Below are 57,093 nucleotides of genomic sequence, written 5' to 3'. Positions count from 1 at the left end.
ACGAACTCCAGCCCTTCCGGGCGCGGCAACACGTCGTCCAGGCCGCGATTGAACTCCTTGAGCTTGACCATGAACTCGGCCCGCACCCGCTCATCCGCCAGCGCCTGCACGGCTTCCTCGGTGTCGTCCAGGTCATCCACCCCCTGCCCGCGCAGTACGTCGATGACCCGCAGATGGCGGTCGCGCAGCAGGGGGATCTCGTCCTTGAGGCTTTGCAGGGCGCCCTCGATATCCTCCTCGCTGTAGGCGGCCAGGGCCTCCTTGAGGTGGTTGGCCACGCCGAAATAGTCCACCACGATGCCGTGGGTCTTGCCGTGACCGGTGCGGTTGACCCGGGCAATGGCCTGCAGCAGCTCCGCTTCCCGCAGGGACCGGTCCAGGTACATCACGCCCTCGATGGGGGCATCAAAGCCTGTCAGCAGCATGCTCTTGACGATCAGGAAGGCCAGCGGATCGTGCTTGGAGGCATCGGTGGGCGGCGTGCCGTCCAGCGGCGACAGGGGCTTCTTGAAGCGCTCTATATGGCTGTCGACGGCGGCGCGGTCGCTCCACTTCGCCCAGGCCGGGTCATCGTTGTTGCCGCTGCTGAACACCACGGCGAACGCCAGTTGGCGAAGCACTTGGCGATAGCGCCAGGCCTGGATCGCCGCCTTCACCCGAGGCGGTCGCGTGAGCAGTTGGGCATCATCCAGTGCCTTGTCCTCGGGGGAGAGGGCCAGGGCTTCCGCCAGCAGTTCGGTGCGGGCGGCCTCCAGGGCCTCAACGTAGCGCAAGGCGGCGCGGCGGCTGTAGGCCACCAACTGGGCCTTGTAGCCGTTGGGCAGGATATGGGTCACGTAGTGGCCCAGGATGTCCTGGGCCTTTTCCTGGATCAGTTGCGGCGCCTCGAAGATCTGCCCCTTGGTGGCGTACTTCTTCTTGATCGCCTCCAGTTCTTCCGGGCTGTGGTCCCGGAACAGGTCCTCGAACAGTCCATCCAGGCTGGCGCCATCCTTGATCGCCCCCTTGGCGGTGCGCCCTTCGTAGAGGATGGGCACGGTGGCGCCGTCCTGTTCCGACTCCTTGATGGTGTAGCGGTCGATGTATTCGCCGAAGATGTCGTGGGTGCGTTTCTTGTCGCCCATGATGATGGGCGTGCCGGTAAAACCGATGCGGGCCGCGTTGGGCAGGGCGCGCATCATGTTGGCGTGCAGGTCGCCGGCCTGGGTGCGGTGGGCCTCGTCCACCAGGATCAGGATGTCCTCGCTGGTGTTGAGCACCTCGAAGGGCTCGCTCAGGGTGGGTTTCTTCGGGGTGCGGCTGCCGCTCAGGGGGTCAGGCTCGGCCACATCCCGGTGCGCCCAGTTGAGCCCCCGGCCCTCGGGGATCTCATAGGCATCGCCCTCCCCTTCGGCATCCGGGTCGCGGTATTTCTGAATGGTGCCGAACACCAGACCGGGGCCCTCCCGGGCCAGCAGCTTCTTGAGCTCGTTGGTATTGCGCGCCTTCTCCACGCTCTCCCCGGTGAGTCTGGCGGTGTTGGAGAGCTGGGTCTGCAGGTCCTTGCGGTCGGTGATCACCACCACCTTGAAGCGTCTCAGGGCGGGGTCGGTGCGCAGCTTGCGGACCAGAAACACCATGGACAGGCTCTTGCCGCTGCCCTGGGTATGCCAGACGATGCCGCCACGGCGATCCGCTTCGCCATCCTGTCGGCGGGTCTTGCCCTGTTTCAGCCGCTCCACGGCCCGCGTGACCCCACGGAACTGCTGATAGCGGCAGACCAGCTTGATGGTCTGGCCGCCCAGGTTCATGAACAGGGTGTAATGGCGCACGATATCCAGCAGGTTGGCCCGGGTCAGCATCCCGGCGATCAGGCGTTGCTGGGCGGAAAGATCCGCCACGCCCAGGTCCAGGGCCACGTGGGCTTCGCGCCGGGGGGCCACCGTCTTCCAGCTCAGGTAGTGGGCAAAGCGGGCGCCGACGGTGCCCACCCGGGCATCGTCGAAGTTGCTGGCCACCAGGCACTGGGTGGTGGCGAACAGGGCCGGTGCCCCCTCGTGCTCTCCCACCTCGCCGTCCAGCCAGCGCTGATCATGGTAGCGGCGCAACTGATCCACTGCCTGGCTCATGCCCTCCGGGGCGCTGCGGCTCTTGCACTCCACCACCACCAGCGGGATGCCGTTGACGAACAGCACCAGATCGGGGATCACGTGGCCCTTGGCGCCATCGTGGCCGGGCGGGCACTTCACCTTGAACTGGTTGACCACGGTGAAGACGTTGTTGGCAGGTTCATCCCAGTCGATGTATCGCAGCGTCTGGCCACGGCCTCCGTCCCATCCTTCCAGACCGTCCACGGGCAGGCCATTGAGCAGCAGTTCGGTGGCCTGCTGATTGGCCTCCAGCACCTTGCTGGCGGGGAGCCGGGTGATGGCCGCCACGGCCTGATCCAATCGCCCATCATCGAGCCAGGGCTTGCCGTCACGCAGGTTGATGGCGCGCAACTGCTCCCGTAGCAGCGGCTCCATCACCACCTGGGCGAAGCTGTCACGGTGGGTTGCGGCGGGATCGTCCACCGAGCCAGCCAGAAACGCCCAGCCCTGCCCCACCAGCTGGTCGATGAAGGGCTTTTCGACATCCGTATATTCGGGACCTGCCATGCCGTGACTGCTCCGTGCTGTTGTAGGGTTTTTGATGCCGGGGGCGCGGTATGCGCGTAAAATGAGCATACCAGCCAGGAGAGACTGACATGATCACATCCCGCTCCCCCAAGAAGCGCCGCATTGTGAGCCGTGACGCCCTCCTGAAGAGCGTTGCCTCCTCCACCGCCGTGGAGACAGGCGAGGCCAGCCGCAGCATCGAAACCAGGCTGCGCTCCGGCAAGTCCCGATTCAAGTCCCTACCGCTTGCCTGACCCGCTCAAGCATCGGCTTGCAGAAGTGCTAAGCCGTAGCTCCAAAGTGTGATGAATCTGCCTTACGGTTCAGCCACCTTCGGATCACCCGTTGCCCAACGAGGTAACTCCAGAAGCTTGTAGCGGGGCCTGCCCCGTCCGGCTTGGGTGATCAGCATCTTTGCCTCGACCATTTCATTACGGTGGTCGTTGATGGCGTCCGGGTTTTCAACACCTGGGCCAATCTTTGCCGTCAGCCACTCCTTGCTGTCTTCGATCTGAAATTCACAACTTCCCTTATGAGGCAAAGCACCACCGAATCTGATCGAAAGAGCCTGTTCGCTTTCGGAAAGATACTCCTGGCTCAGTCGCTCCAGGCTGCGCCGGACTTGCCCCGAGTTCCTGAAACTAAATGACTTGTCTGCATGCATCAAGGAGCAGGTGGCATCATGGTCATTCAGGATGCTGACAAAGCCTCGGATCTTGTCCAGGGCGCGCTGATCCATATCAGCGGCTGCTTCAGCGAGTTGCTCATCATCTACGCCAATACTTCCATCAAGCAAGCTGCGGGTTGCTTCCAGCGCCTTGGCTACAGTGCTGTCCTGATAAAACTCCAGTTGTGCCGACGATTCCTGAAGCTGAAAGCCGAATGAGCCGCGAGCGGTACCGGTGATCATCATCTGATACTGATCGCGATTAGGCACGGGTCCTGTCGGTGCCAATGTAGCGTGATGGGAGGCGCCGACAGCGGTAATGGCTTCCGAAAAAGCAGACAGTGCCTTAGCGGCGAAGGCAGCCAGAACCCCCTTAGAACCCGACACCGGACGGCCGCTGAATGTCAGCACTGCCTTAACGGGCTCTTGTTCCAGGGCAGAAGAGTCCGCTAATCTTTCTTCGAGTTCTTCAAGCCGAAGCTCCAGGCTGGCTCTGGAAAGTACCCGGTCTTCAGGGATTCCAGCCAACATACCCCTGAGCGTATTGCACTCGGCTTGAAGGTCAATATACTCCTGCTGATTCATACGTTTTCCTCCTGACCCATAAGGGAGTCAAGACGCGCCCTTGCTGCATGATCCGGCATCAGAGACACCTGAATGAATCCCTTCCATGCTCTGTCTCTTCGATGAGACCAGACGCCGTACCAGTAGGTGCTCAATGCCACCAAATCAACGCTGGACGCCCTATTGAGCGGAACCATGAAGGCGTCTACCATCAATTGTCTTTTGATCAACGTCCTGCTGTTTCTGGTGAGCCCTATGATATCGGAATAATGGGTCTTGATTTCCATCTCGCTCATCCCTGACGGGAACTCAATGAAACTGACCACATCGATATCATTCGGCGATCGTTTTTCTATCGCTTCGACGTGCTCCATATAGCTCCCATCCAGCCACTGGAACCCTTGTATCAATCCTGCCTCATGCAGGCCACTCCGGTAGCGAAGGAAGCCGTCCAGTATCCTGATACGCTCTTTTGATGTACCGAAATGCTCCACGAGATCGAGCAGCGACACATGATAAGGTGAGCGATTCAAGGAAGTCGGATCGCCAGCATCCACCGGCGGCAAAACCCCTTCCGCCGTCCAGTCGGGGATCGATACGTTCATGAATTGCCTTCCCTGTCTCTGTGGTTTGGATCTGTCCGTTCATGATACCCCCCTCGTCGGCCAAGTGTCATCCGGGGGTTGACGATCAACCGCGCTGGAAATCGGGGAGCTGGATCTTGCCGGTGGTGATGTCCCTGAGTAGGTCGGGTAGCGAGCGTTTGGTGCTGTCAAAAGTGGCCATGGGGTTCCCTGAGCGATGCGGGCCTGATGTTGTGGGCGTTTCTGTTTATGCCGGGGTGGGGGTGGGGGTCTGGGCCTGGCCGAGCAGCGGGGTGACTCGGACGTGGCCGGTGAGGAGGTCGTTCATTAGGCCGGTTTTTTGGGTGATCAACTTATCCAGTAAACTTTTCTCGGACTCCATTTTTGAAGCCATTATCCGTAGCTCTGTCACTATGAGCTCTTGTTCAGCCTTGGCTGGCAGTGGGATCTGAAAATCTTTCAACTGTGTTGAATTTATTGAGGCTAAGTTGGTGCTCTGCTTCGATGATCTAATAAAGTAACTTTTCCCCATCGCCGATGATGAGAAAGCCGTTAGGAAGTGAGGGTTTAATATGCTTGGATTGGCGCGGACACGGAACACATGATTTTGATGGATACAAAGACCTATCTGGCCTTGCCACAGTGACCCCCTACCAAGCTTGTCGAAATCGCCTCCTTCATTCATAAGAACATCACCTGGCAGGAGTCGATACTTTTCAATATCTACAGAACTCACCCTAATTAGCTTTACCTCGGAAAGATCGAAATAGCCATCCTGAACGTTCGCCACCCGCAGGTAAGGCACCAGTGGCCAAGAACTACTTCCTGACTTACCTCCGAGTGTAACCCCGCTAACAATTTCTGACAGATCACCCAACGAGCCAACACCCCACTCCCTCGGAATCAACCCCAGCGGCGAATCCTTGTAAAGCTCCGGCGCCTGCTCGGGGCTGGGGCGGAGCTGGCCGTTCTCGTCGATGCCGCGGGTCAGCAGGTCGTGGAGCAGGCCCTCCTTGACCTTCTCCAGCTTGGCGATCAGCGCCTCGGTTTTCAGGATTTGGGTGTCGAGGGTGTCGAGGATACGGGCGATGGTTATTTGTTCGCCCAAGGCTTGGGGCCTCCTCACAACCATTTTCTCAACATCATCTAGGTTGAGCCCAGGCTGCGCTGAGCCTTTTGTATATTTCTTGACTTCCTCTTTGAAATCCGGCGACCTGAAGTAGTGGGCGAGGTAGCCACTGTGTATATTGCCTGAAGGTGACACCCTGGCAGTTGTCTGCGTTATGTTGGCGCCTTCTGCTGACTTAGGCACGATAGCGCACAACCCAACATATCCAACGATAGATAAAAGGATGTCTCCTGCCTTTACTGTTGAGCGGGTATATTTTGATGCAATGTTCTCATGCACATATCTGAGGTTTTCGACAGCAACCTCACCTGAGCTATAGTCTTGCCCGCGAATCAGAGGAACACCTTTTCCTGGCTCCTGCCACTCACCAGGCTGCACTATGCCATAAGTGATTCTTCGGTTCGGATCAACCAGCTCACGAAGTGGCGCAGAATCCCATTCCTCGGGTAACCGATCCTTATACATACCCCAGCCCCTCCAGATACTGCTGCAACTCCTTGGCGGCGGCATCGCGCTCCGCCTCGATATCGGCCAGTGTCACCCGATACTTGTCCCACCAGGTTTCGAACGCCGCGATCACCTGTTGGCGCTGCTGGCGGATGTAGCGCTCCAGAATGCCCTTGAGGTCGTTGTGCAGGACGGTGCCCACCAGTTCGGCGGCGGCCGGCTCGTCCAGGGCGTCCACGGCGGCGTTGAGGTGTGCCTCGAAGCTGGCCACCTTGGCCTTGTGCTGCTTCCTGACCTGGGTGCGCTCGCTCTTCCAGGCCTTGATCTGCTCCGCCGTAGGGGCATCGTCGTCCTCGCCGTTGTCGGATTCCACCTCGTCGCCGTCATCACCGTCGGGCCTGGCCTCGGCGGCCTTGATGCAGGCATCCAGTTCCGCCTTGCGGGCGGTCAGTTCTTCCAGTTCCGCCACATAGTCCTCCATCAGGAAGTGGACCAAACGGTGGTCGAGGGGATTGGCCTTGCTCTGCTCGTCTTCCAAAAGGCTCACGATGGCGGTGCGCCAGGCGTCCACCACCCCCAGGCAGCCCCGGGCCTGCAGGGTGCGGAACTCGTTCTTGTTGTCGAACCAGAAGCCGGCAATGATGCCCCGCACCGCGAAACGGTCCAGCATGGCGGTGGGTTCCAGGGCTGACGAGAAACTGCCCAGCAGTTCGTCCCGCAGTTGGGTGAGGCGGCCCCCATTGCCGGACAGGCCGGTGATGCTGCCACCGTGCTCGGTCCACCAAGCCTCGAAAGCGGCCATCACGCGGGCTTCCTTGGCGGTGAGACCGGCATCGGCCTCGATGGCGGGTTTGAGGTCTCGCTTTTCGGTCAGGGGCTCGGCGAAGTCCACATAGTCGGGGTCATCTGCCCTCGGGGTGAATAGCCCCAGGGGGTCGAGGCCCTGGGCATCAAAAAGCGGGCGCTTGGCGTCGATCTCGGCCACCGGTACGCCACCCTTGAGGTGGGCGCGGACATCCTGGGGTTCCGGCGGCGGGGTGTTGTCGGCGTAGCGGCGGATGTTGAGGTTGTAGTCGTTGTCCCGCAACTCCGAAACCGGCACCACCCGGGCGAAGCCGGGCACGTCCTCAAAGGCGTCGTAGGTGCTGGCGATCTTCTCGATGTGCTCCGGCAGCAGATGGTTCTGGGCGCGGCCTTCAAAGAATTCCCGGTCGGCGTTGATGAACAGCACCTGGCCCTGGCGTTCGTCGGGCTTGGCCCCCTTGGCCCGCAGCACCAGCATGCTGGCGGGGATGCCGGTTCCGTAAAAGAGATTGGGCGCCAGGCCGATCACCGCCTCCACCAGATCATCCTCCAGCAAACCAGCACGGATGCGCTTCTCGTCACCACCCCGGAATAGCACGCCGTGGGGCATGACGGTGGCCAGGCGGCCATCGGACTTGAGGCAGGCCACCATGTGCTGCAGGAACATCAGGTCGGCCTTCTTGGCCCCCTCCGGCACGCTGCCGTAGTGGAAGCGCTCGGGGAAGTGCGGGCTGGCGGTGTAGCCGATGGAGAACGGCGGATTGGTGAGGATGCGGTCGAAGCGCTTGAGTTCGCCGCCCTCCACGTGGGCTGGATCGGTGAGGGTGTCATCGTTGCGCAGGTCGGCGCTATTCACGCCGTGCAGCAGCATGTTCATCTTGGCGATGGCCCAGACCGAGCCGGAGGCCTCCTGGCCGAACAGGTTGAGAAGGCGCGGATTGCCGCCCTGCTCTTCCAGGTATTCCTTGGCGAGGATCAGCATACCCCCGGACCCCATGCAGGGGTCGTAGACGCTGTGCCCCTCCTGGGGGTTCATCAGCCGCACCATCATGCGGACCACTGGGCGCGGGGTGTAGAACTCGCCGCCCTTCTTGCCGGCGGAATCGGCGAAGTCGCGGATCAGATACTCGTAGGCGGCGCCGAGCAGGTCGGGGAACTCGAAGTCCTCGTTGCGCAGGCGGTATTCGCTGAAGTGAACGATCAGGTCCCGGAGCTTCTTGTCCGGCAGGGTGGTGGAGCCCACCTTGCGGGTGAAGTCGATGTGCTCCAGCACCCCGGCCAGGCTGGGGTTGTGTTCCTCCAGGCCACCCAGCGCCTTGTTGAGCGCGCTGCCCACACCCTGGTGGGCCTCGTTCAGCAGGTGCGACCAGCGGGACTGGGGTGGCACATAGAAGGTGGCGCGGTACCAGTCGGGGGCCTCGATCTGCCGGAGGATATCGCTCTCGCCTGCGCCCGCTTGTTTGAGTTGATCACGCACCTCCTCCCGGCGCTGCTCGAAGACGTCCGAACAGCGCTTCAGGAAGAGCATGCCAAAGATGTACTCCTTGAACTCGGAGGCATCCATGCGCCCGCGCAGGATATCAGCGGCCCTGAACAGGTGCCGCTCAAGCTGGTTGAGGGTGAGGATCATGGGCTGCGGGTCCCTTTGCGGTGGAGGTGGTCGCGCCGGGCGACCGTTTTGGCTCGTTAGCCTATCTCATCAATTCGGGGAACTGAAGGACGCGCAGAGTGTTGGGGTGGCGGAGCCGATAGAGTCTCCAGGTGTGCCTGGACGCAGCCAATGCTCATTTCAACCGGGGTTTGCAATGCTGGCTGCTTGGGCGAGGGCACATTCTGGGCACACGCCCAAAAAGGGGGAATTTTGGAAAAAGGAGGGAGGGGTGCCCATGAGGATCAGTCATTGCCAGCTTCTTCCGCCCTGATTACAGTAACATATCGGTAACACGGCGCCTCAATCACCCAATTCAGGGCCAAAAAAAGCCGCCCAGGATAACCTGCAAGCGGCTGTTTTTGTTATCTATTTTATGGCGCGCCCGGCAGGATTCGAACCTGCGACCCCTGCCTTCGGAGGGCAGTACTCTATCCAGCTGAGCTACGGGCGCGTGATGCGTATGGTACTCGAAATTGAATGCTAGCTGTTGTGCCCATTTGGCCCCTGAGTGTTGCCTTCGGAGGGCAGTACTCTATCCAGCTGAGCTACGGGCGCTTTGCGGGGATTCTAGCATAACCCAGGGACCGGTTTGGGAGCGGTCCGATGGGAGGGCGGAGAATAGCCCAAAAGGGGCGGCGCGCCAAGGGGGCGCGCTCGCCGTTCAGGGGGCCCATCAGTTATGGCTCCTCAAGCACTGCCACGGTATAGCGCCACAGGTTCAGGGTGTCGGACCAGTGGTTTGCGGGCAGGCCGGCCTTGCGGCGCAGGGCGGCCATGAACTCGGCCGGTTGCGGCAGTTGCTCCCACACGGCGGGCAGGAAGGTGGAGCGATGGGGGCCGTCCTCAAGGATCACGCCGTCCATGCCGGGGCGCAGGCTCTGCAGCAGGATGTCCTCGTTCTCCACGTCCAGGGGTTCGCTGGGGCCCAGAATGGAGATGGACAACGCCACTTCCGGCGCCTGAGCTTGTGGCAGGGGTGGAAAACGGGGATCGCGGAAGGCGGCCGACCAGGCATTGTGGGCCACATCGTCCACGAGGGGGCGGTGGGGCTCCAGGGTGCCAATGCACCCGCGCAGGGCGGATCGGTGATGCAGGGTCACGAAGGTGGCCGCGGGCGTCAGCAGGCGCTTTGAAAGCGATGCCCGCTGGGCGGGGATCGCTGGCTGGGCGCCACTGACGGCGCGACGGGCCACCTGGAACAGCAACTGATGCTCGGCAGGGTCCAGCTCAGCTGAACGCATAGGCTCCATAACCCACCACCTGCTCCCGGGGGCCGGCGGTGTCGCCAGAGTTGCGCAGGACCAGCGTTTCGCCCTTGAGGCCGTGCTTGCGGGCATTGATCAGCAGGCCCTGCACCGGCACGTAACCGCAGGCATGACCGGGCTTGACCTCTTCAGCCTTCAACTGGCTGATGGCTTCCGACGTCCGGCTGTCCACCTGACGGGCCGTGTCGTAATCCAGGTAATGGCTGAGATCGGAACTGATCACCACCAGGGTGTCTTCATCGCCCCATACGTCTTCCAGGGCGCTGGCCACTTCCTCGCCCGTGGCACTGCCCACCACGAGTGGCACCAGGGTGAAATCGTCCAGCAGCATCTGCAGGAAGGGCAGTTGCACCTCCAGGCTGTGTTCATTGCGGTGTGGCTCATCGAAACGGAATACGGTGGGGGACTTCACCGCCCGCTCGATGCTGTCCTGATCCACGGGCACGGTGCCCAGGGCGGTCTGGAAGGCATCCACACTGGGGGCGGCGATGCCGTAGAAGCCCACCCGATGGGCCGGACCCAGCAACACCACGCGCTTGATGCGGGCAGCCCGCTCGGGGGTGAGCGCGGCATAGGCACGACCGGCCACGCCACCGGAATAGATGTACCCCGCATGGGGGGCGATCAGGGCCTTGGGTGGGGACGTGCCTGAGGCGGCCTCCTCCTCGGCACCATTGAGATAGGACTGCACCGATGCCCTCAGGGCCTCGGCCTCGGCTGGGTAGAACTGACCCGCGACAGCGGGGCGGCGTATGGTGTCCACGGCGGCTCCTCCAGATTGTGTGGCTGGATATCCGCCCTGGAGACTTCACCGCCGGATACTGCTGTATCTCTGATGTGTGTTTGGCCGATGACGGCAAAACCGATGAAGCCATGCCTTTGAAAGGCACCGCCGCTGTCGGCACGCACCTACAGCGGCAAAGGGGGATATCGCATTGTGTTCGGCATGTCACATGAAACTCATATCACGATTGTGTGACAAGCGATTGACAGCAAGGATTCCCTTGCATTCATGTACAAGCACTTCTGCACAAGGGTGCAGGCGAACCGGAAATCCTATAGGGCATGAGTATAGTGCCTTTCATCAACTTTCGGGGCGGGAACTTGATCCTGGCAATAGGATCTCATTGGGCACGGGGTGAAGTTCTAAAACGCATCCACAAAGTGATGGATGAGATATCACATTCACTTTGTCTTTTATCTTTTTGTGCATCAAAGGTCACATGCAGATCACGCCCGATACCTCCGCCTTCCCCACGCGCCACTGGCATGCATTGGACGACGGTCGCGTGCAGTGCGATGTGTGCCCCCGGGCCTGTAAGCTCCATGAAGGCCAACGCGGCCTGTGCTTCGTGCGCGGGCGCAGCCGTGGCCGGATCGTGCTCACCACCCATGGTCGGGCCATCGGTTTTCGGGCCGATCCCATCGAGAAAAAGCCCCTTTATCACTTCCTGCCCGGCAGCCGCACCCTCTCCTTCGGCACCGCCGGCTGCAACCTGGCCTGCAAGTTCTGCCAGAACTGGGACATGAGCAAATCGCGGGAGATGGACATCATGCAGGCCCGGGCCACACCTGAGGAACTGGCCATGGCCGCCCGTGATCAGGGTTGTGCCAGTGTGGCCTTCACCTACAACGATCCGGTGATCTTCATGGAATACGCCACCGACACGGCCCGAGCCTGCCATCAGGCGGGGGTGCGCAGCGTGGCGGTGACGGCGGGCTATATCAGCCCCGGGGCGCGAGAGGAGTTCTTCGCGCCGATGGATGCGGTGAATGTGGATCTCAAGGCCTTCGACGAGGCCTTTTACTGGGAGCTCTGTGGCGGCCACCTGGAGCCGGTGCTGGATACCCTTCGCTACCTGCGCCACGAGACCGACATCTGGCTGGAGCTGACCACCCTGCTCATTCCCGGTCGGAACGATGATGATCAACAGTTACAGGCGATGACGCGCTGGGTGGTGGATGAGCTGGGACCGGATGTGCCCATGCATTTCAGTGCCTTTCACCCGGACTGGCGCATGACCGACCTGCCCCGCACGCCCCTGGCCACCCTGCAACGGGCGCGACGCATTGCCCGGGACAATGGAGTGCGGCATGCGTATATCGGCAATGTGCATGATGTGGAGGGCAGTACCACGTGGTGTCGTGGCTGTGGGGCGGCCCTTGTGGTGCGGGATGGCTACCGGGTGATCCGGCAAGATGTCGGGGCTGATGGGCAGTGTCCAAAATGTGGTGCCCGGTGCGCGGGGAGATTTGCGTAACGTGAAGAAAGATAAATGGGGGCAAATTGAAATCTGCCCACCCTGTGGAATTCAGCGATACTTGAAGTATCGGTACCACACCAATCCCAGATACTCATGCAACGCAAACCGGGTGCGGGACATGGCGTTGGCCTGGGGAATGAATCCGCGCAAGTCAAAAGACTCGTCAGGGTCGGGTTGACGGTCGAAGGTGGGCACGGCGGTGATCTGAAGGTCTGTTTTTTCAAAGCACCAGCGGGCGCGGGGGATGTGTAGGGCCTGCGTGACCAGCAGGGCGTGAGTCACACCCTCCTCGGCCAGGCGCTGAGCGCTGTAGAGGGCGTTCTCGCAGGTGTTGCGGCTTTCATCCTCCACCCAGTGCACGGGTACGCCGAATTCGTTCTCCAGCAGGCTGACGATCAGCTCCGCTTCACTCAGGGGCTCATCACCGCCCACGCGCCCGCCGCTCACCAGGATGGGCAATCCGGTCTCACGGTACACCCAGGCCCCGTAACGGGCCCGCTTGAGGGAATAGCGGTTCACGGTATCCTCGCCGCCATACTCCGGAGCATTGGGGCGGCGGCCACCGGCCAGGATGACGATGGCCTGGGCGTCACTGGCAGCGGCTTCGGACAGCGGCACGGCACCGGACCGGGCTTCAAGCCCATGGATCAATGCGTAGGAAACGGCCGGCAGTGAAGCCACGTAGAGCACCCCCAGTCCGAGCCAGATCGCCAGCCGCCCCAACCGGCGGCGCCAGAGCAGCAGGCCCAGCAGGATCAGGATGAGCCCGCCGGCGGGCGGCATGATGAACAGTTCCAGTGTCGTCATGTTCCGAACATTACAACATCCGGACAACATCCGGGACATGAACGCGGCGCTGCCCAGGCTTTACCCATGTTCACCCATGGGATTGCACCGACGCGCAATCTGCGTTGTCATGTCCCTGCACTGCAACACATACGAGCAACAACTGATGAACGAAATCAATCCTGTCAGACGTCGCGCCTTGAAAGCCCTGCTGGCGGGCTCCCTCCTGCCGGCGCTGGGGCCGGTTGGCGCGCTGGCCGCCAGTGATCATGGCGCGGGCGATGCCCCGCGCATCGGCCTGGCACTGGGCAGTGGCGGTGCTCGGGGGGTGGCCCATGTGCTGGTCTTCGAGTTGCTGGAGGAACTGGGCCTGCGGCCTCACCGAATTGCCGGGACCAGCATCGGCGCCATCATGGGCTCGCTGTATGCCTCCAGCATGAGTGCGAAGGAGGTACGGGCGGTGATGGAAGCACTCATCCTGGACGACGAAGACAACAACTGGTTCGAGGACCTGTTCAACGGCAGCTGGACCCGGTGGATCGAATTCATCGAGCCATTCGGCGGCAAGGGTGGCCTGCTGCGCTCAAAGGCCTTTGTGGAGCATCTGGCCAAGGCCACCGGGGTGGAATCCTTCGACGAGTTGAAGATCCCCCTCACGGTGGTGGCCACCGATTACTGGGACCGCTCCCAGGCAGTGTTCGAAGAGGGACCGTTGTGGCCAGCCATTCAGGCCAGCATGGCCATGCCGGGGCTGTTCCATCCGGTGGCCCACAACGGGCGTGTGCTGGTGGATGGCGGCCTGACCAACCCGGTGCCCTACGACCTGCTGCTGGATGATTGCGACCTGGTGATCGCCGTGAACGTGCTGGGCACGCGCCAGCCCGACGAGGACGGAAAGATGGACACGCCCTCGTACTTCGACAATAGCTTCAACACCTTCCAGATCATGCAGTTCTCCATCCTGCAGGAAAAGATGCGCCACCGGCCGCCGGATTTTCTGGTCACACCCAAGATCCGCGATGTGCGGGTGATGGAGTTCAATCGCTACCAGGACATCCTGGAGCAGTCCCGCCCGGCCATCGAGTCCTTGCGTGAGGATCTGAAGGCGCGGCTGGCCCAGGGATGACAGGCCGTTCGGTGATGGAATCCTTCAGGCAGCGACTGGCAGAGCACGGCTTTGTCGCCAACGAGGATCATGAATACCCGGTTCAGTGTTTCCTCTCCGCCCGGGTGGATCATCTGCGCTGCCTGAACATCGAGGGCACCCAGGGCCGGCGGCGCACCGCCTTTGGTCATGCCCTGGGGCACACCCTGGGGTATGAGCACATCCTGTATCACGAATACATGCCGCCCCCCTCGCCCGAACCTGTGCGCATCATCCCGGACTGGAACGAAGAAGCCACCGGCGAGCCGCCCATCGACCCGGTGGACCGGGTGCTGGGCGAGGCCTGCGCCCTGAGCGAGGGCGAACCCGCTGTGCTCATCCTGGATCGTCTGCACCGGGCGCCCTTTGCCGAGCACCTGCGCCTGGCGGAGTTCATCCAGCATGGGCTTTGGCACTACGGTGATGTCACCCTCAAGGCCCACCACCGCAATCTGCTGGTGTTTCTCATCTCCGATGAGCCCCTGTATCACACCCTGCAGCAGATGAGCTTTCGCATCTGGGTGGACCCGGAGGTGGACGAGCCCCCCGAGATCACCCCGGCGGCCCTGGGCCTGCCCCCGCAGGCAGGCCCCATGCTCAAGGCCCTGAAGGAGATCTTTTCTGACCTGGGCACGGCCCCAACGCCATTGGAGTATCGGCGCCTGATCCACGACATCCACGTGAACGTGAACACCCTGGAAGACTTGCGGCTGTCCATCTTCGGCTGGGTGGAACACGTGGACCGCAAACACCTGATGTCTGCCCTCATGCGCCGCACCCTGGAGCGGCACATGCCGGTCATCGAGGCTTATGTCTCCGGCACATCCCATCCCACCTCCGCATGGCCTACGGGCCATGACCAGGGCGCCACGCCATGACGCGCGGCACCGGTATCCGCTATGATCACCCCATCGAATTCACACCATGAAAACAGCCCATGACGCCCGATCAGGTCAAGACACTCATTGAAACGGGTCTACCCGATGCCCAGGTCTCCGTCACCGGCAGCGAAGGCCATTTCGAGGCCCAGGTGATCAGCGAGGCCTTTGCGGGCCAGTCGCGCATCAAGCGCCACCAGATGGTCAACGCCACCGTGATGAACGAGATCACCAGTGGCGCGCTGCACGCCTTGTCCATACGTACCTTCACGCCGGAAGAAGCCGACACGAACGCCTCCTGATCATGCCGGCGCCGCCTTCCTAGCCTTCACGGAATCACACGATGAAATTCGAGACCCTCGCCGTTCACGCCGGCTTCAGCCCCGACCCCACCACCAAGGCCGTGGCCACCCCCATCTACCAGACCACGTCCTACGCCTTTGACGACACTCAGCATGGGGCCGACCTGTTCGACCTGAAGGTCCAGGGCAATATCTACACGCGCATCATGAATCCCACCACGGATGTGCTGGAGAAGCGCCTCACGGCACTGGAGGAGGGTGTGGGTGCCCTGGGTCTGGCCTCGGGCATGGCGGCGGTGACCTATTCCATCATGACCCTGGCCCAGGCGGGCCATAACATCGTCACCACCAGCACCCTCTACGGCGGCACCTACAACCTGTTCGCCCACACCCTGCCCCGTTACGGCATCGAGGTGCGCTTTGCTGCCCCTGGCGACATCGACGGCATGCGCGCCCTGATGGACGATAACACCCGGGCGGTGTTCTGCGAGACCATCGGCAACCCGGCGGGCAACGTGGCGGACATCGAGGCCCTGGCCAACCTGGCACATGAGCATGGCGTGCCGCTGATCGCCGACAACACCGTGCCCACCCCGTATCTGTGCCGTCCCTTCGAATTCGGGGCCGACATCGTGGTGCATGCACTGACCAAATACATGGGCGGCCATGGCACCACCATTGCTGGCGCCATCGTCGACTCGGGGGAATTCCCCTGGGAGGAGCACAAGGACAAGTTCCCGGGGCTGTGCGAGCCCGACCCGTCCTATCATGGGGTGGTGTACACCGAGGCCCTGGGGGCCGCCGCCTATATCGGTCGCGCCCGGGTGGTGCCGCTGCGCAACATGGGCGCCGCCCTGTCCCCCTTCAACAGCTTTTTGATCATGCAGGGCATCGAGACCCTGCCGGTGCGCATGGATCGCCATTGCGACAACGCCCTGAAGGTGGCCCAGTTCCTCAAGGAACACCCCAAGGTGAACTGGGTGCGCTTCGCCGGCCTGGAGGATCACCCGGATCACCACCTGGCGCAGAAATACATGAACGGTCGCGCCGCCAGCATCCTCTCTTTCGGCATCAACGGCGGCCGCGAGGCCGGTGCCCGGTTCATCGACGCCCTGCAACTGGCCGTGCGCCTGGTGAACATCGGCGACGCCAAGACCCTGGCCTGCCACCCGGCCACCACCACCCACCGGCAGTTGTCCCCGGAAGAACTGGAACGGGCCGGCGTGGCCGAGGACATGGTGCGTCTGTCCATTGGACTGGAGCACGTGGATGATATCCTTGAGGATCTGGATCAGGCCCTGGCGGCGGCTGGCTGAATGCCCCGCCCGCCTCTTGGGGCGCCCCGCATGACAGACCCATGCCCATGAAGAAGATCAGGATCTCCCACCATGCCCGCCGCCGTTGACGTCAAGGACCTGAGCGCACTGACGCCCATCAAGGAGTTGTCCGAACCGGGGCTCAAGCGCCTGCTGGGACAGGTGGAGACCACCAGACTCCCGGCAGGCCGCAAGCTGCATGCCAGCGATGAGCGGGAGAACGCCATCTACCTGCTGGATGGCCTGATATCCCTGGTCTGCCGGGGCAACCCCACCCGGGTGAAAGGGGGCTCGGATCGCGCGCGCCTGCCCCTCTTCAGCGACCGCGTGCAGGGGGAGTTTGCCTTGGCCGAGGCGCCCTCCACCCTGCTCAAGGTGAACAAGCAGGCATTTTCCGACCTGCTCAACCAGGAGCGCACCTCTGGCTTCGAGGTGGTGGATACCGAGGCGACGGCGGAGGAAGGGGCCATCGTGCAACAGCTCTATCTGGCCACCGCGCAGAAGAAGCTGGAATTACCCCCCATGCCTGAAGTGGCCATGCGCATCCAGAAGATGGCCGACGACCCCAATGTGGGCGTGAACGAGATCACTCAGGTGGTGCAGATGGATCCGGCCGTGGCAGGCGCCCTGCTCCACGCCACCAACAGCCCCCTGTATCGCACGGCCAAGCAGATCAGCAACATCCGGGACGCCGTGGTCCGACTGGGCTTCAATACCACCAAGACCCTGGCCTTCAACCTGGCCATGCGCCAGACCTTCCAGAGCGACTCCAGCCTGGTTCGGGAACGCATTCACCAGGTGTGGGAACACAGTGTGAACGTCTCGGCCATCGCCTATGTGCTGGCCAGGCACTTGCGGGGCTTCGATCCGGATCGGGCCCTGCTGGCCGGACTGATGCATCGCATTGGTGCCGTCCCCATCCTGAACTTCATCGGCAAGAACCGTCTGGAACTGGGCCCCGAAGCCATGGAAGAGGCCGTCAACAAGCTCAATGCCCTGGCGGGCGTGCTGGTGATGAATTACTGGGGCATGGATGACGAACTCATCGCCGTGGTGGAACAGGCCGATCAGTGGATGCGGAATGAAGGGCCCAAGGCCGACTATTGCGACCTGGTGATCGTCTCTCAGCTATTCGCGCTGCGTGATACCCCCAAGGGCCAGGCCCTGCCGCGCACCGATGAAGTGCCCGCCTTCGCCAAACTGGAACTCGGCCCCCTGGACGAGAACCTGAACCTGGAGGTGCTCAAGGAGGCCGAGGGAGAATTGCAGATGATCCGGCAGGTGCTCCATGGTTGATGCAGTCGATACCGCCACACTCGAGAAACTGGCCTATCTGAACGAATTGGGGCCGGCCGCCCTGGAACAACTGGCCAGGAAGACCCAGAAACTGCCCTTGAAGACCGGCTCGAGGATACAGGCCGGGGACCAGGCCCGCTGGATGCTCTACCTGCTGGACGGCAAGATGAGCCTCTTCTCCGACGGACAACCACTGGTCGTGGAAGCGTTCAGTCGGCGGGCCCAGCAACCCATCTTCGGGGCCAGCCGCCTCCAGGAATATGCCGTCGCCCTGTCGCAATGCCAGGTACTGCGGGTGGATCGCAACCTGTTCGATACCCTGAGCCAGCAGCAGAGTGAGGCCGGTTACGAGATTGAGGAAACCACCCTCAGCGACGTGGAAAGCGAGATCTTCTCCAGCCTCTATCAGCGCATCATCACAGGCCAGCTGACCCTGCCGGCGCTACCGGAAGTGGCCACCAGGATCCAGTCCGCCATCAACGACCCCAGGATGGATTCCACCCGCCTGTCCCGCATCGTGCAGATGGACATGGCGGTCACCGGTGGGCTCGTCAAGGCGGCCAATAGCGCACTCTATGGGGGCGCGGCACCAGTGCACAATGTCCGCGACGCCATCACCCGCCTGGGGCATGCTGCAACCCGTCAACTGGTCATCAGTATCGCCATGAAACAGGTCTTCAAGACCTCGGTACGGGGGTTTCAGCGACGCATGCTGGAACTGTGGGATCGCAGCGTGAGGGTGTCGGCCCTGAGCTTCGTGCTGGCACGCCACGGCACCCGCTTTGACCCGGAGCATGCCCTGCTGGCCGGCCTGCTGCACCAGGTGGGCATGGTGCCGTTGCTGGACTACCTGGGCCAGAATCACCCCACAATGGAGGATCACGAGATCGACGCGATCCTCAAACGCCTGCACCCATTGGTGGGGGAACTGGTGATCAACGATTGGGGCCTGGGCCCGGATGTGAGCACCGTGGTGAGAGAGGTCAATCAATTCGAACGCAATGGCAGCGCCCCACCAGACTATTGCGATGTGGTGCTGGTGGCACATCTCTATGCGCTCACGCATCCACGCAAGGGATGGCCCATGGCCGAGGCTCCGCGCTATGACCAGGTGCCTGCCTACCGGAAGCTGGGCCTGGAGCCCCCCAACGATGAAATGAAGCTGGATCTGTTTGAAGAGGCAGAGCAGGAGATCCGTCAGGTGATGGACATGCTCAAGAGCCCGTCCCCGGCCTGAATCCCCCCACGCCACCCGGGGGCATGCCCGCGCCTTGCGCATGGGCTGTTAGAATGAGGCATCAAAGCCCGGCCACAAACACACCAAGGCCCGGGCACGGCACAGGATTCCCCCATGAACGACACCACCAAGCGCCCCGTTCGGGGCGAGAAGCTGCGCGCCGCCGACAAGGTGGCCCGCATCCCCGTGAAGATCACCCCCACCGAGCGTCCGCCACGCAAACCCGCGTGGATCCGTGCCCGCGCCCAGGGCAGCCCGGAGGTGCAGCGCCTCAAGCGAGTGCTGCGCGACAGCCATCTGCACACGGTCTGCGAGGAGGCCGCCTGCCCCAATCTGGGCGAATGCTTCGGCCACGGCACGGCCACTTTCATCATCATGGGCGATATCTGCACCCGTCGCTGCCCGTTCTGCGATGTGGCCCACGGCCGGCCCAACCCGCTGGATCCGGAGGAGCCGGAAAACCTGGCCCGCACGGTCCAGGCCATGGGCCTGCGCTATGTGGTGATCACCTCGGTGGACCGGGACGACCTGCGCGATGGCGGCGCCGGTCACTTCGTGGAGTGCACGGTGCGCACCCGCGCGTTGAGCCCGAATATCCGCATCGAGGTACTGGTCCCGGATTTTCGTGGCCGCATGGATCTGGCCCTGGACACCCTGGAGAAGGGTCTGCCCGATGTGTTCAATCACAACCTGGAGACAGTGCCCCGGCTGTATCGCCAGGCCCGCCCCGGGGCCGACTATGCCTGGTCGCTGGAGCTGTTGCGGGCCTTCAAGGCGCGCCATCCCCACATCCCCACCAAGTCGGGCCTGATGCTGGGCCTGGGGGAGGAAATGGATGAGGTGGAGGCCACCCTCAGGGACCTTCGGGAACACGATTGCGAGATGCTCACCCTGGGGCAGTACCTGCAGCCCTCACGGCATCATCTGCCGGTAAGCCGGTTCGTCACCCCCGAGGAATTCGAGCACCTGGCCCAGGTGGCCTATGACCTGGGCTTCCGCCAGGTGGCCAGCGGCCCCATGGTGCGCTCCTCCTACCACGCCGACCAGCAGGCGGCCGCCTATGCCCGGAAGCAGGACTGAGCGCCATGGATGATCAGGCCCTGCTGCGCTACAGCCGCCAGATCCTCCTGCCCCAGGTGAGCATCGAGGGACAGGAGCGCCTGGCTGCCGCTCACGTCCTGATCATCGGCCTGGGTGGGCTGGGCAGTCCGGTGGCCATGTATCTGGCGGCCGCCGGCGTGGGCCAGCTCACCCTGGTGGATTTCGACACGGTGGACCTGTCCAACCTGCAGCGCCAGATCATCCACACCAGCGACCGTATCGGCCAGCCCAAGGTGCACTCGGCCCGTCAGACCCTGGAGGGCATCAATCCCACGGTGCGTATCCACTGCATCGACCAGGCCCTGGAGGGGGCGGCGCTGGAGGATGCCGTGCGCGAGGCCGACCTGGTCATGGACTGCACGGATAACTTCGCCACGCGTTTCACCGTCAACCGGGCCAGTGTGGCCACGGGCACACCGCTGGTTTCCGCTGCGGTGATCCGCATGGAGGGGCAGATCACGGTGTTTGAGCCGGGCAATCCCGACAGCCCCTGCTATCAGTGTCTGTACGGTGAGGGCGAGGAGACGGGAGAGACCTGTTCGGAGACGGGTGTTCTGGCCAGCCTGCCCGGGGTGATGGGCACCCTGCAGGCCACCGAGGCCCTCAAGTGGCTGGTGGGGTTGCCGACGCTGAGGGGGCGTTTGCTGCTACTGGATGCCATGGGCATGGAGTGGCGCAGCATCCGGGTGCCGAAGGACCCGGGGTGCCCGATATGTGGATCAAAGGTCCAAGACCCCCTTCTCCCCTCGGGGGAGAAGGGCCGGGGATGAGGGGAGAAGCGGCGGCAGTGGGGCTACCCCCTTCAGAGCTTCTTCTTCAGCAACTCATTCACCTGCGCCGGGTTGGCCTTGCCCCCCGTCTGCTTCATCACCTGGCCCACGAAGAAGCCAAAGAGCTTGTCCTTGCCACTGCGATACTGTTCCAGTTGCTTGGGATTGTCGGCGATCACCTGGTCGATCACCTGCTCGATGGCACCCGTGTCCGTGATCTGCTTGAGGCCCTTGGCCTCGATCACCGTGTCGGCGTCGCCCTCGCCGGCCCACATGGCCTCGAAGACTTCCTTGGCGATCTTGCCAGAGATGGTGTTGTCCTGGATGCGCGCCAGCAGGCCGCCCAGCGCCTGAGCTGACACGGGACTGTCGCCGATCTCGCGGCCCTCCCGGTTCAGGGCACCGGAGAGTTCGCCCATCACCCAGTTGGCGGCCATCTTGGCCTGGCCGGCATCGGCCTGCTCCACCACCGCCTCGAAATAATCCGCCATCTCACGACTGGTGGTGAGGGTGGCCGCATCATAGGCCGACAGACCGTAGTGCGTCTTGAAGCGGTTCTTCTTCTCGTCCGGCAATTCCGGCAACTCTGCCCGTATCTGTTCGATAAAGGTGCTGTCGATATCCAGCGGCAACAGGTCGGGATCGGGGAAATACCGATAATCATTGGCTTCTTCCTTGGAACGCATGGAGCGGGTCTCGCCCTTGTCCGGGTCGAACAGGCGGGTTTCCTGCACCACGGCACCGCCCCCCTCCAGCACATCGATCTGGCGCTCCACCTCGAACTCGATGGCCTTCTCCAGAAAACGGAAGGAGTTGAGGTTCTTGATCTCGGTGCGGGTACCAAACTTCTCGGTCCCCCGGCGGCGCACCGACACGTTGGCGTCACAGCGGAAGGAGCCTTCCTGCATGTTGCCATCGCAAATGCCCAGATACCGCACCAGTGAGTGCATCTTCTTCATGTAGGCCACCGCCTCCCGGGGGGAGCGCATGTCAGGCTCGGAGACGATCTCCAGCAGCGGCGTGCCTGCCCGGTTCAGGTCGATCCCGGTCATGCCGTGGAAGTCCTCGTGCAGGCTCTTGCCCGCATCCTCCTCCAGGTGCGCCCGGGTGACGCCGATGGTCTTGGTCTCGCCATCCTCCAGCTCAATCTCCAGATGGCCCCGACCCACCACCGGCAGCTCGTACTGGGAGATCTGGTAGCCCTTGGGCAGGTCGGGATAGAAGTAGTTCTTGCGGGCAAACACTGAACGGGGCGTGATCTCGGCATCGATGGCCAGGCCCAGCTTCACGGCCATGGCCACCGCCTTCTCGTTGAGCACCGGCAACACGCCCGGCAGGCCCAGATCCACGGCACAGGCCTGGGTGTTGGGCTCCGCCCCGTAGGCCGTGGAGGCCCCGGAGAAGATCTTCGACCTGGTGGACAACTGGGCATGAATTTCCAGCCCGATGACCGTTTCCCATTCCATACAGTGATCCTGATGTTTGACGTAAGACGGGGAATGATTTGCGGCGACCGCGGCTTACTCGAAGCCGCCCGGGGCCATCCGACACCATTCCGTGCCCAACTGGTACTGGTGGGCCACCCCGAGCAGGCGGGCTTCCTCGAAGTAATTGCCGATGAGTTGCAGGCCCACGGGTAGCCCATCGCTGAAACCGGCGGGCAGCGACATGGCCGGCAGGCCAGCCAGGTTCACGGCGATGGTGTAGGTATCCGACAGATACATGGTGACCGGGTCATCCGTCTTCTCACCCAGCCGGAAGGCCGTGCTCGGGGCGGTGGGCCCCAGGATCACGTCCACATCCTTGAAGGCAGTGGCGAAATCCTCGGCGATCAGCCGGCGGATCTTCTGCGCCTTGAGGTAGTAGGCATCAAAATACCCTGCCGAGAGGGCGTAGGTGCCCACCATGATGCGTCGCTTCACCTCGGGGCCGAAGCCCTCGCCGCGGGAGCGCATGTAAAGGTCCAGGAGATCCTTCGGGTCCTCGCAGCGATAGCCATAGCGCACGCCGTCGAAGCGGGCCAGGTTGGAGGAGCATTCGGCCGGGGCCACCACATAGTAGGCAGCCACAGACAGATCCGAGTGGGGCAGATCCACCTCCACGAACTCCGCCCCCAGGCCCTTGTAGTGGGCGATGGCCTCATCCACCACGCGGGCCACGCCCGCATCCATGCCTTCCCCGAAGAACTGCTTGGGCAGGCCGATGCGCAGACCTTTCACCGGGGTGTTCAGGCGCTTGGTGAAATCCTCATCGGGGCGCTGGATACTGGTGGAATCACGCTGGTCGAAGCCCGCCATCACGTTGAGCATCAGCGCGCAATCCTCGGCGGTGCGGGCCATGGGGCCACCCTGGTCCAGGCTGGAGGCGAAGGCGATCATGCCCCAGCGGGACACGCGACCGTAGGTGGGCTTGATGCCGGTCACACCGTTCAGCGCGGCCGGCTGGCGAATGGATCCGCCGGTATCGGTGCCCGTGGCCCCCGGCGCCAGACGTCCGGCCACCACTGCGGCGGAGCCGCCGGAGGAGCCACCGGGCACCCGCTCGGTATCCCAGGGATTCTTCACCGGGCCGTAGTAGCTGGTCTCGTTGGAGGACCCCATGGCGAACTCGTCCATGTTGGTCTTGCCCAGGATGGGGCAGCCCGCCGCCTTGAAGCGTGCCACCACCGTGGCGTCATAGGGGGCGATGAAGTTATCCAGCATCTTCGAGCCACAGGAGGTGCGTGTGCCCTCGGTGCAGAAGATGTCCTTGTGGGCAATGGGCACCCCGGTGAGGGGGCCGGCATTCCCCTGGGCCCGGGCCTCGTCGGCAGCCTTGGCCGCTTCCATGGCCTGCTCGCCGGTCACGGTGACATAGGCGTTGATGGCGTCGTCCAGGGTCTCGATGCGGCGCAGGTAGTGAGCTGTCAGCTCGACACTGGAGACCTCACCGTCCTTGAGAGCGGTGGCGAGTTCGGCAATGGACTTCTCGTGCATGGATCGTTCCGTGGTTGAAGACGGTCAAAGGGCTCGCGGGGACGGCTGAGAAGGAGTGGCCACCGCCACGGAGGGGCCTACTCGATCACCTTGGGCACCAGATAGAGGCCGGATTCCACGGCCGGGGCGTTACCCTGGAAGTGATCCCGCTGGTCGGTCTCGGTGGGCTCGTCGGCGCGCAATCGCTGGGAGGCATCCAGCGGATGGGCCATGGGCGTCACGCCCTGCGTGTCGACCCCTTCCATCTGCTGCACCAGGTCCAGAATGTCGGAGAGGTTGCGGGCGTAACCCTGCAGATCCTCTTCCTGGACACTGAGCCGGGCCAGATGGGCGATCTTGCGCACCTCATCGAGTGACAGCGACATGACATGCTCCGGGATCACGAATACTTGGGTTAAGCGGCGTAAAGTAGCATAGTTGACGCCTTGCCCAAAGCCTGCGGCGGTTGCTAGAGTAGCGCCTTTCGCAGGCGACGCCACACAAAAACCCATGCTCAGCCGTCTACTCGGTCTACTCTCCAACGACATCTCCATTGATTTGGGCACTGCCAACACGCTGATCTACATGCGTGGCAAGGGCATCGTGCTCAACGAACCGTCGGTGGTGGCCATTCGCCAGGACCGGGGACCGGGCGGCCCGCGCTCGGTGGAAGCCGTGGGCACCGCGGCCAAAAAGATGATCGGCCGCACGCCTGAGAACATCCAGGCCATCCGCCCCATGAAGGATGGCGTGATCGCCGACTTCACCACCACGGAGAAGATGCTCCAGCATTTCATCCGCAAGGTGCATCACCATCGCATGTTCCGCCCCAGCCCCCGGGTGCTGGTGTGCGTGCCCTGCGGGGCCACCCAGGTGGAGCGCCGCGCCATCCGCGAATCCGCGGCGGGCGCTGGCGCGCGGCGGGTGTACCTGATGGAAGAACCCATGGCGGCAGCCGTCGGCTCGGGCATCCCCGTGGACGAAGCGCGCGGTTCCATGGTACTGGACATCGGCGGCGGCACCTCCGAGGTGGCCGTCATGTCCCTGAACGGCATCGTCTACTCTTCTTCAGTACGTATCGGTGGTGACACCTTCGACGACGCCATCATCGCCTATGTGCGGCGCAACTACGGCATCCTCATCGGCGAGGCCACCGCCGAGCGCATCAAGCACGAGATCGGCTCCGCCTACCCGGGCAAGGAACTGCTGGAGATCGAGATCAAGGGCCGCAACCTGGCCGAGGGTGTACCCCGCGCCTTCACCCTCAACAGCAACGAGATCCTCGAGTCCCTGCAGGAGCCGCTGCATGGCATCGTCAGTGCCGTGCGCACGGCACTGGAGCAGACGCCCCCCGAGTTGGGCTCCGACGTGGCCGAGCGGGGCATCGTGCTCACCGGCGGTGGAGCGCTGCTGCGTGACCTGGATCGTCTGCTGATGGAAGAGACCGGCATCCCCGTGGTGGTGGCCGACGATCCCCTCACCTGTGTGGCTCGTGGCGGTGGCAAAGTGCTGGAAATGCTCGACGAACACGGAGCCGACTTCCTGTCCGTTGAGTAACACACCGCACGGGAGGGCCCACCATCAAACAGCCGCTCTTCATCCTGGGGCCCTCGCCGGCATTCCGGCTGGCCCTGGTGGTTGTCCTGTCCCTCGTGCTGATGACCGTGGACCACCGACACCATCATCTCCAGGACGTGCGGTCCTGGCTGTCCTCGGCCGTGTATCCCATCCAGTATGCCGCTGACCTGCCCGTGCGCCTGAGCGCCTGGGCAGGCGAACAGTTCTCCACTCATCAGTCCCTCGTGGCACACAATCGCGCCTTGCAGGAGGAAAACCTGCTGCTGCGTTCACGCATGCTGCGCTTCGAGGCCCTGGAGGCGGAAAACGCCCGTCTACGGGAGTTGCTGGACACCGCCGAGCGCCTGCAGGAGCAGGTGGTCATCGCACAACTGCTATCGGTGGACCTGGACCCCTTCCGTCAGCAGGTGGTGCTGGACAAGGGCAGCCGCCATCAGGTCTATCCCGGGCAACCCCTGATCAATGCCGCCGGGGTGGTGGGCCAGATACTGGAGGTTCACGCCTTCAATAGCGTGGCCCTGCTGATCTCCGACCCGAGCCACGCCCTCCCCGTACAGGTGAACCGCACAGGGTTGCGCACGCTGGCCGTGGGCACTGGCAACCCGGAGCGCCTGGACCTGCGTTTCATTCCCCCCAGCGAGGACATCCGCCGCGGTGACATCATCAGCACCTCGGGGCTGGGGGGACGTTTCCCGGCCGATTATCCGGTGGCCCAGGTCACCCGGGTGGAACGCCCCCCCGGCGAATCCTTCGCCCGGGTGGAAGCCCGGCCGCTGGCACGCCTGGATCGCTCCCGTGAGGTTCTGCTGCTATGGCCCGCGCAACCCGACCAGGACCCGGACACCCCTTCGGATCTTGCGCCCCCCGAGCCCACCGAACCGCCCCCCGCGGATGACGCCGACGACCCGGACGTGGACGAGGTGATCCATGGGTGAGTGGCGCGCACGCCTGCTGGTGATCCCGATGACTTTCGTGGGGGCGCTGGTCCTCACGGTGATGCCGCTGCCCGAGGAACTGGCCCCCTGGCGGCCGGAATGGCTGGCCATGACCGTGCTCTACTGGACCCTCGCCCTGCCCCGGCAGGTGGGCGTGGGCACGGCCTGGTTCCTGGGCCTGCTGCTGGACGTGACTCAGGGCGCCCTGCTGGGGCAACACGCCCTGGGGCTGGCCGTGATCGCCTGGATCAGTCTGCGCCTGCATCAGCGGGTGCGCTTCTTCCCCGTCTGGCAGCAGGCGGTCACCGTGGGCGCCCTGCTGGCCGTGCATCTCATGCTGGTGCTCTGGGTGTATGGCATCACCGGCATGGCCCCGGGCACGTGGTTGTACTGGGCCCCCCTGGCCAGCAGCGTGCTGCTCTGGCCCCTGGTGTTCGTCACCCTGCGCGGCATCCGTCGGCGTTGGTGTCTGGGCGCAAGTTAAGGCACCATCTGAAGGGATGGTGGCCCAAACAACGAGAATCAACGTGGCAAAACACACGATTCTGGTCGTCGACGATGAACCGGCCAACCTCGCCGTATTCAGCCAACTCCTGCAGCCCCACTACCATGTGCGTGCCTGCAAGTCCGGCCAGCAGGCACTGGGCCTGCTGGGCAGGCCACCCTACCCGGATCTCATCCTGCTGGACGTGATGATGCCCGACATGGATGGCCACATGGTGCTCTCCGAACTGCGCCGACAACCGTCGCTCTGGGACATTCCCACCATCTTCGTCACCGCCCTGAATGAAGCCGACGACGAGGAAACGGGCCTGCGGCTGGGGGCCGTGGACTACATCACCAAACCCGTCAACCCGGGCATCATGCTGGCCCGCATCGGCACACACCTGGAACTGAAGCAGGCCAGGGATCAGTTGCGTGACCAGAACGCCTGGCTCGAGGGCGAGGTGGAGCGGCGCACTCGGGAGAACCTCATCACCCAGGACATCAGCATGAGCATGCTGCTGCAACTGGCCGAGACCCGCGATGACGACACCGGCAACCATATCCTGCGGGTGCAGGCCTACGTGGAGGCCTTGGGTCAGGCCCTGCAGGCGCATCCCGAGTTCAAGAGCGAACTGACCCCCCAGTATCTCAACCACATCGTGCGTGCCGCGCCGTTGCACGACATTGGCAAGATCGGTATCCCCGACAGCATCCTGCTCAAGCCGGGCAAGCTCACGCCCGCGGAATGGTCCACCATGAAGGACCATACCCGTATTGGCGAGCGGACCATTCGGCGCGCCATCGACAAGGCCCTGGATCAGGATGTCGCCCCTCTGGAACCCACGCCCATCAGTGCCCTGGCGATGCTGGAAGTGGCCTCCAGCATCGCCGCCCATCACCACGAGCGCTGGGATGGTTCCGGTTATCCCCAGGGCCTTGCGGGTGAGGCCATCCCCCTGCCCGCCCGGATGATGGCCATTGCCGACGTGTACGATGCCCTGACCATGCAGCGCCCCTACAAGGCCCCCTGGAGCCGGGAAGCGGCGAGCCAGCATATCCTCGAACAGTCCGGGAAGCATTTCGACCCTCGGCTGACCGCCTGTTTCGCAACCATCCAGGATCGTTTCGCCAGCATCCAGGCGCGCCTGGCGGACCCGGAGATGGCCCAGGGTCGGGAGGACAGCGCCTCATGACATCCTCGAGTCGCCCCCCTACCGATACCCGTCCGTCCGGGGTGTACACCGACACCCTTGAATGTCTGTTCCAGGTCTTCCCGGACATTTTTTTCGCGCTCGACGAGCAGGCCTGCGTACTGGAGTACCGCGCGGGCGAGGACGCGCTGCTCTACATGCCTCCCGAGCAGTTCCTGCACCGCCCCTTGCTGGAGATCCTGCCGCCCGACCTGACCGGCCATTTGAAGCAGAGGCTCGATCAGGCCCGTGACAGCGGCCAGGTAGTAGTGCATCACTACAGCCTGCCGATGCCTCGGGGCCTGCAACACTTCGAGGCCCGCATCCGCTGGGTGGCCTCGCGACAACAGTATCTGATGATCGTCCGTGACATCACGGAGCAGCAAGAGGCCCGGGCCGCGCTGCACCACGAACGCCAGGAACTGGCCGAGCGCGTCAAGGAGCAGAGTTGCCTGTACCGCGTCATGGCCACGTTAAGCGATTACGAGCAGCCCCTGGAACAGGCCGTGGAACGGGTACTGGATATCCTCCCGAGCGGCTGGCAGAACACCCATGCGGTCAGGGCCTGCATCGAACTGCCCGACGCCTGCTATTTCACTCCCGGATTCATGTCACGCCCGGGGATGCTTCGGTTCGAACACGCCAGCCACTCCGGCCCCGGCATGACCCTGTGGGTGTCGGATGCAACGCCGGCCAAAGAGCTGGTCAGCCACGAGCCCCTGCCCGAGGAGAAGGCACTGGCGCAGGCCATCCTGGAGCGCCTGGTGACCTTTGCCCACCACAAGCAGGCACTGGACACCCTGAAGGAGCGCGAGGGCCTGCTGGAAACCATGTTCAGCCAGACCACCGATGCCATCGCCCTGGCGGACCCCGCCTCCTGGCGCATCGTCGCTTGCAACGAAGCGGCCCACCAAGGCCTGGGTTACAGTCGAGAAGAGTTTCTGGGCATGCGGGTGACGGACCTGCAGATGGACCTGAAGGCGCCCGACGTGGACGACAACGCGCAGCGGGTGCTGGAAGGTGAACCCATGTCCATGAACGTTCGCCACCGGCGCCGGGACGGCAATGTCCAGGAGGCCGACATCACCCTGCGCCGCGTGCACCATGAGGGCCGCCCCATGATCTGCAGTGTCTGGCGAGACATGACGCAGCAACGGGAGCGGGAGCGCCACCAGGAAAGGCTGACATGGCTGCTCAAGGAACAGACCGACATCATCACCCAGCTGACGGCATCCCGGGCCTTCATGGAGGGTGAACTGGAGGCATTCGTGAAGCAGGTCACGCAGCAGGCGGGGGACCGCCTGGGTATCGATCGCGTGTCCGTCTGGCGTTACGAGGCCGACAATACCCTGCGCTGCCTGGATCTGTATGAGCGTGCTCATGGGCGTCATCGCCGGGCGGCGGCCCTGGAGGCCACGGACTTTGCCCGGGAACTGGGCATCCTGCGCGAAGAGCGCTATCTGGCCACCGCCGACGGGCGCCAGGACCCACGCACCCGGGGCCTGAGCGAGCGCTATCTGCTGCCGGAGGGCATCTTTGCCATGCTGGACTGCAGCATCAACCCCGGCGGTGTGCCTCAGGGGGTGGTGTGCTTCGAGCGCCACCATGTGTCTGAATGGACGCACGAGGACATCACCTTCGGTGGGCTGGTTGCGGACCAGATCGCCATGGTGATGCTCAACGAGAACCGCCGCAGCATCACCGAGGCACTGCGTCGCAGCGAGGCCTTTCTGAACCGCGCCCAGGCGGTGTCTCATACGGGGCACTGGTACATGGAGGTACCGGGCGAGACCATCCACTGGTCCGACGAAACCTGCCGTATCTTTGGCGTGCCCCCCGGCAGTCGGGTGAGCCATGAGATTTTTCTGTCCCGTTTGCATCCCGAGGATCGCCAGCAGGTCACCCAGGCCTGGAATCAGGCCTTGCAGACCGGCGCCCTCCACATCATCCACCGAATCCGGGTGGGCGGACGCGTGCGCTGGGTGGAGGTCCGGGGGGAAGTGGAACAGCCGCGGCAGCCGGATGCGCCGGGGCTGGCCATGGGCACGATTCAGGATATTACCGACCGGGTGCGGGCGGAGAAGAAACTGGAAAATTACCGCTCCCATCTGGAAGACCAGGTGGCCGAGCGCACGGCGCAACTGGAGGCCGCCAAGGCCTCGGCCGAGCAGGCCAACCGGGCCAAGAGCGCCTTCCTCTCCAACATGAGCCACGAGATCCGCACGCCCATGAATGCCATCCTGGGCTATGCGCACCTGATGCGGCATACCTCCCTGGACGCCGCCCAAATGTCACACCTGGGCAAGCTGACCCAGTCGGCCCAGCATCTGCTGCAACTGATCAACGACATCCTCGACCTGTCCAAGATCGAGGCGGGCAAGATCCGGCTGGAATGCGCCGACTTTGAACTGGCCCGCACGGTGGACAACATCTGCGACATCGTGTCCGAGCAGGTGGACCGCAAGGGCCTGGATCTGGTGGTGGACCTGGATGACCTGCCGATCATGCTGCGGGGCGACAGTCACCGCCTGTCGCAGATCCTGCTGAACCTGCTCAGCAATGCCGTCAAATTCACGGAACAGGGCTGTGTCGCCCTGGTGGCACGCTGCCAGGCGCGCCAGGACGATCAGATCATGCTGTCCTTCGAGGTGCGCGACACCGGCATCGGCATTGCCCCGGATCAGTTGGCAGGCCTGTTTCGGGCCTTTGAACAGGCGGATAGCTCCACTACCCGTCGCTTCGGCGGCACGGGGCTGGGGCTTGCCATCTGCCAGCATCTGGCCGAACTGATGGGGGGACGTATCGAGGTGAAAAGCACCCCCGGGAAGGGCAGCCGTTTCACCGTGACCCTGCCCTTCACCTACGCAGAGGACACGACACCAGAACCTGTCCAGGATTTTCATCCCCTCCGGGGATTGCGCGTGCTGATCATCGACGATCTGACCGAGGCGCGCGAGATACTCTCCCACATGCTGGAGGATCTGGGCATGCAGGTGGACAGTCTCGATTCCGGAGAGGCCGGGGTGGAGGCCATCCGCATGGCCGATGGCCAGGACAGGGCCTATGACCTGGTGATCGTGGACTGGCGCATGCCCGTCATGGATGGCCTGACCACGGCCCAGAAGATCCAGGCCCTGGATCTGAAGCATCGCCCGGACTTCGTCATGGTCACCGCCTACGGCAACGATCTCACCCACGAGCAAACCGCTTCGGCGGGCATCAACCTGGTGCTGCCCAAGCCCGTGACCCGTTCATCCCTGCAGGATGCACTGGCCACCCTGCTCTGCAGTGACCCCGGTCCGTCATCGACCCGTGACATGGACACCGCCATGCTGGAAAGCCTGCTCAAGGCCAGGGGCGGCGGCCGCGTGCTGCTGGCGGAAGACAACTTCATCAATCAGGAGGTCACCTGCCGACTGCTGGACGCTGTGGACATGGAGACCCGGGTGGCCCGGCACGGGGCGGAGGCACTGGAGCGGTTCCGGGGGGAGGTCTTCGATCTGGTGATCATGGACGTGCAGATGCCGATCATGGACGGCCTGCAGGCGACCCGGGCCATACGGGCACTACCCCATGGACAGGATATCCCCATCCTGTCCATGACCGCCAACGCCTTCCAGGAGGATCGCACCCGCTGCCTGGCCGCGGGCATGAACGATCATATCGTCAAGCCGGTGGAGCCAAGGCTGTTCTACACCACCCTGCTCAAGTGGCTGCCGGAGTGCGCGGTCCACGCAACCCCATCGGCGCCACGCCCTGCCTCGGCTCACACTGAAGCCACGGATGATCATGCCATGGTGCTGGCTCGTCTGGCCGAAGTGGAGGGGCTGGACACCGAGGTGGGGCTACGCATGATGCGCGGGGATGGTCAGCGCTATCAAAGACTGCTCAGGCAGTTCATCGAGCTGCACGGCGGCGATGCCCTGGACATGTGGCAGTCACTGGAATCAGGGGACCTGCCACTGCTTGCCCGCCAGGCCCATGGTCTCAAGGGTGTGGCCGGCACCCTCGGGGCGACCCGGATCCAGCCCCTGGCCGCGTTGCTGGAGAAAGGCGCTCGCGGGGGGGATGAATCGGGGCAATGCACCCTGCTACTGGCACAACTGGACGACCATCTTCAGGCCTTGGTGGATGCCCTTCAGGGCACACTGATGATGTCTGATTCCATGACCAACGCCACCTCATTGTCACGGGTTCCAGGTTCTGTCCTGGAGCAGCTGGAGACCTATCTGAGGGAAAACGATACCCGCGCCAATGAAGTGCTGGAAAGCTGCTCCGCGCAACTCACCGCCCAGCTTGGAGAACCGGGTGCCCGACTGGTCAGACAGATTCGCGACTTTGACTATGGGCAGGCGCTGGAAACCCTGAGACAGATTCACTCCGGCACCGACACGGAGTGATCCTGACCTCACCGTACCCTTCGCACCAGCCAGCGCACATCCAGACCAAAGGATACCGTCAACGCCAGCAGCGCCGAGGCCGCCAGCCCGGTGGCCAAAGACCCGCTGACAAAACCAGGCAGGCAGGCCAGCAGGGCCAGCACCTGCCAGACACAAACGGCCTTGCGCCGATGGCTGTCGGGCAGGGCCTGCTGCAGTCGAGGCTCCCAATATCCGGCAGCCACGAAGGCGTAACGCATCAGGCCGATGGCCAGGACCCACGCCCCCACCTTGCCCGACAGGGCCAGCCCCAGGCACAGCACCAGGATCAGGGCCGCGTCCAGTTCCATGTCGAAGCGGGCGCCGAAGGCCGTGGCGGCGTCCAGCCGTCGGGCCAGCCAGCCATCCAGGCCATCCAGCAACAGGGCCGCCACGGCCAGACCGGCCAGCAGCGTACCGTGCTCGCGGTACAGCTCCGGCTGCATCAGGGCGCCCGCCAGCACACAGGCCGGGAGGGCGCGCACCAGGGTCACCCGGTTGGGCCAGCCGAACCCGCCCGAGGGCGCCGACCAGGCTCTCAGCAGCAGCAGGGCCAGCAGCGTATAGGCCAGGATGGCCCCGGTCGCGGCCATCAGGGACAGCGGCCCCGCACCCATCAGCCACGCCAGGCCCGCCAGCAGCAGGCCCAGGGCCACCAGCAAATCAGGGAGCAGGCGCCGGGGGGGCGACTTTGGATCAGCCACCCTGCCCTTCAATATCTCTGCCGCTTTATCCACGTCGCGCGCGCTCCCGATGCCTGATGCTGACCGATGCCTGCGGGCCGGCAGGCCCATGCGGGGGAAGACACCCGGCCCGTTCGGGCCTATGCTGCCCCTGAAGCCACTGACAGGCGCCGACGCCGAAAGATTCCGCCATGTCCACCAACAGTGCCGCCGCCACCGCCTTCTGGATACCCGGCCCCGGTCAGGGAGAGCTGCGCCGGGAGGCAATACCGCCGCTGCCCGCCGGCCAGGTGCGGGTGATGGCACTCTACAGCGGCATCAGCCGGGGCACCGAGTCCCTGGTGTTTCAGGGGCGCGTGCCGCCCTCGGAGCATGAGCGCATGCGTGCCCCCTTTCAGGCGGGGGCCTTTCCCGGACCGGTGAAATACGGTTATGCCAGCGTGGGCCGGGTGGAGGCCGGCCCTGACGAGCTGGAGGGCCAGAGGGTCTTCTGTCTGCACCCCCACCAGGATATTTATCAGGTGCCTGCCACGGCGGTGACCTCGCTGCCCGAGGACCTGCCCCCGGGGCGGGCCGTGCTGGCGGCCAACATGGAAACCGCCATCAACGGCATCTGGGATGCAGGGATCAGCCCCGGGGATCGGGTGTGCGTCATCGGCGCCGGGGTGGTGGGTGCCCTGCTGGCCTACCTGGCGGCACGCATCCCGGGCACGCGGGTGACCCTGGTGGATCTGCAGGCCGAACGGGCCCCACTGGCCCAGGCCCTGGGGGCCAGCTTCGCCCTCCCGGAGCATGCCCCCTCGGAACAGGACCGGGTGATCCACGTCAGCGGCCAGCCGGCCGGACTGGTGCGGGCCCTGGAGCTGGCGGGCCACGAGGCCCTGGTGCTGGAGATGAGCTGGTATGGCGACACGCCGGTCACCCTGCCCCTGGGCGAGGCCTTCCATGCCCGACGGCTCACCCTGCGCTCCAGCCAGGTGGGCCAACTGCCGCCATCGCACGCGACCCGCTGGGATCATCGCCGCCGCCTGGCCCTGGCACTGGATCTGCTGCGAGATCCGGTGCTGGACCGGTTGATCAGTGGCGAATCGGATTTTGCTGACCTGCCTCGTGTGATGCCCTCGCTGGTGGAGGGGGCAGGCCAGGTGCTCTGTCATCGGATTCGGTATCCCGCCGCGATGTCCAACCCTTGAATACATTCCAGGAGAAGCCCCGTGTACATGGTGAACGTAAGAGATCACATGATGATCGCCCACAGCTTCAGCGGCGAGACCTTCGGACCGGCCCAGCGCCTGCACGGCGCCACCTACGTGGTGGATGCCTGCTTCAAGCGCAAGGCACTGGATGAGGAGAACCTGGTGGTGGACATCGGGCGGGCGAGCGAGGTGCTCCATCAGATCCTGGGTGAGTTCAACTATCGCAACCTGGACGAGGTGGAAGCCTTCCAGGGGCAGAACACCACCACCGAGTTCATGGCCCGGGTGATCTTCGACCGACTCGCGGTGGCCATCCGCGAGGGACGTCTGGGGGCCTCGGCCCGGGGTCTGTCTGCCCTGGCGGTGACCCTGCATGAGTCCCATGTGGCTCAGGCAGGCTTCGAGGGCCCGCTTTGAATCATCGGCTCACCCTGCTGGTGCCGGGAGATCCCGGGCAGATCACCGGCGGCTATCTGTACGACCGGCATCTGGCCCGGGAGCTGGAAGCGGCGGGCTGGACCGTCACACCAACGGGGCTCGACGGCGCCTTCCCCGGCCCTGATGAAACGGCCCGACGGTCGCTGGATCAGGCCCTGGCAGCCCTGCCAGCGGGTTCCCGCGCCCTGCTGGATGGTCTCGCCATGGGCGCCTTTCCCGGGGTGATCGACACCCACGCGGACCGCCTGGACCTGACCGCCCTGGTGCATCATCCGCTGGGGGATGAAAGTGGCCTGGCGCCCGCCCGGCGTGATCAGTTGCTGGAGCTGGAAACCCGTGCCCTGGAACGGGTGAGCCGGATCATCGTCACCAGCGATTTCACCGCCCGGCGCCTGGAGGCACTGGGCCTGCCGCCGGCATCGATCCACGTGGCACCACCAGGGGTGGCGCCGGCCCCCTTGTGCGCCATCGCCCGGGATAATGCGACCCTTGGGGAGCAGGCCATCCCGCAACTGCTCTGCGTGGCCCACCTGGCCCCCCGCAAGGGTCATGATGTGCTGCTGGAGGCCCTGAATCATCTGACGGACCTGCCCTGGCACTGCCACTGGGTGGGCTCCACGGATCGTGATCCCCCGTGGACGGATGGCTTGCGCCGACAGTGTCGTGCCCTGGGCCTCGGGGGGCGGGTCACCCTGCACGGTGAGCTTGGCGCCGAAAGACTGGCCGCGGCCTTCGACGCGGCCTCGGTATTCGTGTTGCCCTCCCGCTACGAGGGCTATGGCATGGTGGTGACCGAGTCACTGGCCCGGGGCCTGCCGGTCATCACCACCACCGGCGGCGCCCTGGAGGACACCCTGCCCCCCGGAGCCGGACTGGCGGTGCCGCCCGATGACGCCCCGGCCCTGGCCGATGCCCTGCGGCGCTGGCTCACGGATGCCTCGCTGCGGGCCCGTCTGATCGCCGGGGCGCGGGTCGCCCGGGGGCGCCTGCCCGAATGGTCGGAAACGGCCCGACGGGTTGCCGTGGCACTGGACATGCCGCCCCGCCTCGGGGATGCGGGCTTTGCCGGCGACTGGCTGGCCCTGCGTGCCGCTGCCGACAGCCGCGCCCGACACCCGCGCCTGACCCGGGCCGCCGCGGCCTGGCTGAAACATCGCTGCGAGGCGCCCCATCCCATCCTGGACCTGGGGGCCGGCTCCGGCAACAACCTGCGCCACCTGGCACCCCGGCTACCCGGACCACAGCACTGGACGCTCTGGGACCAGGATCCGGATCTGCTGGCGGCAGCCCTGGCGGATGCGCCGCCCCATGATGCCCATGGGGGCAACGTGATGCGACAGGTGCGCACGGCGGATCTGGCCGATCTTTCGGCTGCGGATCTGGCAGGCACGCAGCTGGTCACCGCTTCCGCCCTGCTGGATCTGGTGTCGGCCAGGTGGCTGTCACAGCTGGTGGATGCCTGCGCGCATGGGGGCACTGCCCTGCTGCTGACGCTATCGGTGGACGGCTCGCGGGGCTTTCTGGATGCCAAGGGCCGGCGACAGGACGATGCCGAGGATGCCTGGGCAACAGCCCTGTTCCACGCCCATCAGCGGCGCAACAAGGGCCTGGGGGCGGCCCTGGGACCTGAGGCCCCGTCCTGTCTTGTCCGGCGCCTGCAGGCCCGGGGTTACCGGGTGCACCAGCGCCCCAGCCCCTGGTGTCTGCCGGCGGGCAGCGAGGAGGCTCGCACCCTGGGGGTGGCCACGCTGGACGGCTGGCGGGGCGCCCTGCTGGCGCAGGCCCCCGGGGAGCGGGCGCGCATCATTGCCTGGCACGGGGCCCGGAGCGAGGCGCTGCGGGAGGGCCATCTGGGCTTGTGGGTGGGCCACCGGGATGTCTTCGCCCGCCCCGGGATCAGCCCCTGAGATCCACGTCGAACAGGGTGTCCTCGCCACAGGTGAAGCGACGCACCCGGGGCCTCAGCGCCTGATCCAGGGTGTCGATGGGCGGCAGCGACAGCCCCGGCCGTCCGGAGCCGATCACCATGGGCGCCACCAGCAGATGCAGCCGGTCCAGCAACCCCGCCTCAAGAAACCGTGACACGGTCACGCCGCCGCCTTCCACCAGCACCCGCCGATAGCCCGCCTGGGCCAGGCAGTTCAGCACCTGCTGGGGACAGATGCGCCCCGTGGCCTCGTCCGTTTCCAGGTGCAGGCAGCGCACATGGGCAGGCAGATCCGGCATCGGGCCCACATCATTTCCCAGCAGCAACAGGGTGGGCGGCGTCGCGGCATCCGCAGCCGCCTCGAACAGGGGGCCCTCATGGGGCACGCGCCCACGCGGATCCAGCACCACACGGGCCGGGCTGGTCCCGGGCGCATGGCGCACCGTCAGTTGCGGCCGGTCGGTGGCGGCGGTGCCGGCGCCCACGAGCACGGCATCCGCCAGGGCCCGCAGACGGTGCAGATGCACCCGCGCCTCCCAGCCGCTGATGTAATACGAGGCTCCGGTGTGGGTGGCGATGCGCCCATCCAGACTCTGACCCAGCTGGCCCACGACCCAGGGCCGGTCGTGGGCCGCCAGGGGGAGAAGGCAGTCCAGCATCCGGGCCACCTCCGGTTCGATCAGGGCATGACTGCGCCAGTGCCCGCCAGCGGTGATCTTCAGCTCCCCGCCGGGGAGGTGCCAGAGGCCGCGGGGCTGCCGGCTCCAGTCATGGTCACGCACCTGCAGGATCAGCGACCAGGCCAACTCGGGTGTCTCCAGCGATGCCATCTGATGCTCCATTGTTCAGTCCCTCGGGCCCGGGGCGGGCCGGGCGTCCCATGGCAGGCTGGCGGCCTCCTGCAGCAGTTGCGCCAGGCGCTCGCCGTAAAATCCCAGGATGCGCGCCCCCAGTTCGGCGGTGCCTGCAGCGGCGTCGCCCGTGACCCCATCAGGGTGCAGATCCTCGGCAAGCCAGGCGAAGGCACCGGCCCCCTCCGGCCCCAGCCACCGGTGGCCGGACGCCACCAGGTACTGGCCCCGGCCCGGGAAGTCCCGTACCTGGTCCTCGCGCACCCGCTCCGGGGCCAGATGGCGCATCAGGGCCGTTTCCAGGGCACCCCCGTGCAGGCCATGACGCCATTCATCGGCATCGATGCCCGGAGGCTGGCCCAGACGGGTATAGGTGGCCTTGATCACCAGCAGCCCATGGCGACGGCGCAGTGCCAGGGCCGCCTGATCCATGATGGCGGTATTGCCGCCATGGGCATTCAGCCACACCAGACGTCGACCGCCCGCCCGGGACACCCCCTCGCCCAGGGCCTCGAGCACCGCCACCGCAGTTTGCGGCGGCAGGCTCAGGGTGCCGGGAAACCCGCCATGTTCCTCGCTGCTGCCCAACGCCAGGGGAGGCATCACCAGCAGGGGAAAGTCCGCGGGCAAATGCCGGCGGGCCTCGGTGAGCAGACCCAGCCCGATATCCAGGTCGGTGGACAGGGGCAGGTGGGGGCCGTGCTGTTCCACGGCGCCCAGCACCATGACAGCGACCGTTTCCGGGCCCATCCGCGACGCCAGCTCAGGTGCGGTCAGATCCTGCCAGCGGTCTTGGCCAACGTGCATAGAGGTCTCCTGAGGCGATGCCGGCGGCGCCGGCTTGCAGCCATGAGGGCAGTGCCGTCGCCGGCCGCCACCGGGGCCAGAGAAAGCGCCGCTGCTCGCCGGCCACCACGTTGTACTCGTAAGCCGCCAGGGTTTCCAGGCGATCGATGCACGCCTCGGCCTGTGACAGGGCGCCCTGGATGAACTCGACGGACAGAGCCGGCAGAGGTTGTGACAGGCCCGCCAGCACCCGGGCCTCATGCCCCTCCACGTCGATCTTGCAGAAGGCCGGCACGCCATGGCGGGCGATGAGATCATCCAGCGTGGTGACGGGGACCATGATGCCATCCTCCCAGCGTACCCGTCGAAAGCCCGGATGTCGCTCCGGCAGTGCCTGGCGCCACTCCCGGGCCAGGGTGGACACCGTGGGATGCAGGCGGCTGATGGCCAGCCGTGCCGAGCCGGGACGGTCGTCCAGGGCCACGGCTTCCAGGTGGATGCCCGGCTGGCCCCGGGTGAGCCACCGTAACCAGGCCAGTGGCAGGGGTTGAGGTTCCACCGCCACCACCCGGGCCCCCAGGGCGGCGAAGGCCAGGGTGCGGTCGCCCACATGGGCCCCCACATCAAAGACCAGATCCCCGGGGCGTACGAACGGCCCATACAGGCGACGCAACCCCGGCTGCCGCCCCGGGCGCCAGTAGATCACCAGGGACCGGGCCAGCCCCAGGCCCGCGGCACCCCGCTCCAGCCATTGCCCGCGCCCTGTGCTCATGGCGGACCGATGAGCATCCGGGCCGGCATCGCCAGCGGCGACTCGGGCGGTGGCGGACACGGGCGATCCGATGATGGCGGTCGTTCCACCGCCTCCCCCGCGGGGGATCGGGCCACCGCCTCCGCCGGCGGCGTGACCAGCAGCCCGGAGGGCGCGCGCCGCCCGCTGAGGCGGAACAGGACCGGCGCCAGCATCAGACCCAGCCATACCGGCGCACTCCACAGGGCCAGGGCCGGCAGGATGAGCAGACACAGCACCAGCCAGCACAGGCCCAGCAATGCCGGAGGCAGCCCCAGGCGCAGGCAGCGACGCCAGCCCAGCAAGCGCCCGGCACGACAGGGTGCCTCCCAGGACACCGGTCTGCCGGCGAGGATCTGCAGGATGAACAGTGTGTGAAAGACCATCAGCACCGGGGCCAGCAGCACCGCCGACAGCATCTCCAGCAGCCCGCCCCCCAGCCATGGCAGCGTGCCACCGAAGGAGTGGCGCCGGTCGCGGACTAACGCCAGGCCGACCACCTTGGGACCAAGCAGCAGGACAAGGGTCGCGCCCAGCAACCACAGGGCCGTCTCCGGGATAGCCCCGGGTGTCAGGGCGGCGGACCCCGCCTCCGTGGCGGTGGCCAGACTGACGAACCCCAGCATCAGCATGGCCGCCCACAGGGGCGCATAGACGAACCCCAGTGCCCCCAGCAGGAAATGCAGCCGACTGAGGGGATGCAGCCCCGGCACACCCAGCAGACGCAGATGCTGCAGGTTGCCCTGGGCCCAGCGCCGTTCCCGGCGCAGGTAGTCCGACAGGTTGGCCGGCACCTGTTCAAGGCTGCCATCGGCGCCGGTGTCCAGGCGCACGTGCCAGCCGCCCCGACGCAGCAAGGCCGCCTCGACGAAATCATGGCTGAGGATGTCACCGCCCCAGGGCGCGGCACCGGGCAGGCGGGGCAGACCGCAGCAATCGGCAAAGGCCCGGGTGCGCAGGATGGCATTGTGGCCCCAGTAGTTGGCGGTATCCGCCTGCCAGAAGGCCTGGCCGGCGGCCAGCAGGGGCCCATGCAACTGCGCCGCAAGGGCCTGTACCCGGGCCAGGAGGGTCTCGGCCCCCATGGGCCGGGGCACGGTCTGGATCAGCCCGGTCTGCGGGTCGGCCTGCAGGTCCGCCACCAGGCGGCGCAGGGTGTGGCCACTCATGCGGCTGTCCGCATCCAGCACCACCAGGGCCTCGTAGCGCCCGCCCCAGCGGCGGCAGAATTCCGCGATATTGCCCGCCTTGCGCCCCCCGGGCTCCCGCCCGTGACGGTAATGCACCGGAATCCTGCCTTCAAAGCGGCGCTGCAGCGCCACCACCATGCGGGCCTCGTCGTGCAGCACAACGGGATCGCTGGAGTCACTGAGCACGAAGGCCTCGAACCCATCGGGATCGCCACTGGCCGCCAGGTCCTCCAGCGTGGCGGCCAGACCGGCCCCCACGAACCCGGCATCCTCGTGACGGATGGGCATGATCAGCGCGGTACGGTGCGGGGCACGCAGGATGGGGGCGGGTGCGCGGGGCTTCAGTGTGAGGGGGTCCAGGCGCCGGTGCAGCAGCAACGCCCCGACCATTGCGTTCCAGAAGGCCAGGGCAATCCAGGTGAACAGGATGGCGAACAGCACCAGCAGCGGCACCTGCAGCAGCCCCGCCCCGGTGGCCACCAGCACCTGGTGCATGGCCAGCGTTCCCAGCCCCCCGGTGCCCAGGACCAGCAGACCGAACAGGCGACGGCGGCGACGCAGGACGGACGCCTCAGGCATCTTCCGGCCCCCGCCACAGGTACTGCCAGGTCTCGGTGAGCAGCTGATCATGCAGCCTCAGCTGCAGACGCATGTCGGCGGGCGACTCGGGGCTGGCGGCCACCACGAAGGTGGCCCGCCAACCGCCATCCGGCAAGGGCGTGACCTGGGGCGGTTCCACCGGCTGGCCCTGGTGCAGGTCCAGATGGGCGCGCACAGGCAACGAGCCGTCCAGCCGACTCAAGGGGCCACCCTGGAAGTCCACCACGAAACGCCGCTGGTCCAGGGGCACGGGGTCGCCCTGCCCCGGCACCCCGGCGGCGCCGGCACGGGTACGCACCACCCGGGCCAGTTCATGGGCCGAGGGTCGCTGCCAGAGGGGTGTCAGCCGGTAGCTGAATTCACGGGACTCGCCGGCCGCCATGGGCTTATCCGGCGCCCAGAAGGCGACGATATTGTCGTGGGTCTCATCGGGCGTGGGCAGCTCCAGCAGGACCACGCGGCCGGCGCCCCAGTCCCCTTCCGCGGGTTCCACCCAGAGGCCGGGCCGCAGATCATAACGGGCCTCCTGGTCCAGGTAGGCGGCAAATCCCCGGGTTCGCTGCATCAGCCCGAAGGCCGAGGGGCCGGCATCCAGAAAGGCGGAGATCTGCGGCGTCTCAGGACGGCTCAACGGGCGCCAGATCCACTCCCCGGCCCGGGTATGCACCAGCAAGCCTTCCGAATCATGCACCCGGGGACGGAAATCCGCGGTGATGGGGTCGGCAAGATCCCCATGGGTGTACATGCTGGTCAGCGGCGCGATCCCCAGCCCCGTAAGGTCGTGACGAGCAAACAGGCGGGCCTGAACGTCCACCGTGACCGGCTCCGTGGTGTGCACCCGGAAGGCATAGGCGCCGGTCACCGACGGACCCTCCAGCAGGGCGTACAGGTTGACGTGCCGATCCTCCGGCTCCGGCCGCTGCAGGTGCAACTCGGTGAATGCCGGAAACTCCTCCGAGCCCAGGCGGGTGGTATCCACCGCCAGCCCGCGGGCGGACAGGCCGTAGCGTTGTCCGCGCCCCACCAGGCGAAAGTAGGAGGCCCCCTGGAAGACCAGGAACTCGTCCCGGACATCTTCCCGGTTCAGGGGATAGTGCAGGCGCAGCCCGGAGAGCCCGCCAGCGGCGCGCTGCTCCGGGTCCAGCTGCGCTGCGTCGTCGTCATAGCGGAACAGGTCCGGGTGAAAGTGGATGGGCCGGCGTTGTCCATCCACCCACTCGTACACCCGCAACGGCTGGGCGAACAGGAAGCCCGCGTGCAGGAACTGCACCTGAAAGTCCGACACCTCCCGCCACAGGGCCCGTTCCGGGCGAAAACGGATCTGCCGGTGGGCATCGTAGTCCAGCGCCTTCAGGGCCGATGCCTCCAGGGTGGGGGGTGCCTGCCAGGGTGAGTCGGCCAGTCGCTGGGCCCGTTCGCCCAGGGTATCCAGGAGGTCGGCCCGGGCGGCTGGCCAGGCCAGGCACAAGGTCAGCATAATGAGCGCCAGCCCCCGAACTCCGATGTTGCGCTGCCCATGCCCGTCACACCCCGCCCAGACCCCATCGCCGGCTGGCCCCTGCTGCTGGCCGCAGTGCTGCTCAACATCATGCTGGTGCTGCCGCTGTGGTTGCGCTTCGGGGACGTGGGCGGCCGCTGGATCGCCCTGGAGGCCTGGTGGCTGCCGGTTCTGTTCGCCTGGCTGACCGCCCACTGGACGCCCCACGCCGCCCGCGCCGGGGTGGCCTTGCTGCTGGTGCTGGCCGTGGCGGCGGGCCTGGGGGATGCGGCGACCCATCAGATACTGGGCCGATCGCTGAACCTGTACTTCGACCTGCCGGCCCTGGTTTCGGTCCATCACCTGCTGGTGGGCAATCTCGGTCAGGTGCTGGCGGTCATGATCCTGGTGGTGACGGCGCTGCTGCTCCTGGGGATCCTGGCCTTGGTCTTCCGGGGGCTGCGGCCCGTGCCGCTGGGGGGGAGTGCGGCCGTGCCCGCCCTGGTTATCGGCACCCTGGCCGCCGTGCTCACGGCGCTGGAGGTGGCCGGCGAGCGTGTCGTACCCGTAGCCCGCACCCCGGTGGTGGATACCCTGGCGTTCCAGTCCCGACAGATCCGGGAGACCCACCATGCCCGTCGTCAGTTCGAGACCGCCGTGGTGGACGGGGCCAGACCGGCCCGGGCCCTGCCCGGCCTGGCCGGGCGCGATGTCTATCTGGTTTTCGTGGAATCCTACGGAGTCTCGTTGACCGACGATCCGCGGTTCTCCGGCCCTGTGCTGCCGCGGCTTGAAGCCATGGCCCCTCGTCTGGAAGCGGCGGGGCTGCATGCGGTCACCGGGCGCCTGGACGCGCCCATCCTGGGTGGGCAGTCGTGGCTGGCGCATGCCTCGATGCTGAGCGGCGTGTGGATCGACAACGCATTGTGGTATCGCCTCATGCTGGAACTGGGGCTGCCAACGCTGGTGGATGATTTCAAGGCCACCGGCCACGAAACCATGACGGTCATGCCAGCCATTACCATGCCATGGCCCGAGGGTCGCGCCTACGGCTTTGATCACATCTTCGCCGCCGCCGACCTGGACTATGCCGGCCCGCCGCTGAATTGGGTGACCATGCCCGACCAGTTCACCCTGCATCGCTTCAATGCCTTGCGGGCGCAGGTGAGCGCACCGCTGTTCGCCCAGGTGGCCCTGGTCAGCAGCCATGCCCCCTGGACCCCGATTCTGCCCCTGATCGAGGACTGGGAACAGGTAGGAGATGGGCGCATCTTCGCGCCCTGGGGGGAGGCCGGCCCAAGCCCCGAGACGCTCTGGCAGGACATGGAACGGGTCCGCGATTACTTTGCCCGTTCGGTGGATTATTCGCTGCATGTCTCCCTGGACTGGGCGCTGCAGTTCCTTGAAGACGACACCCTGCTGATCCTGCTGGGAGACCATCAGGCGGCACCGTTGATCATCGGCGAGGACGCCTCTCCCGCCGTGCCCGTCCACCTCATCAGCCGGGACCCCGCGCTGCTGCAACCTTTTCGTGAGCGGGGCTTTGTGCCCGGTCTCATCCCGCCAAAGCCTGGGCAGGCGGCCGGGATGGATGCGTTCCGGCATTGGCTGCATGCGGACTTTGGTCCCGGGTGAGGCCCACCGCTCGCTGTTCAGCGGGTGGCGCCGCATCAGTGCGTGCGGTGCAGGTCACGAGGACTGCTTGCGCATCCCCTCCAGTTGCTCCCGGAAGTCATCACAAGGGTCTGTGATCCGCTGGCGCGGGGTGAACAGGATCACGTCGTACACCCCTTCCATGGCGGTGGTGTAATCCTCGATGGACTCATCCCCTTCGCGCACCTCCACAAAGGCCAGGCTCAGGACCGTGCCCTGGGCCTCCCGGGTCTGCAGATACCGGGGCACCCCATAGTCGCGACGCACATGACCGCTGCCGGCGATGAGCACGACGGGCCGATCGGCCGTGTCCAGCAGCCGGTCGGCCATGTGGGCATCCCGGGCCCGCTGGGCATCCACCATGCCACCGGTGCGTGCCGCCGGAAGATAACCGCAATGGGCGTCGACGATATGCTCGATCAAGCGGCGACCCACCGGACCCGGCAGGGGCTCGCTCAGGCCCAGGCGCTGGCGTTCGGCCTCGTCCATGTGCTCGCGCAGCCCATCCCGGGCCACCTGCATGGCCTCCTCGCTGGAGAGATTGGCAGCCACCAGCGGCTGGTCCTGATCCAGCGCCCACTGCACCAGCGGGCGATATTCATCCCAGGGCCAGTGGCGGGCCTCCACCCCGGCGGCGTCAGCCAGGGCATCGGCGTTTGTCTCGCCCTGGGCGCGCAGGGTGTCCAGCCGGGACTGGTGCTCCAGATCAAAAATCTCCATGGCCAGCGCCGGGGCCCTGTCCGCCGCCGCCAGGGTCTGGATCAACTTCAGTTGCCAGGCGTGATGATCCGGGTTGCCATGCACTTCCCCCAGAAGCAGGATCTCCGCCGCCATCAGCCTCTCGTCCAGCCCCTCCCGGGAGATCTGACGCTGGTCGTCAGGAGACCAGATCTGTCCCACCAGGGGATGATCCCGCAGGTGCGGCGCCAGCCACTCATGGCCCTCGGCGTGCGCAGGAAGGCACATGAGCACGCCGAGGGCCACGGCAGACAGAAGATGATGCAAACGAAATCGCATGGAGGCTTTCCTGCACTGGATTGATCGGTGAACCCGGGTGGAGGGTTATACTGACCCGTGGCCAGTATCGCCCAAAACCCTTACCGCAAAAAACACCATGGAGCCCCTGATGGACCCTGTATCCCCCGCCTTCGGTGACCTTTTCACCATCGCCACACACGCACGCGGCAGGGGGCGTTGAACATGGAAACAGTCCCGTTCATCGACCAGCCCGAGGCCCTGAAGGCCTTCTGTGAGCGCCTCAAGGGGGTGGATTGGTTCGCCCTGGATACGGAATTCATCCGGGAGAAGACCTATTACCCTCAGCTGTGCCTGATTCAGGTGGCCACCCCCGAGGAAGTCGCCTGCATCGATCCGCTCAATCTTGAGGATCTCTCGCCGCTCACGCACCTGCTGTTCGACCCGAATATCACCAAGGTGTTGCACGCAGCGAGCCAGGATCTGGAGATCTTTTTTCATCAACAAGGCCGCGTGCCCGGGCCCATCTTTGACACCCAGGTGGCTGCCTCCCTGTTGGGCCATGGGGATCAGGTCGGCTATGGCAAGCTGATCCAGCTGGTGCTGGGAGTGGAGCTGGAGAAGGGGCAGTCGCGTACCGACTGGGCCCAGCGCCCCCTGGAGACCATTCAGCTGCGTTATGCCGCTGACGACGTGCATTATCTGGCCCGAGCCTATCCGCTGATGCGTCAGGCCCTGGAAGACAACGGTCGGCTCGCCTGGCTGGAAGACGATTTTCAGCGCATGCAGGATCCGCGCACCTACCAGCCCGACCCGGAGACCATCTGGCGGCGCCTGAAGGGCATCAACACCCTGCGCGGCGAACAGGCTCTGGCCGTGGCCCGCAACCTGGCCCGCTGGCGCGAACAGGAAGCCATGCGCCTGGACCGCCCGCGCCGCTGGCTGCTCCAGGACGAGGTGATCCTGGACCTGGCCCGCCGCAAGCCCCGCGACCTCAAGACCCTCGAACGGGTGCGGGGCCTGGCCGAGCAGACCGCGCGCCGCCACGGCGACACCCTGCTGGAACTGATTCGCGAGGGTGCCCAATGCCCCTCGGCTGACTGCCCCACCCTGCCCCCACGTACACGCCTGGAGGCCGACCAGGAGGCCCTGGTGGACGTGGCCATGGGCCTGCTGCGCCATCTGGCGCTGAAAAACGACATCAGCCCCGCCGCCATCGCCACCCGCCGTGACCTGGAGGCCCTGGTATCCGGTGACCCGGACTGCTCGCTCCTGCAGGGCTGGCGTGCCCGCCTCGCAGGACGGGAACTGTCGACCTGGCTACGAGGGGAGACTGGCCTTTCCGTACGAGGTCACCAGCTCACGCTAACCCATGGCGAGAACCCGGAAAGATGAAGTCGCCCCCGCATGCACGTTAGACTGGGGTCTCATTCATGAAAGAAGTTGGAGGAACGGCCGCATGCAGATCGGCAGCAACAAGGTGGTAAGCATTGATTACAAGCTTACCGACGACGAAGGCCGGGTGATCGATCACTCCTCCGATCGTGGGCCTCTGGCCTACCTTCACGGGGCGGGCAATATCATTCCTGGGCTGGAAACAGCCCTTGAGGGCAAAAAGCAGGGTGACGAACTCAATGTTCGCGTAGAGCCGGCACAGGCCTACGGGGAACGGGATGAGCAGATGATCCAGACCCTGAATCGCAGTCAGTTTCAGGGCGTTGACGAACTGGAAGTGGGCATGCAGTTCCACGCCGGTAACCAGAACGGTGGCGTGCAGGTGGTGACGGTTGTGGCCATTGATGGTGATGATGTCACCATCGATGCCAACCATCCTCTGGCTGGCACCACCTTGAACTTTGATGTCACGGTACGTGAAGTGCGCGAGGCCTCTCCCGAAGAACTGGAGCACGGTCACGCACACACCGATGAAGGGGCCAACGATCACTGATCCTCAGCCCGTTTGAAGCGGCCCGAAACCAAGTAAGGCCCCAAAAAAAACCCCGCCGGCGAGTCATCACCGGCGGGGTTTTTTCATGATCGAATTCCGGCTTGTTTAGCCTTCAACGGTCACGTTAACGGCCTGCAGACCCTTGGGGCCCTGCTGAACCTGGTAGTTGACCTTCTGACCTTCCGCCAGGGTCTTGAAGCCATCAGCGGAGATCGCTGAGTAATGCACGAACACGTCGGCACCGCCATCTGCGGGGGCGATAAACCCAAAGCCCTTCGTTTCATTAAACCACTTTACAGTACCGGTAGACATTGATCCTAACCTCAATCTTTTCTTTCAGGTGAGTACAGCTCCATGCAGCGGGCCGGTGCCGACGTCGAACGGACAACTCAAACCGCTACATGGGCCCAGTCTATCCGCTTCCCGCCCCACACGCCATACCGGTATAACCCGAAGCACTGTATTCAAGGCCGCCCGGACGCGGGCCCAACGAATTTTCCCCTTCAGGATCAGGATATTGGGCGCATTTCCGTTGTACCATAATATTTGCGGTCAAAGCCTTCATCAGGCAGCCGCGTAGACACCTCGAGCCGTGCTCACCACCCGTCCATTGCGCTTGAGGTAGGCCAGGGTCTGACTGACATTGCGCGCTTCAAAGCCCCGGGATTCCAGTTCGCCCTTGAGTTCCCTGGTGCTCATCTGGCCACGCTCGCTGATGATGTCCACCACATGCTGGCTGAGATTGGAGGTACTCGAACCACGGCCACGGCCTTTGGCCGTATCCGCCCCCAATTGCTTGATCTGTTTATCCAGGGCTGCCAGTTCAGCCTTTTGACGGGCCACCACCTCACTGCGTTGTGCCTGCAACCGGGCGAGACGCTCCCGTCGCTCCTCCTCCACTTGACGGCGCTCGTCCTCCCGGCGCTGGCGGGCCAGCTCGTACAATTCTTCAGAAGTCATGGTTTCAAGCGACTCGGTCATTTTTCTCACACGCCAATGATGATTTTATAATTGGATACCCTTGATGAGTGCCGGTTCCAGGGGCAGATAAAGTGGCGATACATTGCTGCGTCACCCACATCGGGTGCCATGGAACCAACCCTTGGGGGTTTTGGTTTGTGTCGATAAAACTGACATTCTAGCGCTTCGCAAAGCAAAAGTAGAACGCCCCCCGCTGGATTGGTGCAACGCGTGCAAAGGGGCTATCCTTGCCCCTCGCCTCAATTGCCCTTTCCCGGATCCCGACGCCTGCGATGCCCCTTGATGATGCCCGCCAACAGGCCATCCGACAAACGGCCCATGACCTGTTCATGCGGGCCGCCCATTGGTACGACATCACCAGCCCACCGCCGCCTGTGGCTCTGAACCTGCGTGGGCGTGCAGCAGGTCAGTGGCGTGTGGTCTGCGGGGAGGAATCGCTGCGGTTCAACCCGCACATCTTTGCCCAGGACTGGGCCAATCACTTTCCCGAGACCGTGGCTCATGAGGTGGCCCACAGCATCATTTACCGACGCTTTGGTCTGGGGGCGGACCGGCGACGGCCCCACGGGCCGGAGTGGCGGGAGGTCATGTTGAGGCTCGGTTTCGAGCCCCGGGTGACCCATTCATCGGATCTGTCCGGGGTGCCCACCCGGCGCACCCGCAAGTTCCCTTATCGCTGCAGTTGCAACGTCTACGCCCTGGGTACCCGACGGCATAGAACGGCGCAGGCCGGGGAGCGCATTTACTATTGCCGCAAATGCGGCGAAACCCTGCGTTTTTCCCCGGAAGAACCCCTGGCCCCTCACGTAAAAGCCACATAGACATTCTCCCCCGAGGGGGAGAAGGTCAGGGGATGAGGGGGGTGAGGCAGGCACTGTGCCGATCCTTACCCCTCACCCCCCCGGGGAGAGGGGCTCGAAACGTCGCTTTCATCATCGGAGAGCCTCAGCCACCCGATTCCAGCGTCTCCCAGCGCTCATAGGCCTGAGCCAACTCGGTTTCCAGTGACTCCATGCGGGCCTGGACGGCGGCGATCTCTTCCTTGGGTCGCTGATAGAAATCCGGGTCGCCCAGGGTCTGCTGAATATCCGCCAGTTCAGCCTCCAGGGCCTCAATGCGCTTGGGCAGGGCATCCAGTTCCCGCTGATCCTTGTAACCGAGCTTGGCGGATTTCGGTGCTGGCTTCGCCTTGGGGGCCTGAGCGGCGGGCGCGGCGACTGACGTGGCGGAAGGCGCCTTCGCCTTGGGCCGCTGCCGCAACCAGTCTGAGTAGCCCCCCACGTACTCCCGGAAACAGCCCTCTCCCTCGAAGGCGATGACACTGGTGGCCACGTTGTCCAGGAAGTCACGGTCGTGGCTCACCACCAGCACGGTACCGGGAAACTCCACCACACGCGCCTCCAGCATCTCCAGGGTGTCCGCATCCAGATCGTTGGTGGGTTCGTCCAGCACCAGCACGTTGGCAGGGCGGGTGAACAGCTTGGCCAGTAGCAGGCGGTTGCGCTCGCCCCCCGAGAGGGCCTTCACCGGCTGACGGGCACGGGCCGGCTCGAAGAGAAAATCCTGCAGATAGGACAGCACATGACGGCTTTCATCCCCCAGGGTGAGTCGGTCGCGACCCTCGCCCACGTTGTCCATCACGCTGGCCTCTTCGTCCAGCGCGGCCCGATGCTGATCGAAGTAGGCCACCTCCAGGTTGGTCCCCAGACGGATGTGACCGGACTGGGGCTCCAACTGCCCCAGAAGCAGCTTGAGCAGGGTGGTCTTGCCCGCACCGTTGGGGCCGAGGATGCCCACCTTGTCGCCGCGCATGACCAGCGCGGAAAAGTCCCGGATCACTGGCTTGCCGTCAAAGCTGAAGCTGACGTTCTCCGCCTCTGCCACGATGCGCCCGGATGGCGCCGCCGAGCGGGTCTGGAGGCGCGCCGTACCCTGACGCTCGCGCCGCTCGCTGCGTTCCGCCCGCAGGGCCTTGAGGGCCCGCACCCGCCCCTCGTTACGGGTGCGCCGGGCCTTGATGCCCTGGCGGATCCAGACCTCTTCCTGGGCGAGCTTCTTGTCGAACAAGGCATTCTGCCGCTCTTCTGCCTCCAGGGCCTCCGCCTTGCGGGTGAGATAGGTGTCGTAGTCGCCGGGCCAGCTGGTGAGCCGGCCACGATCCAGCTCGATGATGCGGGTGGCCAGTCGCCGCAGGAAGGCCCGGTCGTGGGTGATGAACAGCAGGGTGCCCTCGAACCCCAGCAGAAACTCTTCCAACCATTCGATGGCAGCCACGTCCAGGTGGTTGGTAGGCTCGTCCAGCAACAGCAGATCCGGCCCCGTGACCAGGGCCCGGGCCAGCAGCACACGACGCTTCAGACCACCCGACAGTCCATGGAACGGCGCGTCCGCCTCCAGCCCCAGGCGCGACAGCACCATCTCCACCCGCTGCTCCAGCATCCAGCCATCGCCGGCCTCCAGTTCGTGCTGGCACTGTTCCAGGGCCTTGAGCTGGGCCTCGTCGGCACCGGTTTCCATGGCGCGAATCAGGCCATGATAACGGCGCACCGTATCCCCCAGGGCCCCAAGGCCGTCGGCAACCACATCGTAAACGCTGCCTTCAACCCCCTTCGGGACCGCCTGCTCCAGCATGGCCACCTTGAGGCCATCACTGCGCACGATTTCGCCGTCGTCAGCCTGTATTTCACCCTTGAGCATGCGCATCAGGGTGGATTTGCCCGCGCCGTTGCGGCCCACCAGGCAGAGGCGCTCCCCGGGCTCGATGGTCAGATCCACTCCGTCCAGCAACGGGTGATGACCATAACTGAGTTGGATATTGCGCATGACCAGCAAAGGCATGGAGGTTCCGGCAGGGTTTGGGCGGACCCGCATTGTACCCGGAAGCCACGAGTCTCAAACGTCCAACCGAGGAGCCGGGTGACACCCACGGCCCAAACATCAGTAAAATGGGGGATCACTCACCCATCACCTGATGAGCACGCCTTGAAACTCCTGGCCTCCGAGTACCGGCACTGGCGCAACAAATCCATCACCCTGCTGGGCATGTCCGGCGTGGGCAAGACGCGCCTGTCTCACCTGCTGCGACGCGCCCATTGGTTCCACTATTCCGGCGATTACCGCATCGGTACCCGCTATCTGGATGAACCCATCCTGGATAACATCAAGCGCCAGGTGATGCACATCGAATTCCTGCGGGACCTGCTGCGCTCGGATTCCATCAGCATCGTCAACAACCTGTCGGTGGACAACCTCCAGCCGGTGTCCAGCTTTCTGGGCAAGCTGGGCGACCCGGAGAAGGGCGGCCTGTCGCTGAAGGAGTTCAAGCGACGCCAGCGCCTGCACCACGACGGCGAAGTGAACGCCATGCGGGACGTACCGGACTTCATCCGCAAGGCTCACGAGATCTATGGATTCGACCATGTGGTGAATGACGCCGGTGGCAGCGTGTGCGAACTGGACGACCCGGGCGTCATGGAACTGCTGGCCGAGCACTCCCTCATCATTTACATCAAGGCCACGGACCGGGACGAGCGAGAGCTGATTCAGCGGGCCGAGGAAAGCCCCAAGCCGCTGTATTACCGGGAGGACTTCCTGGACCGGGAGCTGGAGGTCTATCTCAGGGAAAACAACCTGCGTTACGTGGCCCAGATCGACCCGGATCAATTCGTGCGCTGGATGTTCCCGCGCCTGTTCCGCGACCGCCTGCCCCGCTACGAGGCCCTGGCGGACCAGTACGGCTATACCATCACCACGGATGAACTGGCACAGGTACATAGCGAAGACCAGTTCAACGCGTTGATCGAAAAGGCTCTGGAAAGACAGACTTTCTGAACCCCGAACCGGGACCCTCACCATGCCGCTTGTCGCCAACTCCGAACTGCCCACGTTTTCCCGCCTTCAGCAAGAAGGCCAGACGGTGCTGGCCGGTGCCTACGCCCTGCGCCAGGACATCCGGGCCATGCACATCGGGCTGCTGAACATGATGCCCGATGCCGCCCTGGCGGCCACCGAACGCCAATTTTTCCGGCTTGTGGGCGAGAGCAACCAGATCGCCCAGTTCTATCTGCACCCCTTCACCCTGGATGCCCTGGAGCGCGGCCCCAAGGGCCGCGAACACGTGGAGCGCTATTACGAGCCCTGGGAGCAGATCCAGGAGCAGGGCCTGGACGCCCTGATCATCACCGGCGCCAATGTCACTCAGCCGGATCTATCACTGGAGCCCTTCTGGAAGCCCTTGATCCAGGTGATTGACTGGGCCCACGAGAACGTGACCTCCACCCTGTGCTCCTGCCTGGCCACCCATGCGGTGATGCAGTTCCGTTATGGCCAGACCCGCAGCCCGCTGGGGTTCAAGCGCTGGGGTGTGTATTCCCATCGTGTGGTGGATCGCACTCATCCGCTGGTGGCGGGCGTGAATACCCGCTTCGATGTGCCCCACTCCCGCTTCAACCATGTTTCCCGCGAGCAGTTCGAGGCCGCCGGACTCAAGGTACTGGCAGAGAGCGAGGAAGCCGGCGTGCATCTGGCGGTGAGCGAGGACGAATTTCGTATCGTCTTCTTCCAGGGGCACCCGGAGTACGACCTCATCAGCCTGCTCAAGGAGTACAAGCGGGAGGTCAAGCGCTATGCGGCGGGGGAGCGTCCCGATTATCCACCCGTGGTGCAGAATTATTTCAGCCTCAAGAGTCAGGCGATCCTGGAAGAGCATCGTGAACAGTTGAACCTGGCCCTGGCCCGCAACGAAGTACCCCCGGAGTTTCCCGAGCAGCTCATCATCGAACAACTGGACAACACCTGGCACGACACGGCCGAGGCGGTGATCAACAACTGGATTGGCAACGTCTATCAATACACCCATATTGATCGCAAACGCCCCTTCCGTGACGAGGTGGACCCGGGAAACCCCCTGAACCGCAGCCGGGGCTGACCCCGCGCGCCATCCATGGACCATCGAATCCAGGGCCGCCAGCCTCCATGGGCGTGGCGCGCCCGCTGAAGGATCCTGCCCATGTCAGCACAACCCCCTTTCCAGCAGCCTTCGCGCCCCGTGGTGGAACTCTACGAAACCCTCACCGGAGACGAGGACGCCCGGGTCTGCAAGGACATCCCCGACGCCGCCTGCCGGGTGCAGCCGGCGAATTTCTTCGTCCATCTGGTCTCCAACACCGCCTCCAAGATCGGCGATGAACTGGCCAGTGCTCGCCTGGTGCTGGCCTGGCTCATGGCCGCCCTGGGCGCCCCGGCGGCACTGGCCGGATTCCTGGTGCCCATCCGTGAATCCGGCTCCCTGCTGCCGCAGTTGTTCGTGGCCGCCTACATCCGCCGAGCGTCGGTGCGCAAATGGTTCTGGGTGTGGGGCAGCGTGGGTCAGGGGGTGGCGGTCATGCTCATGGCCGTGGTGGCCCTCACACTCACCGGAGCCGCCGCCGGCTGGGCCATCATCGGGCTGCTGACCCTGTTCGCCCTGTCCCGGGGCGTGAACTCCGTGGCCTCCAAGGACGTGCTCGGCAAGACCATCGCCAAACGCCGCCGCGGCACCCTGATGGGCTATGCAGCGGCCATGGCCGGTGCCGTCACCCTGGCCGTGGGGGTCTGGCTGACCTTCCAGGCCAGCGAAGACGCCGGCATCGGCTTCTTCGTCGCCCTGCTCATGATCGCCGGCGGACTCTGGCTGCTGGCCGCCCTGGTCTTTGCCGCACTCAAGGAGGCCCCCGGCGCCACCGAGGGCGGTGGCAACGCCGTCAGCGAGGGCCTGCGTTCCCTGAGCCTGATGCGCACGGACCGACCCTTCCGGCATTTCGTGATCACCCGGGCCCTGCTCATGACCACCGCCCTGGCCCTGCCCTTCTACGTGATCCTGGCCCAGCAGGAAGGCTCCGGTGACATCTCCGGCCTGGGCATCCTGATCATCGCCACCGGCCTGGCCGGCGCCCTCAGCGCCCCGTTCTGGGGGCGCTTCTCGGATCGATCCAGCCGCCAGGTGCTCATGCTTTCCGGGGCCATGGCGGGGCTTCTGGGCCTGCTGGTCTTCGCCCTGGTCACCCTGGGGGTGGACTGGGCCGCCACCCACTGGGCCTTTGCCGTTTATCTGTTCATCATGGGCATTGCCCATGCTGGCATCCGCCTGGGCCGCAAGACCTATCTGGTGGACATGGCCACCGAGCAGACCCGCGCCGCCTACACCGCCGTGAGCAATACCCTGATCGGCGCCCTGCTCCTGGTGGGTGGCCTGTTCGGCATGGTGGCCCAACTCGCCGGCACCGCCGCCGCCATCCTGGTGCTCTCCCTGGTCACCCTGGCCGGCGTCGCCAGCGCCTGGCGGCTGGAGGAAGTGCAGTAGGATCGGCGGCCATTCATTCGCGGGCAGGCCCGCTCCCACAAAAGCCCTGCCGACACAGGGGCGGGGGCGTTGGGCTAGCCGGCGGCCATTCGGGGGGCGTTGGCGGGTTCATCCGCTGCCCCGGCCGTGTGCAGCGCCGCCAGATGCTCCACATCACAGAGCTTCTCCAGCTGCCGCGCCAGCATGGCCGGGTCACGACTGCCGGCCACCTTGAGACGCACATGATAACGATGGCCATCATCGTCCAGGCGCACATGCATGTCCCGCACCTCGAACCCCCGGGAACGCACCGTGCGCAAGATGCGCTCAAGACTGCCATCGGCCGGTCGGGCCAGTAACTGGAATTGCGGGTTCATGCGACTTCCTCCTCGATCATCTGGTCATTGGACATGCCCGGCCCCACAATGGGCCAGACATTCTGTTCACGGGCCACCGGGATATGCAGGAGCAACGGCCCCTGGGTTTCCAGGCAGGCCTCAATGGCGGCATCCACCGAATCCACGCCTTCAATGCGCAGCGCCGGGATACCGAAGGCCTGGGCCACCTGGACGAAATCCGGGTTATCGGACAGATCCACCTCCGCCAGGCGTCCCTCATAGAAGAGCTCCTGCTGCTGGCGCACCATGCCCAGATACTGGTTATCGAACACCACCATCTTCACCGGCAGGTTGTAACGGCGCAGGGTGGCCAACTCCTGCACATTCATCATGAAAGAGCCGTCGCCGCTGATATTGATCACCTGGGCGCTGGGGTGCGCCATCTGGGCGCCAATGGCCGCTGGCAGACCAAAACCCATCGCCCCCAGGCCACCACTGGTGAGGTGTCGACGCGGGTGCCCAAAACCATGGAACTGGGCCACCCACATCTGGTGCTGACCCACATCACAGGCGATATGGACCTGGGCATTGCCCTGCTCGGAGAGGCGCCTGAGAAAGCGCAGTGCCGGGAAAGTATCCCCCTTTTCCGGCGGCAGACGAAAATCCCCCACCCGGCGCAGCTCGGCGCAATGGTGCCGCCAGACCTCGGTGGACGCGGGCGTGGCCAGGGCCGGCAGCAGGCGATTCAGATCCCCCAGCACCGACACCTGGGGCGGGCGCAGCTTGGAAACCTCGGCGGCATCCACGTCCATATGGATCACCCGGGCATGGGGAGCAAAATCCGCCAGCCGCCCGGTGGCCCGGTCATCAAAGCGCGCCCCCACCACCACCAACAGATCACAGGCCTGCACCGCCCGGTTGGCACAGGGCGCTCCGTGCATGCCCAGCATGCCCATGTTCAGGGGATGATCCGCCACCAGCAGGCCCAGCCCCTTGAGAGTGGTGACCACCGGCGCCCCGGTGGTCTCGACGAAGTCGCGAAAGGCCTCCACTGCCTCGGCCAGCACCACGCCGCCGCCAGCATAGATGATGGGCTGATCCGCTTCGGCCAGCAGCGCGCGGGCCTGGGCCAATCCCTGCTCATCAAGGGCTGGGGCTTCATGGGCAACACCGGTCTCGGCGGACGCCCATGACGCCCCGGGCAAGGGGGCCAGTTGCACGTCCTTGGGAATGTCCACCCAGACCGGTCCGGGACGCCCCTCCTGAGCCAGCCAGATGGCCTCTTCCAGGATGCCGGGCAGATCCTCCACCCGGCGGACCAGGTAGCTGTGCTTGGTGATGGGAAGCGTCAGACCCAGGACATCGGTCTCCTGAAATGCATCAGTGCCCATGAGTCCGGTGGGCACCTGGCCGGTGATCACCAGCAGGGGCACCGAGTCCATGTGGGCGTCGGCAATGGCGGTGATGAGGTTGGTGGCGCCGGGGCCGGACGTGGCAATGCACACCCCCAGGCGCCCGGAGGACCGGGCAAAGCCATTGGCGGCGAAACCGGCGGCCTGTTCATGGCGGGTGAGGATGTGCTTCAAGGCGCCGGGTTGCCGGGCCAGCGCATCGTAAAGGGGCATGATGGCCCCACCGGGATAACCGAATGCGGTGTCGACACCATGGCGCCGCAGGATCTGGATAACGGCGTCGGCACCGTTGGAAGGGGCTTGATCCGGGGCTTGAGCCCCGTCGGCGGTGGCGGCTTGGCTGGGCGGCATGGGGTCAGTCTCCTGCTGAATCCTGTCTTTTTTGGGCGGCCATAACGCAAAAACCCCCGGGGGGTACCCGGGGGTTTTTGCAGGAATCGGATCGGTGTGGTCAGATCGTCAGCGCAACAGGCTCCCGGGCCGTGGTGTTTCCACGACTACCAGTACCCGTACGCTGACCATGTGACCGAACATTAAATGGCGATCCGAATAGTTGTGTTGTTCACTTGGTCTTGATCTTAAGCGGCCCAAAACCGCTTGGCAACCCCTTCCACCGCCTCACGCAGACATCGGATCACCGATTTGCGCCCCGACACCCCCAGCGCCCGGGCCGTCGCCTCCCAGGAACGTTGCTGCAGCAGGCACATCACCAGTGCGTGTCGTTGCGCCCGGGGCAACCCGGCAAGGCGAGCCGGATCGGCCAGGCCCCAGCGGATCAGGGCATCCAGTTCGGGAAGGCAGGCCTCGAAGGGGCGCTGCCAACGGGCGAAGGCCTCCAGGGCCGGGATATCCCGGGGCTCGGGCGGCGGAGCGCCCGAACCGGCACCCAGGGCAAGCGCCAGGTCCGCGTCCATGGAACGCAAGGGACCGGCCAGCAGCCGCGGCAGACCGCGAACGAAGTGGCTGCGCGCCGGTTCCATGGCCTCTCTACCGGCCTGGGTGAGTGGGCGCAGTAACGTGGCGCCCCAGCCACCACTGCTCACCTCCGGCTTGACGCCGATGCGAGTGACTTCAAACCCCTCGCCGCGCCAGAAATCCAGGAGCTCCGGCGTGGCCCCAAAGCCCGC

General features: G+C 64.9%; 49 protein-coding genes and 1 tRNA gene (2 of these 50 cut by a window edge). 25 read left to right on the top strand and 25 right to left on the bottom strand.

Annotated elements, in window-relative coordinates:
* On the bottom strand, positions 1–2,636 hold the 5' portion of the coding sequence (locus tag ECTHA_RS0115675) for a type I restriction endonuclease subunit R (RefSeq protein ID WP_025280495.1). Its footprint begins 730 nt before the window's first position; the window shows 2,636 of its 3,366 coding nt (coding positions 1–2,636); the start codon lies at positions 2,634–2,636; its stop codon lies off the left edge, out of view.
* 89 nt (positions 2,637–2,725) lie between these two features.
* Between ECTHA_RS0115675 and ECTHA_RS20090 the strand changes: the two genes are divergently transcribed.
* Positions 2,726–2,890: a hypothetical protein gene (locus ECTHA_RS20090; protein WP_169738292.1), complete on the top strand. Its 165-nt coding sequence runs from the start codon at positions 2,726–2,728 to the stop codon at positions 2,888–2,890.
* Between the two features lie 62 nt (positions 2,891–2,952).
* Here ECTHA_RS20090 and ECTHA_RS0115665 read toward each other — a convergent pair whose 3' ends face one another.
* The 7 genes from ECTHA_RS0115665 to amrB all read right to left on the bottom strand — a co-directional run bounded on the left by ECTHA_RS0115665 (position 2,953) and on the right by amrB (position 10,510).
* Positions 2,953–3,888, bottom strand: coding sequence for a hypothetical protein (locus ECTHA_RS0115665; RefSeq protein WP_025280494.1), 936 nt, complete (start codon positions 3,886–3,888; stop codon positions 2,953–2,955).
* The gene (locus ECTHA_RS18655; RefSeq protein ID WP_025280493.1) at positions 3,885–4,472 is read right to left on the bottom strand and encodes a DUF6932 family protein; all 588 of its coding nucleotides are present in this window, start codon (positions 4,470–4,472) and stop codon (positions 3,885–3,887) included. The genes ECTHA_RS0115665 and ECTHA_RS18655 overlap by 4 nt, the downstream gene beginning before the upstream one ends.
* A gap of 226 nt (positions 4,473–4,698) precedes the next feature.
* Entirely contained in the window at positions 4,699–6,045 is a 1,347-nt protein-coding gene (locus ECTHA_RS19665) for a restriction endonuclease subunit S (RefSeq protein WP_084307067.1), read from the bottom strand.
* Entirely contained in the window at positions 6,038–8,461 is a 2,424-nt protein-coding gene (locus ECTHA_RS0115645; RefSeq protein WP_025280491.1) for a type I restriction-modification system subunit M, read from the bottom strand. The genes ECTHA_RS19665 and ECTHA_RS0115645 overlap by 8 nt, the downstream gene beginning before the upstream one ends.
* A 395-nt stretch (positions 8,462–8,856) precedes the next feature.
* A tRNA-Arg gene (locus ECTHA_RS0115640) sits at positions 8,857–8,933 on the bottom strand.
* A 226-nt stretch (positions 8,934–9,159) separates the two neighbouring features.
* The gene (amrA, locus tag ECTHA_RS0115635; protein WP_025280490.1) at positions 9,160–9,723 is read right to left on the bottom strand and encodes an AmmeMemoRadiSam system protein A; all 564 of its coding nucleotides are present in this window, start codon (positions 9,721–9,723) and stop codon (positions 9,160–9,162) included.
* Positions 9,710–10,510 (bottom strand): AmmeMemoRadiSam system protein B, encoded by an 801-nt coding sequence (amrB, locus tag ECTHA_RS0115630; RefSeq protein ID WP_025280489.1) that lies wholly within the window; start codon positions 10,508–10,510, stop codon positions 9,710–9,712. The genes amrA and amrB overlap by 14 nt, the downstream gene beginning before the upstream one ends.
* 460 nt (positions 10,511–10,970) lie before the next feature.
* Here amrB and amrS point away from each other — a divergent pair, with 460 nt between their 5' ends.
* Complete coding sequence (gene amrS / locus ECTHA_RS18645) at positions 10,971–12,008, top strand: AmmeMemoRadiSam system radical SAM enzyme (RefSeq protein WP_025280488.1); 1,038 nt, start codon at positions 10,971–10,973, stop codon at positions 12,006–12,008.
* A 51-nt stretch (positions 12,009–12,059) separates the two neighbouring features.
* Here the strand turns inward: amrS and ECTHA_RS0115620 are convergent, their stop codons facing one another.
* The gene (locus tag ECTHA_RS0115620) at positions 12,060–12,818 is read right to left on the bottom strand and encodes a YdcF family protein (RefSeq protein ID WP_026623876.1); all 759 of its coding nucleotides are present in this window, start codon (positions 12,816–12,818) and stop codon (positions 12,060–12,062) included.
* Positions 12,819–12,963: 145 nt separating this feature from the next.
* On the opposite strand from ECTHA_RS0115620, the gene ECTHA_RS0115615 reads away from it, so the two are divergent.
* From ECTHA_RS0115615 to ECTHA_RS0115580, 8 genes are all read left to right on the top strand, one after another.
* Positions 12,964–13,923, top strand: a complete 960-nt coding sequence (locus ECTHA_RS0115615; RefSeq protein WP_025280486.1) for a patatin-like phospholipase family protein — start codon at positions 12,964–12,966, stop codon at positions 13,921–13,923.
* Positions 13,920–14,819 carry a hypothetical protein gene (locus ECTHA_RS18640; RefSeq protein WP_174412000.1) on the top strand — a complete coding sequence of 300 codons (900 nt, stop codon included), beginning with the start codon at positions 13,920–13,922 and terminating at the stop codon, positions 14,817–14,819. Before ECTHA_RS0115615 ends, ECTHA_RS18640 begins: the two co-directional genes overlap by 4 nt.
* A gap of 59 nt (positions 14,820–14,878) precedes the next feature.
* The gene (locus ECTHA_RS0115605; protein WP_025280484.1) at positions 14,879–15,121 is read left to right on the top strand and encodes a BolA family protein; all 243 of its coding nucleotides are present in this window, start codon (positions 14,879–14,881) and stop codon (positions 15,119–15,121) included.
* A gap of 41 nt (positions 15,122–15,162) precedes the next feature.
* Complete coding sequence (locus ECTHA_RS0115600; protein WP_025280483.1) at positions 15,163–16,437, top strand: O-acetylhomoserine aminocarboxypropyltransferase/cysteine synthase family protein; 1,275 nt, start codon at positions 15,163–15,165, stop codon at positions 16,435–16,437.
* A 72-nt stretch (positions 16,438–16,509) separates the two neighbouring features.
* On the top strand, positions 16,510–17,733 hold the full coding sequence (locus ECTHA_RS0115595) for an HDOD domain-containing protein (RefSeq protein WP_025280482.1): 1,224 nt from the start codon (positions 16,510–16,512) through the stop codon (positions 17,731–17,733).
* A complete protein-coding gene (locus ECTHA_RS0115590; protein ID WP_025280481.1) occupies positions 17,726–18,970 on the top strand; it encodes an HDOD domain-containing protein in 1,245 nt (414 codons plus the stop codon). The genes ECTHA_RS0115595 and ECTHA_RS0115590 overlap by 8 nt, the downstream gene beginning before the upstream one ends.
* A 114-nt stretch (positions 18,971–19,084) precedes the next feature.
* Positions 19,085–20,050 (top strand): lipoyl synthase, encoded by a 966-nt coding sequence (gene lipA, locus ECTHA_RS0115585; RefSeq protein WP_025280480.1) that lies wholly within the window; start codon positions 19,085–19,087, stop codon positions 20,048–20,050.
* Between the two features lie 5 nt (positions 20,051–20,055).
* The gene (locus ECTHA_RS0115580; RefSeq protein ID WP_025280479.1) at positions 20,056–20,841 is read left to right on the top strand and encodes a HesA/MoeB/ThiF family protein; all 786 of its coding nucleotides are present in this window, start codon (positions 20,056–20,058) and stop codon (positions 20,839–20,841) included.
* A gap of 32 nt (positions 20,842–20,873) precedes the next feature.
* On the opposite strand, the gene gatB is transcribed toward ECTHA_RS0115580, so the two are convergent.
* From gatB to gatC, 3 genes are all read right to left on the bottom strand, one after another.
* Positions 20,874–22,307, bottom strand: a complete 1,434-nt coding sequence (gene gatB / locus ECTHA_RS0115575) for an Asp-tRNA(Asn)/Glu-tRNA(Gln) amidotransferase subunit GatB (RefSeq protein WP_025280478.1) — start codon at positions 22,305–22,307, stop codon at positions 20,874–20,876.
* A gap of 54 nt (positions 22,308–22,361) precedes the next feature.
* Positions 22,362–23,816, bottom strand: a complete 1,455-nt coding sequence (gene gatA / locus ECTHA_RS0115570; protein WP_025280477.1) for an Asp-tRNA(Asn)/Glu-tRNA(Gln) amidotransferase subunit GatA — start codon at positions 23,814–23,816, stop codon at positions 22,362–22,364.
* A 77-nt stretch (positions 23,817–23,893) separates the two neighbouring features.
* On the bottom strand, positions 23,894–24,181 hold the full coding sequence (gene gatC, locus ECTHA_RS0115565) for an Asp-tRNA(Asn)/Glu-tRNA(Gln) amidotransferase subunit GatC (RefSeq protein WP_025280476.1): 288 nt from the start codon (positions 24,179–24,181) through the stop codon (positions 23,894–23,896).
* Between the two features lie 124 nt (positions 24,182–24,305).
* On the opposite strand from gatC, the gene ECTHA_RS0115560 reads away from it, so the two are divergent.
* Genes ECTHA_RS0115560 through ECTHA_RS19140 form a run of 5 tightly spaced genes read left to right on the top strand, consistent with a single transcriptional unit; the run spans position 24,306 to position 32,384 of the window.
* The gene (locus tag ECTHA_RS0115560; protein WP_025280475.1) at positions 24,306–25,352 is read left to right on the top strand and encodes a rod shape-determining protein; all 1,047 of its coding nucleotides are present in this window, start codon (positions 24,306–24,308) and stop codon (positions 25,350–25,352) included.
* 23 nt (positions 25,353–25,375) lie between these two features.
* Positions 25,376–26,308, top strand: a complete 933-nt coding sequence (gene mreC / locus ECTHA_RS18635; protein ID WP_128571837.1) for a rod shape-determining protein MreC — start codon at positions 25,376–25,378, stop codon at positions 26,306–26,308.
* Complete coding sequence (gene mreD / locus ECTHA_RS0115550) at positions 26,301–26,792, top strand: rod shape-determining protein MreD (protein WP_025280473.1); 492 nt, start codon at positions 26,301–26,303, stop codon at positions 26,790–26,792. The genes mreC and mreD overlap by 8 nt, the downstream gene beginning before the upstream one ends.
* A 43-nt stretch (positions 26,793–26,835) precedes the next feature.
* The gene (locus ECTHA_RS0115545) at positions 26,836–27,987 is read left to right on the top strand and encodes an HD-GYP domain-containing protein (RefSeq protein ID WP_025280472.1); all 1,152 of its coding nucleotides are present in this window, start codon (positions 26,836–26,838) and stop codon (positions 27,985–27,987) included.
* A complete protein-coding gene (locus ECTHA_RS19140) occupies positions 27,984–32,384 on the top strand; it encodes a response regulator (RefSeq protein ID WP_084307063.1) in 4,401 nt (1,466 codons plus the stop codon). Before ECTHA_RS0115545 ends, ECTHA_RS19140 begins: the two co-directional genes overlap by 4 nt.
* Positions 32,385–32,392: 8 nt before the next feature.
* Here ECTHA_RS19140 and ECTHA_RS0115535 read toward each other — a convergent pair whose 3' ends face one another.
* A complete protein-coding gene (locus tag ECTHA_RS0115535) occupies positions 32,393–33,106 on the bottom strand; it encodes a CDP-alcohol phosphatidyltransferase family protein (RefSeq protein WP_035369665.1) in 714 nt (237 codons plus the stop codon).
* Between the two features lie 170 nt (positions 33,107–33,276).
* Between ECTHA_RS0115535 and ECTHA_RS0115530 the strand changes: the two genes are divergently transcribed.
* Genes ECTHA_RS0115530 through ECTHA_RS0115520 form a run of 3 tightly spaced genes read left to right on the top strand, consistent with a single transcriptional unit; the run spans position 33,277 to position 36,626 of the window.
* Positions 33,277–34,278 (top strand): zinc-dependent alcohol dehydrogenase, encoded by a 1,002-nt coding sequence (locus ECTHA_RS0115530; RefSeq protein ID WP_025280469.1) that lies wholly within the window; start codon positions 33,277–33,279, stop codon positions 34,276–34,278.
* A 21-nt stretch (positions 34,279–34,299) separates the two neighbouring features.
* On the top strand, positions 34,300–34,698 hold the full coding sequence (locus ECTHA_RS0115525; RefSeq protein ID WP_025280468.1) for a 6-pyruvoyl trahydropterin synthase family protein: 399 nt from the start codon (positions 34,300–34,302) through the stop codon (positions 34,696–34,698).
* On the top strand, positions 34,695–36,626 hold the full coding sequence (locus ECTHA_RS0115520) for a glycosyltransferase family 4 protein (RefSeq protein WP_025280467.1): 1,932 nt from the start codon (positions 34,695–34,697) through the stop codon (positions 36,624–36,626). Before ECTHA_RS0115525 ends, ECTHA_RS0115520 begins: the two co-directional genes overlap by 4 nt.
* Here ECTHA_RS0115520 and ECTHA_RS0115515 read toward each other — a convergent pair.
* From ECTHA_RS0115515 to ECTHA_RS18615, 5 genes are read right to left on the bottom strand one after another with little or no spacing between them, the layout of a single operon-like run.
* Positions 36,616–37,476 (bottom strand): RibD family protein, encoded by an 861-nt coding sequence (locus tag ECTHA_RS0115515; RefSeq protein WP_029762194.1) that lies wholly within the window; start codon positions 37,474–37,476, stop codon positions 36,616–36,618. The genes ECTHA_RS0115520 and ECTHA_RS0115515 overlap by 11 nt on opposite strands.
* A 15-nt stretch (positions 37,477–37,491) precedes the next feature.
* On the bottom strand, positions 37,492–38,304 hold the full coding sequence (locus ECTHA_RS18625; protein ID WP_051582718.1) for a creatininase family protein: 813 nt from the start codon (positions 38,302–38,304) through the stop codon (positions 37,492–37,494).
* Positions 38,261–39,055, bottom strand: coding sequence for an FkbM family methyltransferase (locus ECTHA_RS0115505; RefSeq protein WP_025280465.1), 795 nt, complete (start codon positions 39,053–39,055; stop codon positions 38,261–38,263). The genes ECTHA_RS18625 and ECTHA_RS0115505 overlap by 44 nt, the downstream gene beginning before the upstream one ends.
* The gene (gene mdoH, locus ECTHA_RS18620) at positions 39,052–40,842 is read right to left on the bottom strand and encodes a glucans biosynthesis glucosyltransferase MdoH (protein ID WP_051582668.1); all 1,791 of its coding nucleotides are present in this window, start codon (positions 40,840–40,842) and stop codon (positions 39,052–39,054) included. Before mdoH ends, ECTHA_RS0115505 begins: the two co-directional genes overlap by 4 nt.
* Positions 40,835–42,340: an OpgD/OpgG family glucan biosynthesis protein gene (locus tag ECTHA_RS18615; RefSeq protein ID WP_051582667.1), complete on the bottom strand. Its 1,506-nt coding sequence runs from the start codon at positions 42,338–42,340 to the stop codon at positions 40,835–40,837. Before ECTHA_RS18615 ends, mdoH begins: the two co-directional genes overlap by 8 nt.
* A gap of 39 nt (positions 42,341–42,379) precedes the next feature.
* Here ECTHA_RS18615 and ECTHA_RS0115490 point away from each other — a divergent pair, with 39 nt between their 5' ends.
* On the top strand, positions 42,380–43,975 hold the full coding sequence (locus tag ECTHA_RS0115490) for a sulfatase-like hydrolase/transferase (RefSeq protein WP_025280464.1): 1,596 nt from the start codon (positions 42,380–42,382) through the stop codon (positions 43,973–43,975).
* A gap of 54 nt (positions 43,976–44,029) precedes the next feature.
* Here ECTHA_RS0115490 and ECTHA_RS0115485 read toward each other — a convergent pair whose 3' ends face one another.
* Positions 44,030–45,010 (bottom strand): ChaN family lipoprotein, encoded by a 981-nt coding sequence (locus ECTHA_RS0115485; RefSeq protein ID WP_025280463.1) that lies wholly within the window; start codon positions 45,008–45,010, stop codon positions 44,030–44,032.
* 183 nt (positions 45,011–45,193) lie between these two features.
* Here ECTHA_RS0115485 and rnd point away from each other — a divergent pair, with 183 nt between their 5' ends.
* Positions 45,194–46,363 (top strand): ribonuclease D, encoded by a 1,170-nt coding sequence (gene rnd, locus ECTHA_RS0115480; RefSeq protein ID WP_025280462.1) that lies wholly within the window; start codon positions 45,194–45,196, stop codon positions 46,361–46,363.
* A 64-nt stretch (positions 46,364–46,427) separates the two neighbouring features.
* A complete protein-coding gene (locus ECTHA_RS0115475; protein ID WP_025280461.1) occupies positions 46,428–46,916 on the top strand; it encodes an FKBP-type peptidyl-prolyl cis-trans isomerase in 489 nt (162 codons plus the stop codon).
* Positions 46,917–47,021: 105 nt separating this feature from the next.
* Here ECTHA_RS0115475 and cspE read toward each other — a convergent pair whose 3' ends face one another.
* Entirely contained in the window at positions 47,022–47,228 is a 207-nt protein-coding gene (cspE, locus tag ECTHA_RS0115470) for a transcription antiterminator/RNA stability regulator CspE (protein ID WP_025280460.1), read from the bottom strand.
* A gap of 252 nt (positions 47,229–47,480) precedes the next feature.
* A complete protein-coding gene (locus ECTHA_RS0115465; protein WP_238984805.1) occupies positions 47,481–47,876 on the bottom strand; it encodes a hypothetical protein in 396 nt (131 codons plus the stop codon).
* Positions 47,877–48,169: 293 nt separating this feature from the next.
* Here ECTHA_RS0115465 and ECTHA_RS18610 point away from each other — a divergent pair, with 293 nt between their 5' ends.
* Positions 48,170–48,718 carry a SprT family zinc-dependent metalloprotease gene (locus ECTHA_RS18610; RefSeq protein WP_025280458.1) on the top strand — a complete coding sequence of 183 codons (549 nt, stop codon included), beginning with the start codon at positions 48,170–48,172 and terminating at the stop codon, positions 48,716–48,718.
* A gap of 124 nt (positions 48,719–48,842) precedes the next feature.
* On the opposite strand, the gene uup is transcribed toward ECTHA_RS18610, so the two are convergent.
* Positions 48,843–50,735: an ATP-binding cassette ATPase Uup gene (uup, locus tag ECTHA_RS0115455; protein ID WP_025280457.1), complete on the bottom strand. Its 1,893-nt coding sequence runs from the start codon at positions 50,733–50,735 to the stop codon at positions 48,843–48,845.
* Positions 50,736–50,879: 144 nt separating this feature from the next.
* Here uup and ECTHA_RS0115450 point away from each other — a divergent pair, with 144 nt between their 5' ends.
* The 3 genes from ECTHA_RS0115450 (at position 50,880) to ECTHA_RS0115440 (ending at position 54,237) form a co-directional block, all read left to right on the top strand.
* The gene (locus ECTHA_RS0115450; RefSeq protein ID WP_025280456.1) at positions 50,880–51,728 is read left to right on the top strand and encodes an ATPase; all 849 of its coding nucleotides are present in this window, start codon (positions 50,880–50,882) and stop codon (positions 51,726–51,728) included.
* Between the two features lie 22 nt (positions 51,729–51,750).
* Positions 51,751–52,824, top strand: a complete 1,074-nt coding sequence (metA, locus tag ECTHA_RS0115445; RefSeq protein ID WP_025280455.1) for a homoserine O-succinyltransferase MetA — start codon at positions 51,751–51,753, stop codon at positions 52,822–52,824.
* 81 nt (positions 52,825–52,905) lie between these two features.
* Entirely contained in the window at positions 52,906–54,237 is a 1,332-nt protein-coding gene (locus tag ECTHA_RS0115440) for an MFS transporter (protein WP_025280454.1), read from the top strand.
* A 74-nt stretch (positions 54,238–54,311) separates the two neighbouring features.
* On the opposite strand, the gene ECTHA_RS18605 is transcribed toward ECTHA_RS0115440, so the two are convergent.
* The 3 genes from ECTHA_RS18605 to ECTHA_RS18600 form a co-directional block, all read right to left on the bottom strand.
* Complete coding sequence (locus tag ECTHA_RS18605; protein ID WP_025280453.1) at positions 54,312–54,593, bottom strand: ACT domain-containing protein; 282 nt, start codon at positions 54,591–54,593, stop codon at positions 54,312–54,314.
* Positions 54,590–56,317, bottom strand: a complete 1,728-nt coding sequence (gene ilvG, locus ECTHA_RS0115430; protein WP_025280452.1) for an acetolactate synthase 2 catalytic subunit — start codon at positions 56,315–56,317, stop codon at positions 54,590–54,592. Before ilvG ends, ECTHA_RS18605 begins: the two co-directional genes overlap by 4 nt.
* Positions 56,318–56,544: 227 nt before the next feature.
* Positions 56,545–57,093: the 3' portion of a tRNA(Met) cytidine acetyltransferase TmcA gene (locus ECTHA_RS18600; RefSeq protein ID WP_169738291.1), read on the bottom strand. 1,635 nt of this gene lie beyond the right edge of the window; 549 of the gene's 2,184 nt are visible here — the last part of the coding sequence; its start codon lies off the right edge, out of view; it ends in the stop codon at positions 56,545–56,547.

Origin of the sequence: Ectothiorhodospira haloalkaliphila ATCC 51935, assembly GCF_000633935.1 — a bacterium.
Taxonomy (GTDB): domain Bacteria; phylum Pseudomonadota; class Gammaproteobacteria; order Ectothiorhodospirales; family Ectothiorhodospiraceae; genus Ectothiorhodospira; species Ectothiorhodospira haloalkaliphila.
The sequence above is the reverse complement of the archived record's forward strand: the minus strand, read 5'-3'. Positions and strand labels throughout refer to the sequence as shown.

What these genes read in the sequence shown, in the direction of transcription:
- ECTHA_RS20090 (WP_169738292.1), top strand. Translation starts at nt 2,726, where the DNA reads ATGATCACATCCCGCTCCCCCAAGAAGCGCCGCATTGTGAGCCGTGAC.
- rnd (WP_025280462.1), top strand. Translation starts at nt 45,194, where the DNA reads ATGGAAACAGTCCCGTTCATCGACCAGCCCGAGGCCCTGAAGGCCTTC.
- ECTHA_RS0115595 (WP_025280482.1), top strand. Translation starts at nt 16,510, where the DNA reads ATGCCCGCCGCCGTTGACGTCAAGGACCTGAGCGCACTGACGCCCATC.
- ECTHA_RS0115490 (WP_025280464.1), top strand. Translation starts at nt 42,380, where the DNA reads ATGCCCGTCACACCCCGCCCAGACCCCATCGCCGGCTGGCCCCTGCTG.
- ECTHA_RS0115665 (WP_025280494.1), bottom strand. Translation starts at nt 3,888, where the DNA reads ATGAATCAGCAGGAGTATATTGACCTTCAAGCCGAGTGCAATACGCTC.
- ECTHA_RS18615 (WP_051582667.1), bottom strand. Translation starts at nt 42,340, where the DNA reads ATGCTGACCTTGTGCCTGGCCTGGCCAGCCGCCCGGGCCGACCTCCTG.
- ECTHA_RS18655 (WP_025280493.1), bottom strand. Translation starts at nt 4,472, where the DNA reads ATGAACGTATCGATCCCCGACTGGACGGCGGAAGGGGTTTTGCCGCCG.
- ECTHA_RS0115605 (WP_025280484.1), top strand. Translation starts at nt 14,879, where the DNA reads ATGACGCCCGATCAGGTCAAGACACTCATTGAAACGGGTCTACCCGAT.
- ECTHA_RS19140 (WP_084307063.1), top strand. Translation starts at nt 27,984, where the DNA reads ATGACATCCTCGAGTCGCCCCCCTACCGATACCCGTCCGTCCGGGGTG.
- ECTHA_RS0115620 (WP_026623876.1), bottom strand. Translation starts at nt 12,818, where the DNA reads ATGACGACACTGGAACTGTTCATCATGCCGCCCGCCGGCGGGCTCATC.
- gatA (WP_025280477.1), bottom strand. Translation starts at nt 23,816, where the DNA reads ATGCACGAGAAGTCCATTGCCGAACTCGCCACCGCTCTCAAGGACGGT.
- mreD (WP_025280473.1), top strand. Translation starts at nt 26,301, where the DNA reads ATGGGTGAGTGGCGCGCACGCCTGCTGGTGATCCCGATGACTTTCGTG.
- gatB (WP_025280478.1), bottom strand. Translation starts at nt 22,307, where the DNA reads ATGGAATGGGAAACGGTCATCGGGCTGGAAATTCATGCCCAGTTGTCC.
- ECTHA_RS0115440 (WP_025280454.1), top strand. Translation starts at nt 52,906, where the DNA reads ATGTCAGCACAACCCCCTTTCCAGCAGCCTTCGCGCCCCGTGGTGGAA.
- gatC (WP_025280476.1), bottom strand. Translation starts at nt 24,181, where the DNA reads ATGTCGCTGTCACTCGATGAGGTGCGCAAGATCGCCCATCTGGCCCGG.
- ECTHA_RS0115475 (WP_025280461.1), top strand. Translation starts at nt 46,428, where the DNA reads ATGCAGATCGGCAGCAACAAGGTGGTAAGCATTGATTACAAGCTTACC.
- ECTHA_RS19665 (WP_084307067.1), bottom strand. Translation starts at nt 6,045, where the DNA reads ATGTATAAGGATCGGTTACCCGAGGAATGGGATTCTGCGCCACTTCGT.
- ECTHA_RS0115580 (WP_025280479.1), top strand. Translation starts at nt 20,056, where the DNA reads ATGGATGATCAGGCCCTGCTGCGCTACAGCCGCCAGATCCTCCTGCCC.
- ECTHA_RS18640 (WP_174412000.1), top strand. Translation starts at nt 13,920, where the DNA reads ATGACAGGCCGTTCGGTGATGGAATCCTTCAGGCAGCGACTGGCAGAG.
- amrS (WP_025280488.1), top strand. Translation starts at nt 10,971, where the DNA reads ATGCAGATCACGCCCGATACCTCCGCCTTCCCCACGCGCCACTGGCAT.
- ECTHA_RS0115645 (WP_025280491.1), bottom strand. Translation starts at nt 8,461, where the DNA reads ATGATCCTCACCCTCAACCAGCTTGAGCGGCACCTGTTCAGGGCCGCT.
- lipA (WP_025280480.1), top strand. Translation starts at nt 19,085, where the DNA reads ATGAACGACACCACCAAGCGCCCCGTTCGGGGCGAGAAGCTGCGCGCC.
- ECTHA_RS0115485 (WP_025280463.1), bottom strand. Translation starts at nt 45,010, where the DNA reads ATGCGATTTCGTTTGCATCATCTTCTGTCTGCCGTGGCCCTCGGCGTG.
- amrA (WP_025280490.1), bottom strand. Translation starts at nt 9,723, where the DNA reads ATGCGTTCAGCTGAGCTGGACCCTGCCGAGCATCAGTTGCTGTTCCAG.
- cspE (WP_025280460.1), bottom strand. Translation starts at nt 47,228, where the DNA reads ATGTCTACCGGTACTGTAAAGTGGTTTAATGAAACGAAGGGCTTTGGG.
- ECTHA_RS0115515 (WP_029762194.1), bottom strand. Translation starts at nt 37,476, where the DNA reads ATGGCATCGCTGGAGACACCCGAGTTGGCCTGGTCGCTGATCCTGCAG.
- metA (WP_025280455.1), top strand. Translation starts at nt 51,751, where the DNA reads ATGCCGCTTGTCGCCAACTCCGAACTGCCCACGTTTTCCCGCCTTCAG.
- uup (WP_025280457.1), bottom strand. Translation starts at nt 50,735, where the DNA reads ATGCCTTTGCTGGTCATGCGCAATATCCAACTCAGTTATGGTCATCAC.
- ECTHA_RS0115530 (WP_025280469.1), top strand. Translation starts at nt 33,277, where the DNA reads ATGTCCACCAACAGTGCCGCCGCCACCGCCTTCTGGATACCCGGCCCC.
- ilvG (WP_025280452.1), bottom strand. Translation starts at nt 56,317, where the DNA reads ATGCCGCCCAGCCAAGCCGCCACCGCCGACGGGGCTCAAGCCCCGGAT.
- ECTHA_RS18625 (WP_051582718.1), bottom strand. Translation starts at nt 38,304, where the DNA reads ATGCACGTTGGCCAAGACCGCTGGCAGGATCTGACCGCACCTGAGCTG.
- mdoH (WP_051582668.1), bottom strand. Translation starts at nt 40,842, where the DNA reads ATGCCTGAGGCGTCCGTCCTGCGTCGCCGCCGTCGCCTGTTCGGTCTG.
- ECTHA_RS0115600 (WP_025280483.1), top strand. Translation starts at nt 15,163, where the DNA reads ATGAAATTCGAGACCCTCGCCGTTCACGCCGGCTTCAGCCCCGACCCC.
- ECTHA_RS0115590 (WP_025280481.1), top strand. Translation starts at nt 17,726, where the DNA reads ATGGTTGATGCAGTCGATACCGCCACACTCGAGAAACTGGCCTATCTG.
- ECTHA_RS18610 (WP_025280458.1), top strand. Translation starts at nt 48,170, where the DNA reads ATGCCCCTTGATGATGCCCGCCAACAGGCCATCCGACAAACGGCCCAT.
- ECTHA_RS0115505 (WP_025280465.1), bottom strand. Translation starts at nt 39,055, where the DNA reads ATGAGCACAGGGCGCGGGCAATGGCTGGAGCGGGGTGCCGCGGGCCTG.
- ECTHA_RS0115560 (WP_025280475.1), top strand. Translation starts at nt 24,306, where the DNA reads ATGCTCAGCCGTCTACTCGGTCTACTCTCCAACGACATCTCCATTGAT.
- ECTHA_RS0115615 (WP_025280486.1), top strand. Translation starts at nt 12,964, where the DNA reads ATGAACGAAATCAATCCTGTCAGACGTCGCGCCTTGAAAGCCCTGCTG.
- ECTHA_RS0115465 (WP_238984805.1), bottom strand. Translation starts at nt 47,876, where the DNA reads ATGACTTCTGAAGAATTGTACGAGCTGGCCCGCCAGCGCCGGGAGGAC.
- ECTHA_RS18605 (WP_025280453.1), bottom strand. Translation starts at nt 54,593, where the DNA reads ATGAACCCGCAATTCCAGTTACTGGCCCGACCGGCCGATGGCAGTCTT.